The organism is Microbacterium sp. LWH12-1.2 (assembly GCF_040675825.1).
GTDB lineage: Bacteria > Actinomycetota > Actinomycetes > Actinomycetales > Microbacteriaceae > Microbacterium.
The window spans coordinates 3,779,815-3,835,640 of record NZ_JBEGIJ010000001.1 but is presented as its reverse complement, the minus strand read 5'-3'; the positions used below and the strand labels follow the sequence as shown (position 1 = coordinate 3,835,640).

At 68.3% G+C, this 55,826-nt stretch carries 57 protein-coding genes (2 of these 57 only partly in view); 21 read left to right on the top strand and 36 right to left on the bottom strand.

The window, feature by feature from the left end:
* Window positions 1-99, bottom strand: partial view of an ABC transporter permease gene (locus MRBLWH12_RS18245; RefSeq protein ID WP_341975823.1) — the start only. The gene continues 906 nt to the left of window position 1, outside the view; only the first 99 of its 1,005 coding nucleotides appear in the window; the start codon lies at window positions 97-99; its stop codon lies beyond the left edge, outside the window.
* Window positions 100-185: 86 nt separating this feature from the next.
* Complete coding sequence (locus tag MRBLWH12_RS18240) at window positions 186-1,862, bottom strand: ABC transporter substrate-binding protein (RefSeq protein ID WP_341975824.1); 1,677 nt, start codon at window positions 1,860-1,862, stop codon at window positions 186-188.
* Window positions 1,863-2,033: 171 nt separating this feature from the next.
* On the opposite strand from MRBLWH12_RS18240, the gene MRBLWH12_RS18235 reads away from it, so the two are divergent.
* Complete coding sequence (locus tag MRBLWH12_RS18235; RefSeq protein ID WP_363551204.1) at window positions 2,034-2,954, top strand: sugar kinase; 921 nt, start codon at window positions 2,034-2,036, stop codon at window positions 2,952-2,954.
* Window positions 2,955-3,021: 67 nt separating this feature from the next.
* On the opposite strand, the gene MRBLWH12_RS18230 is transcribed toward MRBLWH12_RS18235, so the two are convergent.
* The 5 genes from MRBLWH12_RS18230 to MRBLWH12_RS18210 are packed head-to-tail and all read right to left on the bottom strand — an operon-like array spanning window position 3,022 to window position 8,521.
* A complete protein-coding gene (locus MRBLWH12_RS18230; RefSeq protein WP_363551202.1) occupies window positions 3,022-3,894 on the bottom strand; it encodes a MurR/RpiR family transcriptional regulator in 873 nt (290 codons plus the stop codon).
* Window positions 3,895-3,908: 14 nt separating this feature from the next.
* Window positions 3,909-5,414, bottom strand: coding sequence for a glycoside hydrolase family 3 N-terminal domain-containing protein (locus tag MRBLWH12_RS18225; RefSeq protein WP_363551200.1), 1,506 nt, complete (start codon window positions 5,412-5,414; stop codon window positions 3,909-3,911).
* On the bottom strand, window positions 5,411-6,244 hold the full coding sequence (locus MRBLWH12_RS18220; protein WP_341975829.1) for a carbohydrate ABC transporter permease: 834 nt from the start codon (window positions 6,242-6,244) through the stop codon (window positions 5,411-5,413). Before MRBLWH12_RS18220 ends, MRBLWH12_RS18225 begins: the two co-directional genes overlap by 4 nt.
* Window positions 6,241-7,212 (bottom strand): carbohydrate ABC transporter permease, encoded by a 972-nt coding sequence (locus MRBLWH12_RS18215; RefSeq protein ID WP_363551198.1) that lies wholly within the window; start codon window positions 7,210-7,212, stop codon window positions 6,241-6,243. The genes MRBLWH12_RS18220 and MRBLWH12_RS18215 overlap by 4 nt, the downstream gene beginning before the upstream one ends.
* Window positions 7,213-7,225: 13 nt before the next feature.
* Window positions 7,226-8,521 carry a sugar ABC transporter substrate-binding protein gene (locus MRBLWH12_RS18210; RefSeq protein ID WP_363551196.1) on the bottom strand — a complete coding sequence of 432 codons (1,296 nt, stop codon included), beginning with the start codon at window positions 8,519-8,521 and terminating at the stop codon, window positions 7,226-7,228.
* Between the two features lie 141 nt (window positions 8,522-8,662).
* Between MRBLWH12_RS18210 and MRBLWH12_RS18205 the strand changes: the two genes are divergently transcribed.
* Window positions 8,663-9,913: an LCP family protein gene (locus MRBLWH12_RS18205; RefSeq protein WP_363551195.1), complete on the top strand. Its 1,251-nt coding sequence runs from the start codon at window positions 8,663-8,665 to the stop codon at window positions 9,911-9,913.
* A gap of 7 nt (window positions 9,914-9,920) precedes the next feature.
* On the opposite strand, the gene MRBLWH12_RS18200 is transcribed toward MRBLWH12_RS18205, so the two are convergent.
* Window positions 9,921-10,697, bottom strand: coding sequence for a family 16 glycosylhydrolase (locus MRBLWH12_RS18200; protein ID WP_363551194.1), 777 nt, complete (start codon window positions 10,695-10,697; stop codon window positions 9,921-9,923).
* Window positions 10,698-10,780: 83 nt separating this feature from the next.
* Between MRBLWH12_RS18200 and MRBLWH12_RS18195 the strand changes: the two genes are divergently transcribed.
* The 3 genes from MRBLWH12_RS18195 to MRBLWH12_RS18185 all read left to right on the top strand — a co-directional run bounded on the left by MRBLWH12_RS18195 (window position 10,781) and on the right by MRBLWH12_RS18185 (window position 12,827).
* Window positions 10,781-11,647, top strand: a complete 867-nt coding sequence (locus MRBLWH12_RS18195; protein WP_363551192.1) for a spermidine synthase — start codon at window positions 10,781-10,783, stop codon at window positions 11,645-11,647.
* A gap of 120 nt (window positions 11,648-11,767) precedes the next feature.
* Window positions 11,768-12,292 (top strand): hypothetical protein, encoded by a 525-nt coding sequence (locus MRBLWH12_RS18190; protein ID WP_341975835.1) that lies wholly within the window; start codon window positions 11,768-11,770, stop codon window positions 12,290-12,292.
* A 46-nt stretch (window positions 12,293-12,338) separates the two neighbouring features.
* Entirely contained in the window at window positions 12,339-12,827 is a 489-nt protein-coding gene (locus MRBLWH12_RS18185; protein WP_363551191.1) for a SprT-like domain-containing protein, read from the top strand.
* Between the two features lie 11 nt (window positions 12,828-12,838).
* On the opposite strand, the gene MRBLWH12_RS18180 is transcribed toward MRBLWH12_RS18185, so the two are convergent.
* From MRBLWH12_RS18180 to MRBLWH12_RS18165, 4 genes are all read right to left on the bottom strand, one after another.
* Window positions 12,839-13,207 (bottom strand): DUF3054 domain-containing protein, encoded by a 369-nt coding sequence (locus tag MRBLWH12_RS18180; protein WP_363551190.1) that lies wholly within the window; start codon window positions 13,205-13,207, stop codon window positions 12,839-12,841.
* 154 nt (window positions 13,208-13,361) lie between these two features.
* Entirely contained in the window at window positions 13,362-14,018 is a 657-nt protein-coding gene (locus tag MRBLWH12_RS18175) for a 2-phosphosulfolactate phosphatase (RefSeq protein ID WP_363551188.1), read from the bottom strand.
* A 140-nt stretch (window positions 14,019-14,158) separates the two neighbouring features.
* Complete coding sequence (locus MRBLWH12_RS18170; RefSeq protein ID WP_363551187.1) at window positions 14,159-15,622, bottom strand: ABC transporter permease; 1,464 nt, start codon at window positions 15,620-15,622, stop codon at window positions 14,159-14,161.
* Window positions 15,619-16,380, bottom strand: coding sequence for an ABC transporter ATP-binding protein (locus tag MRBLWH12_RS18165; RefSeq protein ID WP_341975840.1), 762 nt, complete (start codon window positions 16,378-16,380; stop codon window positions 15,619-15,621). The genes MRBLWH12_RS18170 and MRBLWH12_RS18165 overlap by 4 nt, the downstream gene beginning before the upstream one ends.
* Before the next feature lie 141 nt (window positions 16,381-16,521).
* Between MRBLWH12_RS18165 and MRBLWH12_RS18160 the strand changes: the two genes are divergently transcribed.
* Window positions 16,522-17,802, top strand: a complete 1,281-nt coding sequence (locus MRBLWH12_RS18160; protein ID WP_363551185.1) for a cation:proton antiporter — start codon at window positions 16,522-16,524, stop codon at window positions 17,800-17,802.
* Between the two features lie 46 nt (window positions 17,803-17,848).
* Complete coding sequence (locus MRBLWH12_RS18155) at window positions 17,849-19,345, top strand: deoxyguanosinetriphosphate triphosphohydrolase family protein (RefSeq protein ID WP_363551184.1); 1,497 nt, start codon at window positions 17,849-17,851, stop codon at window positions 19,343-19,345.
* 24 nt (window positions 19,346-19,369) lie between these two features.
* On the opposite strand, the gene MRBLWH12_RS18150 is transcribed toward MRBLWH12_RS18155, so the two are convergent.
* From MRBLWH12_RS18150 to MRBLWH12_RS18120, 7 genes are all read right to left on the bottom strand, one after another.
* Window positions 19,370-20,005: a response regulator transcription factor gene (locus MRBLWH12_RS18150; protein WP_341975843.1), complete on the bottom strand. Its 636-nt coding sequence runs from the start codon at window positions 20,003-20,005 to the stop codon at window positions 19,370-19,372.
* Window positions 20,002-21,186 carry a histidine kinase gene (locus tag MRBLWH12_RS18145; protein WP_363551183.1) on the bottom strand — a complete coding sequence of 395 codons (1,185 nt, stop codon included), beginning with the start codon at window positions 21,184-21,186 and terminating at the stop codon, window positions 20,002-20,004. Before MRBLWH12_RS18145 ends, MRBLWH12_RS18150 begins: the two co-directional genes overlap by 4 nt.
* Window positions 21,187-21,252: 66 nt before the next feature.
* Window positions 21,253-22,044, bottom strand: coding sequence for a class I SAM-dependent methyltransferase (locus MRBLWH12_RS18140; protein ID WP_363551182.1), 792 nt, complete (start codon window positions 22,042-22,044; stop codon window positions 21,253-21,255).
* A 43-nt stretch (window positions 22,045-22,087) separates the two neighbouring features.
* Window positions 22,088-23,233 carry an AMP-binding protein gene (locus MRBLWH12_RS18135; protein ID WP_363551181.1) on the bottom strand — a complete coding sequence of 382 codons (1,146 nt, stop codon included), beginning with the start codon at window positions 23,231-23,233 and terminating at the stop codon, window positions 22,088-22,090.
* An 80-nt stretch (window positions 23,234-23,313) separates the two neighbouring features.
* A complete protein-coding gene (locus tag MRBLWH12_RS18130; RefSeq protein WP_341975847.1) occupies window positions 23,314-24,240 on the bottom strand; it encodes a 1,4-dihydroxy-2-naphthoyl-CoA synthase in 927 nt (308 codons plus the stop codon).
* An 84-nt stretch (window positions 24,241-24,324) separates the two neighbouring features.
* A complete protein-coding gene (locus tag MRBLWH12_RS18125) occupies window positions 24,325-25,281 on the bottom strand; it encodes a permease prefix domain 1-containing protein (protein ID WP_363551179.1) in 957 nt (318 codons plus the stop codon).
* Between the two features lies 1 nt (window position 25,282).
* The gene (locus tag MRBLWH12_RS18120) at window positions 25,283-25,615 is read right to left on the bottom strand and encodes a PadR family transcriptional regulator (RefSeq protein WP_341978518.1); all 333 of its coding nucleotides are present in this window, start codon (window positions 25,613-25,615) and stop codon (window positions 25,283-25,285) included.
* 117 nt (window positions 25,616-25,732) lie between these two features.
* On the opposite strand from MRBLWH12_RS18120, the gene MRBLWH12_RS18115 reads away from it, so the two are divergent.
* Window positions 25,733-26,755: a GNAT family N-acetyltransferase gene (locus MRBLWH12_RS18115; RefSeq protein WP_363551177.1), complete on the top strand. Its 1,023-nt coding sequence runs from the start codon at window positions 25,733-25,735 to the stop codon at window positions 26,753-26,755.
* Window positions 26,756-26,929: 174 nt separating this feature from the next.
* Complete coding sequence (locus MRBLWH12_RS18110; RefSeq protein WP_363551175.1) at window positions 26,930-27,910, top strand: o-succinylbenzoate synthase; 981 nt, start codon at window positions 26,930-26,932, stop codon at window positions 27,908-27,910.
* Between the two features lie 19 nt (window positions 27,911-27,929).
* Here the strand turns inward: MRBLWH12_RS18110 and MRBLWH12_RS18105 are convergent, their stop codons facing one another.
* A complete protein-coding gene (locus tag MRBLWH12_RS18105) occupies window positions 27,930-28,556 on the bottom strand; it encodes a TetR/AcrR family transcriptional regulator (RefSeq protein WP_363551173.1) in 627 nt (208 codons plus the stop codon).
* A gap of 144 nt (window positions 28,557-28,700) precedes the next feature.
* Between MRBLWH12_RS18105 and MRBLWH12_RS18100 the strand changes: the two genes are divergently transcribed.
* The gene (locus MRBLWH12_RS18100) at window positions 28,701-31,559 is read left to right on the top strand and encodes an MMPL family transporter (RefSeq protein ID WP_363551171.1); all 2,859 of its coding nucleotides are present in this window, start codon (window positions 28,701-28,703) and stop codon (window positions 31,557-31,559) included.
* The gene (locus MRBLWH12_RS18095) at window positions 31,556-33,529 is read left to right on the top strand and encodes a YhgE/Pip family protein (protein ID WP_363551169.1); all 1,974 of its coding nucleotides are present in this window, start codon (window positions 31,556-31,558) and stop codon (window positions 33,527-33,529) included. The genes MRBLWH12_RS18100 and MRBLWH12_RS18095 overlap by 4 nt, the downstream gene beginning before the upstream one ends.
* Window positions 33,530-33,888: 359 nt before the next feature.
* On the opposite strand, the gene ccsB is transcribed toward MRBLWH12_RS18095, so the two are convergent.
* The 5 genes from ccsB to MRBLWH12_RS18070 all read right to left on the bottom strand — a co-directional run bounded on the left by ccsB (window position 33,889) and on the right by MRBLWH12_RS18070 (window position 38,560).
* Window positions 33,889-34,854, bottom strand: coding sequence for a c-type cytochrome biogenesis protein CcsB (ccsB, locus tag MRBLWH12_RS18090; RefSeq protein ID WP_363551168.1), 966 nt, complete (start codon window positions 34,852-34,854; stop codon window positions 33,889-33,891).
* A gap of 4 nt (window positions 34,855-34,858) precedes the next feature.
* The gene (gene resB, locus MRBLWH12_RS18085; protein ID WP_363551167.1) at window positions 34,859-36,598 is read right to left on the bottom strand and encodes a cytochrome c biogenesis protein ResB; all 1,740 of its coding nucleotides are present in this window, start codon (window positions 36,596-36,598) and stop codon (window positions 34,859-34,861) included.
* Between the two features lie 19 nt (window positions 36,599-36,617).
* A complete protein-coding gene (locus MRBLWH12_RS18080; protein WP_363551166.1) occupies window positions 36,618-37,415 on the bottom strand; it encodes a cytochrome c biogenesis CcdA family protein in 798 nt (265 codons plus the stop codon).
* A gap of 16 nt (window positions 37,416-37,431) precedes the next feature.
* Window positions 37,432-38,082, bottom strand: a complete 651-nt coding sequence (locus tag MRBLWH12_RS18075; RefSeq protein ID WP_363551165.1) for a TlpA family protein disulfide reductase — start codon at window positions 38,080-38,082, stop codon at window positions 37,432-37,434.
* Between the two features lie 73 nt (window positions 38,083-38,155).
* Window positions 38,156-38,560, bottom strand: coding sequence for a MerR family transcriptional regulator (locus MRBLWH12_RS18070; protein WP_341975859.1), 405 nt, complete (start codon window positions 38,558-38,560; stop codon window positions 38,156-38,158).
* Window positions 38,561-38,619: 59 nt separating this feature from the next.
* On the opposite strand from MRBLWH12_RS18070, the gene MRBLWH12_RS18065 reads away from it, so the two are divergent.
* Window positions 38,620-39,528 (top strand): NAD(P)/FAD-dependent oxidoreductase, encoded by a 909-nt coding sequence (locus MRBLWH12_RS18065; RefSeq protein WP_363551163.1) that lies wholly within the window; start codon window positions 38,620-38,622, stop codon window positions 39,526-39,528.
* A gap of 158 nt (window positions 39,529-39,686) precedes the next feature.
* On the opposite strand, the gene MRBLWH12_RS18060 is transcribed toward MRBLWH12_RS18065, so the two are convergent.
* Window positions 39,687-40,316: a histidine phosphatase family protein gene (locus tag MRBLWH12_RS18060; protein ID WP_341975861.1), complete on the bottom strand. Its 630-nt coding sequence runs from the start codon at window positions 40,314-40,316 to the stop codon at window positions 39,687-39,689.
* Window positions 40,316-40,717 (bottom strand): DUF5684 domain-containing protein, encoded by a 402-nt coding sequence (locus MRBLWH12_RS18055; RefSeq protein WP_363551161.1) that lies wholly within the window; start codon window positions 40,715-40,717, stop codon window positions 40,316-40,318. Before MRBLWH12_RS18055 ends, MRBLWH12_RS18060 begins: the two co-directional genes overlap by 1 nt.
* Window positions 40,718-40,818: 101 nt before the next feature.
* On the opposite strand from MRBLWH12_RS18055, the gene aspS reads away from it, so the two are divergent.
* Window positions 40,819-42,600, top strand: a complete 1,782-nt coding sequence (gene aspS / locus MRBLWH12_RS18050; protein WP_363551160.1) for an aspartate--tRNA ligase — start codon at window positions 40,819-40,821, stop codon at window positions 42,598-42,600.
* Window positions 42,601-42,801: 201 nt separating this feature from the next.
* Here aspS and MRBLWH12_RS18045 read toward each other — a convergent pair whose 3' ends face one another.
* The gene (locus tag MRBLWH12_RS18045; protein WP_363551159.1) at window positions 42,802-43,626 is read right to left on the bottom strand and encodes a sulfite exporter TauE/SafE family protein; all 825 of its coding nucleotides are present in this window, start codon (window positions 43,624-43,626) and stop codon (window positions 42,802-42,804) included.
* 25 nt (window positions 43,627-43,651) lie between these two features.
* Between MRBLWH12_RS18045 and MRBLWH12_RS18040 the strand changes: the two genes are divergently transcribed.
* The 8 genes from MRBLWH12_RS18040 to MRBLWH12_RS18005 all read left to right on the top strand — a co-directional run bounded on the left by MRBLWH12_RS18040 (window position 43,652) and on the right by MRBLWH12_RS18005 (window position 51,690).
* Window positions 43,652-44,167: a GNAT family N-acetyltransferase gene (locus tag MRBLWH12_RS18040; protein WP_341975865.1), complete on the top strand. Its 516-nt coding sequence runs from the start codon at window positions 43,652-43,654 to the stop codon at window positions 44,165-44,167.
* Between the two features lie 149 nt (window positions 44,168-44,316).
* The gene (locus MRBLWH12_RS18035) at window positions 44,317-45,456 is read left to right on the top strand and encodes an ABC transporter substrate-binding protein (protein ID WP_363551157.1); all 1,140 of its coding nucleotides are present in this window, start codon (window positions 44,317-44,319) and stop codon (window positions 45,454-45,456) included.
* Window positions 45,453-46,391 carry an ABC transporter permease gene (locus tag MRBLWH12_RS18030; RefSeq protein WP_363551156.1) on the top strand — a complete coding sequence of 313 codons (939 nt, stop codon included), beginning with the start codon at window positions 45,453-45,455 and terminating at the stop codon, window positions 46,389-46,391. Before MRBLWH12_RS18035 ends, MRBLWH12_RS18030 begins: the two co-directional genes overlap by 4 nt.
* Window positions 46,388-47,182 carry an ABC transporter permease gene (locus MRBLWH12_RS18025; protein ID WP_341975868.1) on the top strand — a complete coding sequence of 265 codons (795 nt, stop codon included), beginning with the start codon at window positions 46,388-46,390 and terminating at the stop codon, window positions 47,180-47,182. The genes MRBLWH12_RS18030 and MRBLWH12_RS18025 overlap by 4 nt, the downstream gene beginning before the upstream one ends.
* A complete protein-coding gene (locus MRBLWH12_RS18020) occupies window positions 47,179-48,258 on the top strand; it encodes an ABC transporter ATP-binding protein (RefSeq protein WP_363551155.1) in 1,080 nt (359 codons plus the stop codon). Before MRBLWH12_RS18025 ends, MRBLWH12_RS18020 begins: the two co-directional genes overlap by 4 nt.
* Window positions 48,259-48,393: 135 nt before the next feature.
* Entirely contained in the window at window positions 48,394-50,412 is a 2,019-nt protein-coding gene (locus MRBLWH12_RS18015; protein WP_363551153.1) for an aldo/keto reductase, read from the top strand.
* Entirely contained in the window at window positions 50,391-51,425 is a 1,035-nt protein-coding gene (locus MRBLWH12_RS18010) for a LacI family DNA-binding transcriptional regulator (protein ID WP_363551151.1), read from the top strand. Before MRBLWH12_RS18015 ends, MRBLWH12_RS18010 begins: the two co-directional genes overlap by 22 nt.
* 82 nt (window positions 51,426-51,507) lie before the next feature.
* The gene (locus MRBLWH12_RS18005; RefSeq protein ID WP_363551149.1) at window positions 51,508-51,690 is read left to right on the top strand and encodes a YegP family protein; all 183 of its coding nucleotides are present in this window, start codon (window positions 51,508-51,510) and stop codon (window positions 51,688-51,690) included.
* A gap of 109 nt (window positions 51,691-51,799) precedes the next feature.
* Here the strand turns inward: MRBLWH12_RS18005 and MRBLWH12_RS18000 are convergent, their stop codons facing one another.
* The 8 genes from MRBLWH12_RS18000 to MRBLWH12_RS17965 all read right to left on the bottom strand — a co-directional run.
* Window positions 51,800-52,555 carry an amino acid ABC transporter ATP-binding protein gene (locus MRBLWH12_RS18000; protein WP_363551403.1) on the bottom strand — a complete coding sequence of 252 codons (756 nt, stop codon included), beginning with the start codon at window positions 52,553-52,555 and terminating at the stop codon, window positions 51,800-51,802.
* Window positions 52,552-53,349 carry an amino acid ABC transporter permease gene (locus tag MRBLWH12_RS17995; protein WP_341975881.1) on the bottom strand — a complete coding sequence of 266 codons (798 nt, stop codon included), beginning with the start codon at window positions 53,347-53,349 and terminating at the stop codon, window positions 52,552-52,554. The genes MRBLWH12_RS18000 and MRBLWH12_RS17995 overlap by 4 nt, the downstream gene beginning before the upstream one ends.
* A 34-nt stretch (window positions 53,350-53,383) precedes the next feature.
* A complete protein-coding gene (locus MRBLWH12_RS17990; RefSeq protein WP_341975882.1) occupies window positions 53,384-54,190 on the bottom strand; it encodes a basic amino acid ABC transporter substrate-binding protein in 807 nt (268 codons plus the stop codon).
* Between the two features lie 142 nt (window positions 54,191-54,332).
* The gene (locus tag MRBLWH12_RS17985; RefSeq protein ID WP_363551147.1) at window positions 54,333-54,635 is read right to left on the bottom strand and encodes a Dabb family protein; all 303 of its coding nucleotides are present in this window, start codon (window positions 54,633-54,635) and stop codon (window positions 54,333-54,335) included.
* Window positions 54,632-54,928, bottom strand: a complete 297-nt coding sequence (locus MRBLWH12_RS17980; RefSeq protein ID WP_363551145.1) for a glutaredoxin family protein — start codon at window positions 54,926-54,928, stop codon at window positions 54,632-54,634. The genes MRBLWH12_RS17985 and MRBLWH12_RS17980 overlap by 4 nt, the downstream gene beginning before the upstream one ends.
* Window positions 54,925-55,227 (bottom strand): rhodanese-like domain-containing protein, encoded by a 303-nt coding sequence (locus MRBLWH12_RS17975; RefSeq protein ID WP_341975885.1) that lies wholly within the window; start codon window positions 55,225-55,227, stop codon window positions 54,925-54,927. The genes MRBLWH12_RS17980 and MRBLWH12_RS17975 overlap by 4 nt, the downstream gene beginning before the upstream one ends.
* 95 nt (window positions 55,228-55,322) lie before the next feature.
* Window positions 55,323-55,421 (bottom strand): 30S ribosomal protein bS22, encoded by a 99-nt coding sequence (locus tag MRBLWH12_RS17970; RefSeq protein WP_003792170.1) that lies wholly within the window; start codon window positions 55,419-55,421, stop codon window positions 55,323-55,325.
* A gap of 115 nt (window positions 55,422-55,536) precedes the next feature.
* Window positions 55,537-55,826, bottom strand: the 3' portion of a protein-coding gene (locus tag MRBLWH12_RS17965) for a hypothetical protein (protein ID WP_363551144.1). It continues 196 nt past the right edge of the window; only the last 290 of its 486 coding nucleotides appear in the window; the start codon falls outside the window, past its right edge — the gene reads right to left on this strand; its stop codon occupies window positions 55,537-55,539.

Below are 55,826 nucleotides of genomic sequence, written 5' to 3'. Positions count from 1 at the left end.
GCCGCCGGGGAGCGCGCGGACCCAGGCGAACAGAAGGATGCTCAAACCGATGAGCGTGGGAATGAGAAGCAGCAGTCGCCTGCCGATAGTGCGCAGCACGGAGATCTCCGTCGATCGGGTGGGTTGCCGGATCCCGGTCCTCGCCGTGGGCGGGGACCGGGATCCGACTACTCAGTCGGTCAGGCTTACTTCGTGAGGACGATGTCCGTGAAGACCTCGTCGTTCACCGGGCTGGCCGGGTAGCTCTTCACACGCGAGTCGAACGCGAGCGTCGGAGCCGGGTGCGCGATCGGGACACCGGGGATGAACTGCGCGACATCCTCGTTGATCTCCTCGTAGAGCGGCGTCTGCTCTTCGAGGCTCGAGACTCCCCGCGCCTCAGTGAGCTTCTGGAAGAGCTCCGGGTTGTCGAAGCCCCACTCCGCGGACTTCTGACCGAAGAACACGCCGACGAAGTTGTCGGTGTCGTTGTAGTCGCCGGTCCAGCCGAGGAGGTGGATGCCGTGGTCGGAACCAGCGGTGATCTTCTCGAGGTAGTCCGGGTTCCAGGCATCCGTGACCGGGTTCACCTTCACGCCGACCTCAGCCAGCTGCGATGCGAGCACCGTGTAGATCTGCTCGGGGTCCGGCATGTACGGGCGCGAGACGTTGACCGGGTAGTTGAAGGTCAGCGTCAGCGGGTTGTCTGCCGTGAAGCCCGCTTCCTCGAGCAGAGCCTTCGCCTTCTCCGGGTCGTACTCGTAGGTGGTGACGCCTTCGTTGTAGCCGTTGACGACCGGCGGAACGAACTGCGTCGCCTTCTCCGTGCCATCAGGGAGCACCTGCTTGATCAGGGCATCCTTGTCGACGGCGTACGAGAGCGCCTGGCGAACACGGATGTCCTGCAGCTCCGGAACGACCTGGTTGAACGCGAGGTAGAGGACCGTGAACGGCGGACGCGACTCCATGTGGAAGCCGTCGTCCTCGAGGGCCTTGCTGTCGGCAGGGCCGACCAGGTCGTAGCCGTCGATGTCGCCGGCTTCGAGCGCCTGACGGCGAGCGGTCGGGTCATCGATCGTGCGGAAGATGATCTGCTCGATCTGTCCCTTGTCGCCCCAGTAGTCGGGGAAGGCCTTGAGCGAGACCTGCTCGCCCGGAGCCCACTCTTCGAACTGGAACGGGCCGGTGCCGACCGGGTGCGCAGTGGCGTACTCGGAGAGCACAGGAGCCTCGGCGGTTCCGCCGACCTCATCTGCGGCGAACTCCTGAAGCGCGGAAGGGCTCTGCATCCCGAACGCGGGCAGCGAGAGGGAGGGGATGAACCCGGCGAACGGCTTGTTGAGCTCGATCGTCACCTTGTTGTCGCCGTCCGGCGTGCAGGACTTGTAGACCGCGTTGGCCGGGTCCGAGGCGTAGCCGTGGAACAGCTTGTTGTAGTAGTAGCCCAGTGCCTCGCTCGCGGCGAGACCGGTCCAGTTGAACCAGCGGTCGAAGTTGAAGCAGACGGCCTCCGCGTTGAACGGCGTGCCGTCGTGGAAGGTCACGTCCTCCTTCAGCGTGAAGGTGTGGGACATGCCGTCCTCAGCCGACTCCCACTTCTCTGCGAGCAGCGGTGCCGGGTCTGCGGTTCCCGGCTCGGTGCCGACGAGGCCTTCGAACATCTGGCGGGAGACGCGGAAGGTCTCGCCGTCCTGAGCGAAGGCGGGGTCGAGGCTGGCCGGGTCGGAGGATGCTGCGAAGACGAACGTGCTGTCGACGTCCTTCGCCGTCTCCGAGCCGCCGTCTCCGCGATCGCTGGCGACGCAACCAGCCAGGACGAGCGCGGCGAGTGCCGCGCCGCTGACGGCGAGGAGCCCTCGCCGGCGCATGGGTGTGTGGTGCATGGTGGTGACCTTCCCTATGTGGGCGCTTCGATGCGCGTGCCCGATGCGTCGTCGCATCCGGCACGGTGATCCTTTGACGCTACCCAGCCGCGTTCCAGTTACCAAGTACAAACAGGTTGCAATCCGGTATCGGCTGCTTCGGCTCCCCGACGATCCGATAGTGTCCACAACGTGCTCGACTCCGCTCCCCTCGCCGTCTGCGTCGGCGAAGGTCTGGTCGCACTGGTCCCCGCCGTCGCAGCGCCGCTCGAGGAATGCCGGACCTTCCACCGCTCGCTCGCCGGAGCCGAATGGAACGCCGCCATCGCCCTGGCCTCGGCCGGAATTCGCACCGCTGTCGTCTCCCGGGTCGGCGATGACGGCTTCGGCCGGTTCCTCACTGGGGAACTGCGCCGCCACGGCGTCGACGACTCCGGCGTCGAGATCGATCCGGACGCACCCACCGGGCTGTACGTGAAGGAGCTCACTCCGCTCCCCGTCGGCGCGGTGGAGAGCCGGATGCATTACTACCGCTCCGGGTCGGCGGCCGCCGCGATGTCACCGTCGACACTCGCCAGGCCACCGGCATCCACTCTGCTGAGCGAGGCGGCGCTGGTGCACACCTCCGGGATCACTCCGGCGCTGTCTCCTGGCGCGAAGGCCGCTCAGGATGCGCTTTTCGCGGATCGCCCGGCTGGCCGCCTGCTCAGCTTCGACGTGAACTGGCGCCCGGCGCTCTGGCGAGGCCGAGAAGACGAAGCCAAGGCGCTGCTGGCCGACTACGCCGGCCGTGCCGACGCCGTGTTCTGCACCCGGCCAGACGCCGAAGCCGTTTTCGGCACGGCCGATCCGCAGCGCCTGCGCGACCTGTTCCCCGAACCGCGCTATCTCGTCGTCACCTGCCCGACCGGGGCGACCGCTTTCGACGGCGCGGAGCGCGTCCAGAGCGACGCGCTCGAAGCGAATGTGGTCGAGACCGTCGGTGCCGGCGACGCCTTCGCCGCCGGTTTCCTCGCCGGGGTCCTCACCGGGCTGTCGCTCTCCGGGAGCCTCGCGCGCGCTCACCGGATCGCCACCAGGGCGCTCGCGAGCACCCGCGACCACGTCGACTGACGGGGTATTCGCTCCGTGTGATTCGCCGGATGGGCGCGCTTCGTCTCGGTCGCTGGCGCTCCCTCGCTCAACGACCGGGTACAGGGCGGCCGAGCGCGGCATCGCGGGTGAGCTGCAAAGGGATGGCGACGGGTTCGCCGCGGTGCTGCACGACGCGCACGAAAAGGATGTCGACCAGGGCCAGCTGCGCGATCCGACTCGACATCGCCGCCATCCGGAAGGGCGACTCGCTGGCATGCGTCAGCAGCACGACGTCGGCCGCGAGGGCCAGCGTCGAGTCGTTCACGCTTGTGATCGCGACCGCGAGAGCCCCCGCATCACGCGCAACCTCGAAAGCACGCACCGTCTCGGCCGTCTCGCCGCCGTGAGAGACGGCGATCACGACATCGTCCTTCGTGCGCAGTGATGCCGTGGTCAACGCCAGGTGCGGATCCGGCGAATGCGAAGCCGAACACCCGATGCGCACGAGCTTCTGCTGCAGATCCTGCGCGGTGAGTGACGATGCGGCCTGGCCGAGGATGTCGATATGACGTGCGGCGACGACGGCACGAGCAACACGATCGAGCGTCGGTCCGTCGAGGCCGAGCGCGGTCTTCTCGATCGCGTCGATCTCCTGCGCCGCGATCTTCGCCGCGACCACCGAAGGCTCGTCGTCCTGATCGATCGCGGTGTTGTCGAGGCTGAAGCGCGCCTGCTGCGCCTGGGCAAGGGTGACAGCGCGAGCGACGGCGACCCGCAGCTCGCGATAGCCGCTGAAGCCCAGCGACTGCGCGAAACGGGCGACCGTCGACAGCGAGGTCCTGCAGAGCTTGGCGAGGTCGTTGATGGCGAGGTCGACGACGAGGGTCGGGTCACCGAGGATCGTTTCGGCGACCCGCCCCTCGGCGGCACTCAGCCGGGGGACCGAACGGCGGATCAGCGCGAGAACGTCAGCGTCCACGGCGCCCATCGTCGTCAGCCGGCCTCGATGAGCTGTTCTGCCGCCCTGCCGAGCAGTCTCTCGCGGGCGACTTCGGCGCCGAGGCGGCTCGCGGCGCCGACCTCGACGGTCGGCAACGGCAGGGGGTGCCTGGCCGCGAGCCCCACGTTGACGACGGCCGCGGCGGGATCGAGGACGGCAGCCCGCTCGACGAGCGCCCGCTGGCCGGCATCCGCATCGGGACGATCGACGAGCACCACTGTCCTGCCGTTGGCGGCGACCGCGTCGGCGAGCGCACTCTGCTGCGCGTCCGCGCTGCTGCTCGCGACGTCGAGCCGCACCAGGAAGTCTCCGGCGGCGAGCGCCTCGGACACGAAGCCTGCGGCACTGTCGACGGCCAGCGAGGAACGCTGCCGCGCGTCCACGACGGCAAGGGCGGATGCTCCGACCAACGTCCCACCGGTGACGGCGATCGCGCGGTCGACGACGGCCGCGGCATCGAAGTCGATCGGCTCGGCGGAGAGTTCGGATGCAGCGGCACGGCGCAGGGACGCGAGCGCAGCCACTCGCGCGGCAGCCTCTTCGACCCGCTCCCGCGAGAGCGAGCCGTCGCGGAGCGCGGCGACGATTCCGTCCCGGGCGGCGAGGAAGTCACGGCGATCCTGGTCGGGCAGCGCGGCCGCACCGGGGTTCGTCGGATTGCCGATGCAGAGCAGGTCGGCGCCCGCGGCGAGCGCCTGTGCCGCTCCGCCGCCGATCCCCACGGTCTCGCGAATGGCAGCCATGTCCAGCGCATCGGTGATGATGACGCCCTGGAAGCCCCACTCCCGGAGCATCCCGAGCACACGGGGGTTGAGAGTCGCCGGCGCCTCGCCCCATGCGGGGACGATGATGTGCGCGGTCATGACGGCATCGACGCCGGCGTCCACCGCCGCGCGGAACGGCTCGAGGTGCACCCGTTCGAACTCGTCGATGTCGAGGGCGATCTCCGGCAGCGCATGGTGGGAATCGAGGTGGGTGTCGCCGTGGCCGGGGAAATGCTTGACGCACGCGGCGACCGCACCGTCCTGGATGCCGTCGACCTGAGCCACGACGTGGCGCGAGACGAGGTGCTCGTCGGAACCGAAGGAGCGCACGCCGATGACCGGATTGCGCGGGTCGGTGTTGACATCGGCGACGGGCCCGAGGATGACGTTGCCGCCGATGGCGCGCACACGTCGGGCGAGTTCCGCCCCGGTCGCCTCGGTGGCGATGAGGTCGTCGAGTGCGCCGAGCTGCGCGGCTCCGGGGAGCGTCGAGCCGGTCGCGGACTCGAGCCGGGTGACGCTGCCGCCCTCCTCGTCGATGCCGATCAGAGCATCCGGATTCGCCTCCTGGATCGACGCGCTCAGCGCGGACAGGCCATCACTGATGTTCTGTCCGAAGTAGACGACGCCGGCGAGCCCGTCGCGGAGCTCGGAGAGCAGCCACGGCGGCGCCTCCGTTCCGAGGAAGCCCGGCCAGAGCACGCCGTTGGCGAGGCGGGCGAGATCGTCGCTCATCCCTTCACCGCGCCGGCGACCATGCCGCTGGACAGGCGGCGCTGAACGATGACGAAGAAGATCATCACCGGAATCGTGATGATGGTGGATGCCGCCATGATGCTGCCCCAGTCGTTGGAGTGCAGTCCGAAGAACGACTTCAGACCGATCGCCACAGTGTACTGATCCGCTGCGCCGCCCAGCATCGTCATTGCGAAGATGAACTCGTTCCACGCCGTGATGAAGCTGAAAACGCTCGTCGCGACGAGCCCCGGCATCACGAGCGGCAGCAGGATCGAACGGAACATCCGCCACCAGCTCGCGCCGTCGATGTACGCGGCTTCCTCAAGTTCGACCGGAACCGCCTGCACGAATCCGCGCAGCATCCAGATCCCGAAGGCGAGCGAGAGTGCGATGTACACGATGATCAGTCCGAGGATGCTGTTGAGCAGTCCGAGGCTCTTCACCTGCAGGAACAGCGGGATGACGAGTGCCTCCAGCGGAACCATCTGCACGATGAGGATCAGCATCAGCACCGTGGTGCGCAGCTTGAACCGGAACCGGGCGACGGCCACCGCCGCGAGCAGGCAGACGAGCGCGCTGACGAGGACAGTGGCGAGCGCGACGATGGCGGAGTTGCGCAGGAAGGTGCCGAACCCGCCCTCGGTGAGCACGAACGCGAAGTTGTCGAAGGTGAACTCCTGAGGCAGGAACGTCTGTCCGCCGCTCGACGCCTTCTTGTCGAAAGCGCTGGCGACCATCCAGTACACCGGGAAGAGCGTGAAGATCAGGACGGCCGCGATGGCGACACCGATTCCGATCCGCGACAGGAGTGGACGTCGGGTGCTCACAGTTCGTCCTCCTTCATCAGGGAGCGGATGTACACGATGGTGATCACGATCAGCACGAGGGTCAGCAGCACGGCGAGCGCAGCGCCGAAGCCGTAACGGTTCTGGCCGAACGACTCGACGTAGGACCAGACGCCGAGATTGAGCACGGTCCGGTTGGAGCCGGCGCCGCCCGGCATCAAGTACACCTGCGCGAAGACCTTGAAGTCCCAGATGGTCGACAGGATGATGACGACCGAGAACACCGGCTTCAGCGTGGGGAAGATGATCTTCCAGAAGCGCCGCCAGGCGCCGGCGCCGTCGAGAGCCGCCGCTTCGAGCATCTCCTTCGAGACGCCGAGGAGGCCGGCGAGCACCGTGATCGCCACGAACGGGAACCCGTGATGGACGACGTTGAGCAGCACGATCGCGTAGAAGGACCACTGGTTCGTGAACCAGTTCACCGATCCGTCGATGAGACCGAGATCCTGCAGAACGGAGTTGAAGATGCCCCGGTCGGCATCGAAGATGAAGGTCCAGACGTAGGTGCCGGTCACGGCGGGCATCGCCCACGCGACCATGATGCAACTCGAGACGATGGTGCGCCACACGATGCCGAGTCGGGCGAGGAGCAGGGCGACGAGGGTTCCGACCGTGACCGTCACGAAGACCGCGACGGCCGCGAATCCGACGGTGTTCGGGAGGACGACGCTCCACAGCGTCGAGTCGGTGAGCGCCTCGATGTAGTTGCCGAGGCCGATCCAGTTGTTCTCGCCGGTGTTGATCTCGCGCAACCCGTAGTCCTGCAGCGAATACAGGACCACCTGCACGAGCGGCCAGAGCATGAGCACCGCGAGGATGACCAATCCGGGTGCGAGCAGGAGCCAGGGACGGGCCTTCGCCAAGGGGAACCCGCGGCGGGCGCGGCCGCCGGCCGTGGAAACGGATGACTCCGCTTCCACGGCCGGCAGCTGTGTCTGCACCATCGACATCGTCGGGTACCTACTACTGGTTGAGCAGTTCGGTCATCTCAGCGGCGGCATCCTTCGTCGCGGTCGCGACGTCCTTCTGCCCGCTGAGAATCGCCTGGATCATCGCGTTGGTGGTCTTCTTCGCCTGCACGGCACCGAAGTTCGGTGTGACCGGGACGGATGCTCCGCCCTCGACCATCTGCTTCGCGAACGGAGCGACGAGCGGGTCGGTCGAGGCCAGCGCCTCTTCCATCGCGGACTGGACGCCCGGGAAGTATCCGGTCTCGGCCGCCCACTGCTCCGCGAACTCACCGGTCGTCATCAGGTTGACGAACTCCCAGGCGAGATCGGCGTTCTCCGTGGTGTTGAAGATCGAGAGGTGCGATCCGCCGAGGACCGACGGCGAGATGCCCTCGTCTTCGCCGGGGATGACAGCGGCGCCCAGCTTGCCCTCGAGCTCCGGGTTCGCCTCGACCAGCGCCTTCGGCGTCCACGATCCGGAGAGCATCATGGCGACGTTGCCCTGGGTGAAGGCGTCGCGCAGATCCGTCTCCTTCCAGGTGGTCGCACCGGCGGAGGAGAAGCCGTGCTTCAGCGCGAGATCGGTGTAGAACTCGATGCCCGCCTGCGACTCCTTGCTGTCGAGCTCACTCGTCCAGGTGTCGCCCTTGAGCGTTGCGATCTCGCCGCCGGCACCCCAGACCCAGGGGTACACGTCGAACTCCGCGTCACCCGGAACGGGGAACGGGAGCATCTCGGGCTTCGCCGCCTTGATGACCTCGCCGGCCGCGATGATGTCGTCCCAGCTCTCCGGAGCCTTGAGCCCGAGCTCCTCGAACACGTCGGTGCGGTAGACGATCGAGCGGACCCCCGCGTACCACGGCATGCCGTAGAGCTCGCCGTCGTAGGTCCCGGCGACCTCGAGACCCTCGACCAGATCATCGCGGAGCCCCTTCTCACCGTCGACGTACTCACCGATCGCCTCGAGCGCACCGGCATCGGCGAACTCAGCCGTCCAGGTGGTGCCGGTCTCGGCGACATCGGGCGTGGTGCCACCGGCGATCGCCGTCACGAAACGGTCATGGGCATCTGCCCACTGCACCTCTTCGATGGTGACCTTCGCTCCGGTCTTCTCTTCGAATGCCGCGGACACCGCGTCGTAGAAGGCGGTCGAGTCGGGGTTGGTGCCCTTCATGATCCAGACGGTGAGCTCCTTGCCCTCGCCGTCGGTGCCGCCGCCGTCGGCAGGCGCGGTCCCGCCAGCGCAGGCCGCGAGGCCGAGGCTGACAACGGCGCCGAGCGCCAGGGCCGGAAGTATGCGCTTGTGCATCAGGGATCTCCTCTTTGAAACGTCCTGGGCGGCATCGGGTGCGCACCCTGGGGATAAGTATTCACGACTAACTAATTGCCTGCAAGTTTTTCTCAGAATGTGGCCGGACTGTGACAAGAACTTCCGTCGTAGGCTCGCGGCATGCCTCGTAGGGGAAACGGCGATGACCGCGCAACGCTGGCACGTCATGCGCACCACCCGTCACCGGGTCCGCTGTCCGCCGTCCTCAAGCTTCTCGGCATCTCACTCGGCGTGATCCTCGTCTCGGCCGTCGCCGTCTCGGCGTTCGTCGTCACCGACATCCTGGGGCGGGTCGGGGACGGTGCGGTGGCTCTGGAAGATGCTCCGGATGTCGCGCCGCCGTCGCTCGGCGCCTACCCGAGCGACAAGGCGTTCAGCATCCTCGTCATCGGGACCGACGAGTGCGGCGAACGCGCCACCGCACTGCTCGGCGCCCGCTGCGCGGAGGCCGATGGGGGCAGCCGGAACGACGTGAATCTCCTCGTGCACGTCTCGGCGGCGCCGAGGAACGTGACGGTCGTCTCATTCCCCCGTGACCTCATGGTCCCGGTGCCGGACTGCACGCGCGTAAACGGTTCCGAGGCATCAGGCATGTCAAAGGCGCCGTTGAACTCCGTGTTCGATCATGCCGGCATCTCCTGCGTGGTCAAGGCGGTCAGCGATCTCGCCGACATCCCGATCGAGTTCGCCGCGAAGATCGGGTTCGACGGTGTGATGGCGGTCACCGAGGCGATCGGCGGTGTCGAGGTCTGCATCGCCGGCGACGGCATTCGAGACGAGCAGGCCGGCATCGACCTCCCGCCGGGCACCCACACGATCTCCGGGCCGGACGCCTTGGCGTTCATCCGCACGCGGCACGGCGTCGGCGACGAGAGCGACCTCGCGCGCATCTCGAATCAGCAGCAGTACATGTCACGGCTGGCGAAGAAGGTGCTGAGCGCCGAGACCCTGACCGATGTGCCGAAGGTGCTGCGCCTGGCGAATGCGATCGCCGACAACATCGTCCCCAGCGAGGAGCTGCAGAATCCGCTGCGGCTCGCCGAGCTCGGTCTCGCGTTGAACGATGTGCCGTTCAGCGACTTCGTGTTCGTGCAGTACCCGAACGTCGATGACCCCGACAATCCCGGCATCAAAGTCGCTCCGAACTGGGAGGCGGCAGACGAGCTCTGGGCCGCGGTGAAGGCAGGGCAGCCGCTGCAGCTCACCGGCGACGTCGCGACGCACGAAGGCGTCGAGCTGGTGCCACCGACGGCGCCCGCTGAACCTGCACCGACCTCGACGGATGCACCTGCGGTTCGGGCTACCCTGCCGCCCGAGATCTCCGGGCAATCCCTCGAGCAGGAGACGTGCTCGGTCGGCAACCAGCGGTGACCTCAGGTCAGACCCCGTTCCAGCCGCGCACGCGGTGCACCGACGCCGTCTTCGGATACGAGCCGGCCGGTGCCGCCACTTCGAAGAGGTCGATGAGCAGGAACAACGGGTAGTCCGGCGCCTGCGGGACGCGGCGGACCACGACGCCTTCGCAGCCGATCACGGTCTCATCGCCACCCCAGATCACCGTCCAGGTGTGGGATCGGGACGCGTCGAAGGGAAGCGGAACCTCGGCCATGTCGGTGTCGAGGCGCGGGTCGGAGTGCGCCTTCACGCCGGACCGTGCCACGCTGCGGTGCGAGCCGATCGCTTCGGCGTCGATCTCGAACACGCAGATCTCGCCGGCGGCATCCGCCCGCTCGTGCTCGGTGCCCACCAGCCAGGCGGCGAGCATGCATCCGCCATCGCGGCTGGCGCTCACCGTGATGTCGACGCGGCCCGAGCTCGGCGCCCACAGCAGCTGCGTAGGTGTGACCGTACGGACCGCCAGCCCGTCCGGGCGGTGACGGTGCGTTCCGTCCGATGAGCCGAGTGATCCGGAATGCACGCCGGTCTGCAGGTTCGACACCCGCAGAGGAGCGTCCTCCGGGCGCCAGTCCAGCTGATCGGCATCGATCCGCAGACGCAGTCCGTCGCCTGCTGTCTCGAACCTCGCAGCAGAGCGGTCCGGAGTGCTCCAGTGCGGCAGGTAGTGCGCGACCCACAGGTCGGAGCGGGGACCGTCGACGAAATCGTCCTCGACGTCAGGGCGACGGGTCGGGGCATCGGGGAGGGCTTCGATCACGCTGGCAACCGTACCGGCCGTCACGGACACCGGACGCGGCACAGGCCCCGCATCTCGACGCAGGCAGCGCGTAGTCTCGTCTCATGGGCAGGATGCGATCGAAGGACACCGAGCATCCCGAAGCCCGTCTCGACCACGGCGGCATCGCCCGCATCATTCCGTCCGAGTTCACCAGCGGCTTCGAGCTCATCGTCGACGGAACCCCGCAGTCGCACGTCGACCTCGATGATCCGACGCATCTGCACTTCGAGTACATCGTGCGGATGGGCGCCGTCATCGATCAGCTCACTTCACCGGGTTCCGCGCTCACGGCGGTGCATCTGGGCGCGGGCGCGCTGACGATCCCGCGATACATCGATGCGACGCGACCGGGCTCGCGCCAGCAGGTCATCGAGCTGGAGGCGCCGCTGGCCCAACTCGTCCGCGAGCATCTGCCGTTGCCGAAGGGGGCCTCGATCCGCATCCGGATCGGCGACGCCCGAGAGGGCGTGCGTCGCCTGCCGCCGGCGCTGGCGGGCAGCTGCGACCTCGTGGTCTCCGACGTCTATTCCGGAGCGCAGACCCCGGCCCACCTGACCAGTATCGAGTTCTACCGCGAGCTCTCGACGCTGCTCGCCCCCGGCGGCGTGCTGCTCGTCAACGTCGCCGACGGACCAGGGCTCGCGTTCGCCCGCAAGCAGGTGGCGACGATCGCCGACGTGCTGCCCGAGATAGGGATCCTCGCCGACACGCAGGTGCTCAAGGGGCGCCGATTCGGGAACCTCGTCGTGGCGGCATCCGCCACTGCACTGCCCACCGAGTGGCTGCCGCGAATCCTCGCCGCCGGCCCCCATCCGGCCAAGCTCGCGCAGGGCGCCGAGGTGAAGGCTTTCGTGCAGGGCGCGCGCATCGTCACGGACGCGGATGCGGTGGCATCCCCTCGACCCGACGCCTCACTGTTCCTGCGCTGAGCCCTTCTTCAGCCCTGATCGCCGAGATCCATGACGGGTCCGCGGCTTCCAGGCGTGCCGCCCCTGGCCTGCCCGGATAGACAGGCAGACTGGAACGGGGACGCACACGGAGGGAGTGACATGAGTTTGATCCAGGGATACCACCAGGAGACGCTGCGTGAGCTGGTCGACCTCGACGCCTGCGCTGCGCGACTCTCGGAGATCGAGGCGCAGCGGAGCCTCCCGGCCCTTCTGGAACGGGTCTGGCTGCTGAAGGTACTGGGCCGGTTGGATGAGTCGCTGACGCTGGCCGACGAGGCCGTGCGTCAGGCACGCATGGCGGGCACCCGCAAGGACGTGCTGCGCGCGAGGGTTCTCCACGCGACGATCCTGCAATACCGCGGCGCGCACGCCGCTGCGGAACAGGAACTCGCCACCTGCGCCGCCGAGGCCGAGGGACAGCGCTGGCTGTCGATCGCCGCCTTCGCACACCAGCACCACGGCAAGAACGCCTATGACGCCGGCGACTACGAAGAGGCTCGAGAGAGCTTCAAACGTTCGCTGTTCCTCCGGCGGGAGTCCGGTGCCGACGACAGCGAACTGGAGACGGCGCTGCTCGCGATCGAGGCCGCCGAACGTCGACGGCCCGCTCAACTCGTCGGCTGAGCCGTCGATCGGCCCGAGTGTCGGCCGTATGGCTTAGCCTGAGCGCATGGCCGATCTTGACCGTGTGCGCATCTGGGGCGAGGCGCTGATCAGGGTTCACCTCGACGAGTCCTGGTCGTTCGGCTTCGACCACGCCAAGCGCCGCGCCGGACAGTGCGACTACAGCCGCAACCGGATCACGGTCTCGCGATATCTGGCGGCACGCTTCGAGGATGACGAGATCCATCAGGTCCTGCTGCATGAAGTGGCGCATGCCCTCGCCGGGCACGCCGCCGCGCACGGACCGGCCTGGAAGCGCGTCGCCAACGAACTCGGCTACGTCGGCGGCACCACTCATCACGGTGAGACCGCGGTCGAGCTCGCCCCGTGGGTCGGCCGCTGCCCCGAGGGCCACGTCACCTATCGGCACCGTCGTCCGAGCAGACCGACCTCATGCGCGCGCTGCTCGCGTACCTTCGATGCGCGCTTCCAGTTCGATTGGACTCGGCGCGAGATCAGCTCCGACACCCGACTCGCCGCGCAGATGCCGCGCTGACGTTCCCCCTGCTACTCCGCGCTGGTCCTGCGACGACGGAGCAGCGCCGTCACGGCCCGCCAGCCGACGATGAAGACGCCGAGGGTCAGCGTCGCGACGATGATGAACGGCACCTCGGCTGTGTCTCCGCTGACGACGCGGAGCAGCATCCCTCCGGCGACGGTGACGATCCAGACGACCACGCCCCAGAGGAGCGACCACGGCTGCCGCGGCCGCGCCGGAAGGAGCGCGGCGACCGCGTGTCCGACCAGGAGCGCCACCAGGAACGGCCAGGCCGTGAGGAGGAATCCTGCCGGATCCTCGGAATGCGACGCACGGCCGATCACGGCGAAGATGAGCACCAGTACGGCGTCGAGGATCAGGGCGGGAACGTACCTCATGTGTCGACCCTACGTCGCGGGGGCATGGGCACGCGTGGGCTGGCTGGCGGTTCGGCGATCCCGCCGCCCGAGATCAGGACATCACCCCGAGATCAGGAGGATTCCGCCGAAATCTTCCTGATCTCGGTCGCGTCTCCTGATCTGGGGCCGCGGTTCACCTGAAACGAACGAAACGGCCATCCTCCAGCATCGGCACCAGGTCGGTCGCGTCCAGCGCGGCCGCCTGTTCGGCCGTCGACGGCGCGAGTCCGGATGCTTCGATCTTCGCCGTCGCGGGTATACCACCGGCGATCTCGCGCCCCGAGCCGCTCGCGCCGAGCAGATGACGCAGGGCACCGGACAGCGCTCGGAAGCCCTCGGCGGCGACCGCCGCCTCCGGTGAGGTGTGGTCGATGCCGAGGTCGGTCAGTGCGGCGACGATCGCGCCGGCGCCGAGATGATCCTCCACAGCGAACCGCATCAGCCCCTCAGCATCCAGCTCGCCCGCGGCGATGACGGCGACCGACGTTCGCTCTCCCGTCCGCTCCTGCACGGTCTGCACCGCCCGGGCGACGGCGGCGGCATTGCGAATACCGCCGACGAGAACCGTCGGTGCGGACGCTACGGAAGCCACGGCCGCGCCGTTCCGCGACCAGCGCACAGCGTCCGCGAGGACGACCTCGGTGCCGGATGCCACGGCATCCACCACCGTCGAGGAGAAGCGAAGCACGTCGACGACCACGACGACATCCGCCGTGGCGAGGCGTTCGAGACCTGCGACGCCCCACTCGAGACGGACCTGATAGGTGGACTGATCGAACGGCGAAGGCATCCGTCCAGCCTATTCGCCGGTGGCGCAGGCATCCCGAGATCAGGAGAGTGCCCCGAGATCAGGAGGAATTGCCTGAAACTCTCCTGATCTCGGGCGTTGCTCCTGATCTCGGACGGCCCTCCGCGAGAACTGGATCCGGCTCAGTCCGCGGCGAGCGCCTCCACCGGCGCGACCCGCGTGGCGAGCCGGGTCGGGGTCGCCGCGGCCACCAGGGTGAGCAACGCGGTCGCCAGCACGATGATGACGACGGGCAGCCACGGCACCTGCGGGGCGACGAGCCCGGCTGGGTTCATATCCGGCGGCGTCGGAACGGATCCGAGCAGCGATTGCGCGGCGATCCATCCGTATGCGACGCCGAGCACGAGGCCGGTGAGCGTCGCCGCGACCGTGATGTGCGTCGCTTCGAGAAGCACCATCGCGCGCACCTGCCCGTTGGACAGACCGATCGAGCGCAGCAATCCCAGCTCCCGCCGACGCTGCACGACACCGATCGTGAGCAGGTTGACCAGGCCGACGGCGGCGATCACCGCGGAGATCGCGACCAGCACCATCATGATCGCGGCGAAGGCGTCCATCGGCGCGAAGAACTCCGCCGGGACGTCCCCCTCCACCTGGCTGATCATCAACTGCTTGGCAGATTCCATCGCGACAGCGAACATCGTCACCAGGGTCACGCCCATGACCACGCCGATCGCCATCCGCGAGGATCGCTCCGGGTAGCGCAGAGCGTTCTCGGCGGCGAGTCGGGCGGTCGCGCTCGAACCGAGCATCCGCCCGACCAGGCGCAGTACTGGCGGCATGAACAGCACCGCCCCGAGCGCGAGCCCGGTGAACGAGAGAATGCCGCCGACGAAGGCGACGACCACGCCGAGTGGGGTGACGAGTCCGACCACCACGCCGGCAGCGAGGAGCGCGGCACCCGCGATGAGCAGCACCCAGGCACCCACGTGCCGACCCGCTCGACCGGAGACGTCATCATGAGAACGCTCGACCGAACCGCCGAGCGCCTGCAGCGGCGTCACGGACAGGACCCGCCGCGAACCCGCCCAGGCCGCAGCCCAGGTAGTGAGGGCGACGCCGATCGCGGGCAGTGCGATCAGGGGCTGGATCACCGAGAATCCGCTCGGCGCATTGTCGAGCAGCTGCGCCCCGATCTGCACACCGATGACGGCCAGCACGAGGCCGGCGAGCAGACCCAGGGCTGCGCCGATCACGCCGACGATGAATCCCTGCCGGCCGACCTCGGCGCGCTGCGCGCGCGCGGTCGCACCGATCAGGCGCATGAGCGCGATCTGCCGCGTGCGTCCGGCGATGATCGTCGCGAACGTGTTCGCCGTGACGATCGCCGCGACGTACATCGCGACCCCGGTGAGCAGAACCGAAAGCAGGGCGACCACGAAGGCGAGCGTGCCGCTGTCGCCGATGTACGGATCGGCCTGGAGGACGACGCCGATGTACGCGGTGACATCGACGAGCACGACGCCGAATCCCGCGGACAGTGCAGCGACGAGGATGCTCGCCCCCATGCCGCGGTCGCGGAGCCAGCCGAACCCGGCGGTGCGCGATGCGCGCTCCGGAACAGTGGCTGCGGCGACCGCGGTCATGCCGCCACCTCGGCGGCGAGCATGTACGCCGAGATCTCCTCGGCGCTCTGACGCGGGTGGTCGGCCACGATCCGGCCGTCTCCGAGGAACAGCACGCGATCGGCGTGGCTGGCGGCGATCGCGTCATGCGTGACCATCGCGATCGACTGGCCGTGATCACGGCTGGCTGTCGCGAGGAGCCGCAGCACCTCGCGCCCGGTCTTCGAATCGAGGTTGCCGGTCGGCTCGTCCGCGAAGACGAGGTCCGGCGAGGTGGCCAGCGCCCTGGCGATCGCCACGCGCTGCTGCTGACCGCCGGAGAGCTGGTGCGGGCGGTGCCGCAGCCGCGATCCGAGCCCGAGGGTCTCGATGAGGCCGTCGATGCGGGCCCGTTCGATCGCGCTCGGGCGGCGTCCGTCGAGCTCGAAGGGCAGCATGATGTTGCCCAGTGCGTCGAGGGTCGGCACCAGGTTGAACGCCTGGAAGATGAAGCCGACGCGACGGCGGCGCAGGATCGTCAGATCGAGGTCTCCGAGGCCGGTGATCTCGGTGTCGCCGATCCATGCCCGCCCCTCGGTCGGGCTGTCCAGGCCCGCCATGATGTGCATGAGGGTGGATTTGCCGGAGCCGGACGGGCCCATGATCGCGGTGAACTGGCCGCGGCGGATGCCGACGCTCACGCCGTCGAGGGCGTGCACGGTGCCTTCGCCCGTGCCGTAGGTCTTCTTCAGGTGCTGGACGCGGGCGGCGAGCCCCAGGTCGGTGGTCGTGATCTCCATGCTTTCGACGGTACGGAGAGCGGATGCTCCGACGCGTCGCCCGTGCGGAGCATCCGCGTACATCGGAAGGATGATCCTCTCGGGCCGCTATTCTCGGCAGCGGGGAACCATCGACCGCCCCGAGGACGAAAGGATCCTGTCGTGCCCGCTGTCGTCCTGATCGGCTTCGCCGCCGTCGTGCTGTGGTCGCTGGTGTCGCATCGCTTCGAGCGGTGGGGGGTCGCCGGTCCCGCCGGTCTCCTCGTGCTCGGCGCGATCGCCGTGATCTGGGATGTGGAGGCGTTCGCGACGGCCATCGATGCACCGCCGACCGAGAAGATCGTCGAGGTGATTCTCGCGGTGCTGCTCTTCGTCGACGCGATCGAGGTCAAGGGCGGCCTCTTCGGCAACGAGGGCCGAGTGACCCTGCGGCTCGTGCTCATCGCACTGCCGATGTCGCTCGTGCTCGGGGCGGCGGCCTCCTGGCTGCTGGTCCCGGAGACGGCACCGTTCCTGATGATCGTGATCGCCTGCGTCATCCTCCCCACCGACTTCGCACCCGCCGCCGAGATTCTGCGGGTGCGTTACATTCCCGACCGCGTACGACAGATCCTCAACGTCGAGAGCGGCTACAACGACGGAATCGTCTCGCCGCTGTTCGCGATGATGCTGCCGCTCGCGACGATCTGGGCCGAGATCGTGAGCAATGCCGGGAAGGACCTCTCCGATGCCGAGATCGACAAGCGCTCGGATCAGGTGGGCGAGGCGATCATCGGTGCCGTTCCGGCGACGCTGGTCGCCATCCTCCTCGGCGTGGTCCTGGGCTTCGTCTGCGGAACGCTGGTGCGACTGTGCCGTCGGCATGATCTGGTCTCCGATGCCGGTGTGCGCGGCGTGATGCTGCTGATCCCGCTGATCGCCTACGGAATCGCGACCCTCCCCGCCCTCGGGGCCAACGGCTTCGTCGCCGCATTCGTCGCCGGCATCGCTTACCGGATGGCCCGCACCCGTGGCGAGGAGGAACGTGCTGTCGCGCACGACGAACTCGTCCTCGTCGAGGAGACCGGCACGCTCGCGGCGAACTTCGTCTGGTTCATCCTCGGCGGCGCTGCACTGCTCGCGTTCTCGGCGGGAGTGGGCTGGGACGTGGTCCTGCTGGCGCTGCTCGCGTTGACCGTGCTGCGGATCGTCCCGGTGTATCTGTCGCTGATGGGCAGTTCCGTCGCGCCGCGCGAGCGGTTGCTCATCGGTGCACTCGGACCGCGCGGCACCGCATCGATCGTGTTCGGCCTGCTCGCTTACAACGCGCTGCCCGACGAGCAGGGAGAACTCGTACTGGTGGTGATGGTCGTCACCGTCGTCGGCAGCATCGTCCTGCACGGACTCGCCGCGCCGCTGCTCCTGCGTCGGATGAGTCCGGCGGGACGCGCGAACCTCCGCTGACGCCACCCTCTTCGCAACGCAGCGCGGCGGATGACACACTGACGTCATGCCTCAAGACGGACTCGACCCCCGCCAGACCCGACGCATGCCGGAGACGCTCGACGAGTTCCAGCGCGCCGAGGGGCACCCGCACTTCCGCGTCGACGTGGAGCGCATCCGATTCTCGCCCTTCTACTCACGGCTCTCCGCGGTCACCCAGGTGATCTCGCAGACCGGCGCCGGGCTCGCCGTGCACAACAGGCTCACCCATTCGATCAAGGTCGCGGCCGTGGCACGGGCGATCGCGACGCACCTGTCGACGCGCACCGACGAGGCGAGCCGGATCGTCGCCGAGCTCGGCGGCGCGCATCCGGTCGTGGTCCAGGCCGCCGCAGCAGCGCACGACCTCGGTCATCCCCCGTTCGGGCACCTGGGTGAGCACACTCTCGACCGCCTGGCGCGCGCCCGGTTCGGGCTGACCGAGGGATTCGAGGGGAACGCGCAGACCTACCGCATCCTCACCCGCCTCGACGAGCACGATCGCCCGGGCGTCGGACTCAATCTCACCGCGGCGGTGCGCGCCGCCGTGCTGAAGTACCCCTGGCGGCGCGGCCTCGGCGGAATCCGCCGCGGCGGCACGAGCAAGTTCAACTACTACGCGGTCGACGAGCAGGACGCACGTCAGGCGCTCGCCGCCTATCCCCTGATCGGCGAGGGACAGCAGACGGCCGAGTGCTCCATCATGGACATCTCCGACGACATCGCCTACTCGCTGCACGATCTCGAGGACTTCTATCGCGCCGGCCTACTGACCCCCACGACGCTTTCCACCGAGTTCCGGGCTTGGCACCGCGACCTCACCCGGCTCCGCGACGCCGACCAGGAGGTCCTCGCCGCCGACACCAGGACTCCGGGGCACTCGCTCGAACTGCTCTGGCGTCGACTCTGCAGCAAGGACGGCTGGATCGCGGATGCGGATGCCTTCGGCGAAGCCGTGGCGAAGGTCGGCGCCGAGGTGATCGACGGGCTCCTCGCGGAACCGTTCGATGGCTCCCTCTCCAGCGAGCGCTCCCTCGCGAGATTCACGACGGCATGGATCGCGCGCCTGCAGTCGTCGATCGAAGTGCACCGGAACCCCGACACCCGCTCGGGACACGTCAGCCTGAACCGGCAGGCCTGGCACGAGGTCGCAGTGCTCAAATTCCTGCACGAGCGGTTCATCCTCGAACGCCCGGATCTCACCGTCTACCAGCGGGGGCAGGCCAGCGTCCTGGAACGGCTCGTCAGCGGCTTCGCCGCCTGGCTCGACGACCCCCTCGACGCCCGCCGCGCCCCGCGCCGACTGCTCGACCTCGTGCAGCTCGCCGCCGACGACTATCGCCGGTTGCGGAAAGATGCGCCGGAGCTTCTCGAGATGCACACCGCCACGGAACTCCATGCTCTCGCCCGTGGCCGCGGCATCATCGACTACGTCGCCTCGCTCACGGACGCCCAGGCCGTGTCGCTCGACGCGATGCTGGCGGGTCGGACCGAGCGTCTGTGGGATGCCGGTCAGGGGCTGTGACGCCCTCGGCCGCAGGCCGGCCGCTCAGTTCAGCCCGTGCTCGAACGCGAACACCACCAGCTGCACCCGATCACGCAGCGCCAGCTTGGCGAGGATCCTGCTGATGTGCGTCTTCACGGTCGCCTCGCTGAGGTACTCACGGGCAGCGATTTCGGCATTCGACAGACCCCGAGCCGCGAGCGCGAAGATCTCCCGTTCGCGGTCGGTCAGGTCGGCGTACTGAGGCGGAACCGGCTTCGGCGCCTCGGTGAAGTGCTGGAAGAGGTCGCGGGTGGCGGATGCCGCGATCACCGACGACCCCGAATGCACGGTGCGGATCGCGGCGAGCAGGAACTCCGGGTCGGCGTCCTTCAGCAGAAATCCGCTCGCCCCCTGACGGATCGCCCGCGCGGCGGCCTCGTCGAGGTCGAAGGTCGTGAGCATCACGATGCGAGGTGGATCGGGCTGGGAGAGGATCTCCGCCGTCGCGGTGAGCCCGTCCATCACCGGCATCCGGATATCCATCAGCACGACGTCGGGCCGGGTCTCCCGCACCACGTCGAGGGCCTGACGGCCATCTCCCGCTTCGCCGACGACATCGAGGTCGGGTTGGGAGGCGACGAGCATGCGGATGCCGGCACGGAACAGCGCCTGATCATCCACGAGAACGACCCTGATCATGCCCTGCCTCCGATGGGGAGCGTCGCCCGGACGACGAACTGTGCGCCCTGATGCTCAGCCTGCAGGTTACCGCCGACGAGTTGCGCGCGCTCGCGCATGCCGATGACGCCGTGCCCTCCCTGGCCGACGACCCGCTCGCCGGTCACGGTGTTGCGCACCTGGATGTCGACGCGATCAGGGAGCCAGGCGAGGTGCACGTCAACCGCGCCGTCGCCGTGCCGGATCGCGTTCGTGAGCGCCTCCTGCAGGATGCGATACACCGCGAGCTGGATCGCCGCCGGCGGCTCGCCCGGAGGCATCGGATCGACGGTGATGCGGGGCTCGACTCCGGCGTGCCGCACCTGCGCGAACAGCGTCTCGAGGTCGGCCAGCGTCGGCTGCGGGCCGTCGCCCTGGCGATGGCGGAGCTGGGTGAGCAGCATCCGGACATCGGAGAGCGCGCCCCGCGCGGTCTGCGCGATCGTGCCCAGCGCCTGCTGTGCCAGCTCGGGCTGCGCCGCGGCCGCGTAGCGCGCGCCGTCGGCTTGGGCGATCACGACCGCGAGTGAGTGCGCGACGATGTCGTGCATGTCCCGGGCGATCCGCACGCGTTCCTGCTCCTCCGCGGCGACGGCTTCGGCCTGGGCCTTGGCCACCTGCGTCTCCCGCCCCTTCACCACCACTCGCCACAGCAGTCCGGTCCCCCACGACATCACCATGGCGAGCACGAAGACCGAGCCGATCAGCGCCGCACTCGTCGCGACCCTCAGGGTGCTCGAGGCATCGGTCAGAAGTCCTGACCAGATCAACGCGAAGTAGATGCCGCCCAGCACTCCGCCGACGAGTGCCGAGACGCCGCCGATCCACAACACCCGCCTGCTTCCCCACGCCGATGTCGCGAACAGGACGAGGAGAATGGCGATGTTGTACGCAGACGGCGGGAGCCCAGCCCCCATCTGGATGACCGCCCCGATCCACGCGATTCCGAGGGCGAGCGCGGGCGAGAGGCGACTGATCGCGGCCGCACCCCAGAGGATCACGCCGACGACGACATAGATCGTGACGGCGATGGGACCGGAGTGGATCCAGACGCTCAGCTCATTCGTACCGGCAAGGAAGGACAGCGGCGCCGTCACGGCGAAGCCGACGACCGCGCCGACGATGTCGAGCACGAGCCAGGTACGGGAGACGGGGCGGATCACTCCCCTACGCTACGCGGCGCCCCGCGCTTCCCGCATCCGCCTCGAGATGTATCCCGCACCGACTCGTCAGACGCGGCAGAGGATCTCGCCGTGAGGCACGAGGTACCAGCCGTCTTCGGCATCCGCCCAGCGCTTCCACGCGTCGCTGATCGCCTGCAGATCCGTGGTGGTCGCGCGATCCTCCCGCACCAACTGCCTGGCCAACGCGGACTCGAGAATGCGGTCTGCCCACATCCCGCCCCACCATGCGCGTTCGGCCGGAGTCGCGTAGCACCAGGTCGACGCGGTGGCGCGGACATCCGTGAAACCCGCCTGCCCCGCCCAGGACAGCAGCTGCCGACCGGCGTCGGGCTCTCCGCCGTTCGCCCGTGCCGCAGCGCGATAGAGCTCGAGCCACCGATCCAGCTCCGGAAGCAGCGGGAACCAGATGAAGCCCGCATAGTCGGCGTCGCGCGCGGCGACGATGCCACCGGGCACCGTGACACGGCGCATCTCACGCAACGCCTGCACCGGGTCAGCGACGTGCTGCAGCACCTGATGCGCGTGCACGACGTCGAAGCTGTCATCGGCGAAGCTCAGGGCGTGCACGTCCTCGACGGAGAAGTCGACGTTCGTCACCCCACGGCTCGCGGCGAGTTCGCGCGACAGCGACAGCGCCGCCTCATCGATCTCCGTCGCGGTGACCCGATCGACGACGCTGGCGAAGTCCATCGTGATCGTGCCCGGTCCCGCTCCGACGTCGAGAAGTCGCGTCGAGGCGCCGAGGTGGGGCCGGAGGTATTCCGCCGAGTTCGCGATGTTCCTGGTGTTGTGCGAACGGAGGACGGATTCGTGATGTCCGTGCGTGTACGAGGCCATGCGTGCCATTCTGGCAGGCCGATCAGCGGCGATCGGTCGGCGGTCAGTGCAGGTCGGCGACGGCCCGACGGATGCTGTCGCGATCGGGCTTGCCGGACGGGAGCGTCGCCAACTCGTCCACGAGGATGAGCCGCGCGGGTCTGGCGTGCTTGCCGAGCTCGACAGCCACCACCTCGCGGGCATGGGCCAACTGCTCGGACTCGCTGCGGCGGAGCGCCTCACCGCGGGCGGCGACGATGACGGATGCCTCTCCCCAGCGTGCGTCCTCCACCCCGACGACCACCGCCTGATGCAGCCCTGGCACCAGGCGCACGATGCGCTCGACGCGGTCGAGTGAGATGTTGATGCCGCCCGAGACGATGACGTTGTCGGCCCTGCCGTGCACCCGCACAATGCCGTCCTCGTCGACGAGCCCGAGATCGCCGGTGCGGTACCAGCGGATGCCGTGCCGGTCGCGCACGAACGTTCGCGCCGTCAACTCTGCATCGCCGAGATAGCCGTCGGCGAGCATCGGGCCGGCGAGGTGCAGCTCGCCATCGACGGCGTGCACAGCGACCGTGTCGAGCGGCACGCCGTCGTAGACGCACCCGCCGCTCGTCTCGGTCGATCCGTAGGTGCGCACGAGCGGAGCACCGAGATCAGCGGCCCGCTCCCGCAGTGGCTCGGGCAGCGCCTGGCCGCCGACGAGGATCGCCCGGTACGCCCGCAGTGCCGCACGTACCCCTGGTTCGTCAGCCGCATCGAGGAGCGTGGCGAGCTGCGCCGGCACGAGAGCGGTGAACAGCGCTTCGTCGCCCCGGCGCACCATCGACAGCGTCGCCTCTGCGAACGAGCTGGGAGAGAACCGCCCCTCCGGCGCGACGGGCTCGGTACCGGCGAGCGCCGAGCGCACCAGCACCTGGAGCCCGGCGACGTAACCCACCGGGAGAGCCAGCAACCAGCGCCCGCTGCCGATCCGAGCCGCGGTCGCCTCTGCGCTCGCCCGCAGCGCTTCGCCGCTCAGTGACACCCTCTTCGGGACGCCGCTGGATCCGGAGGTCGCGATGACCGCCGCTGTGCCGTCCGGCACCCGCTCCGGCGCGCCGGCGAGCATTCCGAATCCGAGCGCCGGCCCGCCGTCGAGGGCGTGGCGCAAAGCGGCGAGGACTTCGACGGGGTCGTCGGCATCCGTCGGAATCAGCGAGACCATCCGTCACTCCCCCGCAGGCATGATCTGCTCTCCACAGTTCTGGTCGGGAGCGGGTCGTGCGCGATCGATGACATGACGGCCTAGTAGTGCCAGGGGAAGGAGGACCAGTCCGGGTCGCGCTTCTCGAGGAAGGAGTCGCGCCCCTCGACCGCCTCGTCGGTGCCGTATGCGAGGCGGGTGGCCTCACCGGCGAAGACCTGCTGGCCGACGAGACCGTCGTCGACGGCGTTGAAGGCGAACTTCAGCATGCGGATCGCGGTGGGCGATTTGGTGAGCACGGTGCGCGCCATCTTCAGCGCTTCACGCTCGAGTTCGGCGTGCGGGACGACGCGGTTCACAGCGCCTGCTTCATAGGCGCGCTGCGCCGAGTACTCCTCGGCGAGGAAGAACACCTCGCGCGCGAACTTCTGTCCGGTCTGGCGCGCCATGTACGCCGAGCCGTAGCCGGCGTCGAAGGATCCGACGTCGGCATCCGTCTGCTTGAACCGCGCCTCTTCGGCGCTCGCGATGGTCAGGTCGCAGACGACGTGCAGGGAGTGCCCGCCACCGGCGGCCCAGCCGGGAACGACAGCGATGACGACCTTGGGCATGAAGCGGATGAGGCGTTGCACCTCGAGGATGTGCAGGCGCCCTGCTCGCGCCGGGTTCTGCACAGCCGTCTCGTCGTCGGAGTACTTGTAGCCATCGCGTCCCCGGATGCGCTGATCGCCGCCGGAGCAGAACGCCCAGCCGCCGTCCTTCGGGCTCGGCCCGTTTCCGGTGAGGAGCACGGCGCCGATCTTCGGATCCTGGCGCGCGATGTCGAGTGCCCGGTAGAGCTCGTCGACGGTGTGCGGGCGGAAGGCGTTGCGCACCTCAGGGCGGTTGAACGCAATGCGGGCGACGCCACCGTCGTGCGAGACGTGCGCGGTGATGTCGGTGTACTCGGCGGCACTCTTTCCGTCGACACCGGGCGCGAGCACCCATTCGGCGGGATCGAACAGGTCGGAGACGAATGCGTTGGCCACGGGATCCAGCCTATTCCTCACCTCGCCCTCACCACGCAGGGAGCGCCGCCTCCCGGGAGAGGCGGCGCTTCCTGACGATGCGGATCACGCGCGGCGCGCACGCATGGTCTTGATCCAGCCGTCCACCGCATCCCACGCGGCGAACGCCACGAGGGCGAAGCCGGTGATGACGGTGAGGACTTCCATCGTGTCGCTCTCGACCCCGTTGCCGGTGAAGACGAAGCTCAGGAACTGCGGGTTGATCAGCTCGCCGCGCACGAGCAGCGTGACCGACCAGACGGCGAAGGCGACGGCCAGCAGGGTGTTGATCACCGCAGCGCCGACGGTCCACCGCCGCTTCGCGTACACGGCGACCGACAGCAGCGCCTCGGCCACGATCAGTGCAAAGAAGACGCTGATCCCCCACGGCCACAGTCCCGGGTTCAGCAGCGGAATGGGATCGCCGCCGGTCGGGAAGAACCCGATGAAGGCATCCCAGAACACCGCCCCGACCCCGATCGCGAGGAACACGAGTGACGCGATGGCGTCTGCCCGCCCTGCGCCGCTCGGCGTCGGTTCCGGCAGCTGGTCGACATCCCATTTCACCCCGGTGTCGGCGCCGGTGCGCTCGAGCACGAAGAAGACCAGCGTCACCCAGAAGCAGACGTGCACGATGACCGAGATGCCCACGCCGATCGCGGCGCCGATGATCTCGCCGACGGAGGCCCGGTCCAGCGCCTGCGCGAGCGCGACGCCGCCCATCGCGCAGATCGGCACGATGACCAGCAAGAGCTTCAGCAGGCGCCACCAGGTCAGGAAGTACTTCGGACCGATCAGGTGCAGCGGCTGATCGGCGTAGCCGGCGGCCAGGATGCCGGGGTCGCCGAGCTCGGTGAGGACGGCGCGCTCGGCATCCGTCCGGCTCTCGCCCTGCTCGACGCGCGCTTCGACGGCGTCGGAGATCGACGCCTCGAGTTCGGCGCGGACGTCGTCCTGAGCGGTCGGCGTCAGGCTCTTGACCGTGGCCGCGATGTAGCGCTCGGTCAGTGTGTTCGTGGACATCTCAGTTCTCCTCTGCGGTGAGGCCTGCGATCGCAGTGGTCAGCGATCGCCATTCGTCGGTGAGGGTGTCGGCGAGGCGCATGCCGGCATCCGAGGTGCGGTAGAACTTGCGAGGCCGCGCCTCGTCGGTGTTCCACTCGCTCGTGAGGTACTCCTGCTTCTCCAGACGGCGGAGCAGCGGGTAGAGCGTGTTGGCGTCGGTGGCGAAGCCGCGGCGCTCGAGATCTTCGAGCAGTCCGTAGCCGTACCCCGGGGCGCGCAGCAGTTGCAAGCACGCCAGCACGATCGTGCCGCGCCGCAGTTCCTGCAGGTGCGTATCGAGGATCTCGTTCATGTTCATCACATTACTGTGTGTCACACACTATTGTCAACGACACATTCCTGTGTGCTCTGACGACCGGCCGGGTTCCGGCCACGACCGCGCGGCAACGAGACCGCTAGCGTGGGTTTCATGTCAGTGGAGATCACACGCATCGACCCGTTCGACGACGCCGCGGTCGATGCCTGGTGGGATGCCTACGCCACGGCCGAACGCGCGGACCGCGGCCCCGCCGCGCCGCTGTGGAGTCGCGAGGAATCGCGCAGCGAACTGCAGCAGGACTCGACGGTGGTGGAGCGCCGCGCTTTCCTCCTGCGCTCCGACGGCCTCGTCGTCGGATCAGCAAGTCTGGCGCTGCCCCGCAAGGACAACACGCACATCGCGCACCTCGCGGTGTGCGTCCGCCCGGAACACCGACGCCGCGGTTTCGGCTCCACGGCGTTGGCGTTCCTCGAGGGCGAGGCGCTGAACGCCGAGCGCACCACCGCGCAGTCGGCGGCGTCGTGGCCGCACGAGCTCGGGCCCGAGGGAGCCGGCGCACCCGGCCGAGAGTTCGCTCGGCGGCATGGATACACGCTCGCGCTCGGCGATCTGCAGAGCCGCCTGCCTCTCCCGGTCGACCCCGCTCTCCTGGACCGCATCGAGGCAGACATCGCTGATGCGATCGCGGGTTACGAGATCCGCAGCTGGGTCGGCCGCGTGCCCGATGACGTCATCGAGGGCTGGGCGATCCTCGATGCATCGGTCGATACCGAAGCGCCGAGCGGCGATCTCGACATCGAGCCGGTCACGCCAGACGTCAGCAGCATCCGCGAGTCGGAAGAACTCATCGAACGACAGGGCCGTACATCCTTCGGCACGATCGCTCTGGCGGCAGACGGTTCAGCAGCGGCGTACACGCAGCTGGTCGTCTCCGGCGACGACGGCAACGCCTACCAGTGGGGCACCCTTGTTCGCGGCGCCGACCGCGGGCACCGGCTGGGCACGGCGGTGAAACTGGCGAACCTGCGGATGCTGCAGCACGAGGCACCGCAGGCCCGCGCCGTCTACACCTACAACGCCGAGTCGAACGCGCACATGCTGGCCGTGAACATCCTGCTCGGCTTCCGCCCGAGCGAGCGGATGGGCGAACTGCAGAAGCGCCTCCTCGGCTGACCAGGAGCATGGTTCATAACTCAGGAGAAATCTCCAGAAGGACCGCAGCGTCCCCGGCAACACGCCGTTCATCGCATCGCACGCCACCTCGAGCGGCGAATTCTCCTGAGTTATGAACCGGCGCGCGGGCGGCGCGGATGCCGCGTGACGGCGTCGACGGGGCACAATGGGCACATGCTCCCGACGACGCTCGCAGATCTCCTCGATTCGGCCAGGGTGGTCGCACTCCCGATGCACACGCGCTTCCGCGGCGTCGACACCAGGGAGGCGCTCCTGTTCGAAGGGCCGGAGGGATGGGCGGAATTCTCACCGTTCCTCGAGTACGGCGACGACGAGGCATCCGTCTGGCTGTCAGCCGCGATCGACTTCGCCTGGCGTGAACAACCGCAACCGCTGCGCGACCGAATCAACGTGAACGCGACCGTTCCGGCCGTGGACGCGGCCCGCGTCGCCGACGTGCTGTCGCGGTTCGCCGGATGCCGCACGACCAAGGTCAAGGTTGCAGAACCGGGACAGGCCCTCGCCGACGACATCGCCCGGGTTCGCGCGGTGCGCGAAGTCATGGGACCGGAGGGGCGCATCCGCATCGATGCCAACGGTGCGTGGAACGTCGATGAGGCGGAACGCGCCGTCCACGCCCTGAACGAGTTCGACCTCGAGTACGTCGAACAGCCGTGCGCGACCGTGCCGGAGCTCGCCGAGCTGCGACAGCGGGTGAAGTACATGGGCATCCCTGTCGCCGCAGACGAGAGTGTGCGGAAGTCATCGGATCCCCTCGCCGTCGCGCGCGCCGGCGCTGCGGATCTGCTCGTGATCAAGGCGCAGCCGCTCGGCGGGGTCACGCACGCCCTGCAACTCGTCACCGCGGCGGGTCTCCCGGCCGTCGTGTCCAGCGCCCTCGACACGGCCATCGGCCTGTCGCAGGGCGTGACGCTGGCGGCGGCCCTCCCGCGACTCGACTACGACTGCGGCCTCGGCACGTCTTCGCTCTTCCTCGACGACGTCGCGGACTTCCGGGCGGAGAACGGCAGCATTCCGGTCGGGCGGGTGACTCCGGATGCTGCGGCCCTGGAGCGCCTCGCGGCATCCGCCGATCGACGCGAGTGGTGGCTGGCGCGGCTCGAGCGCTGCTACGAGGTTCTCGCGGCGCGCTGACGTCGGTTCGCGACCGACCTCACCGCTCCAGCAGCAGCAGCTCCACGAGCCGGCCGAGTTCCTCGCTGCCGGCATGACGAAGCTGGGCTGCGTCGTGTCCCGCCATCGCACCGCGCACCGTCATCCCCTCCCAGACGATCATGAGCATCCGGGCCGCGGTCTCGGCGGGCAGTCGCAGCCGGAACGTGCCTTCGGCGACGATGTCGGTGATGATCTCAGCGATGCTCGACACCATCTCGCGCTCCTGCGCGAGATAGGCCGCGCCGAATGAGGGGTCACGGAGCGCGCGGATGCGGATCTCGCTCATCATCATCACGCCGAGGCGGTCATCGCCGCCCGAGTCCATCACCTGCTGCACGAGCTCGACGGGGTCGCATCCATCGGCGAGCGCACCGCTCACCGCGAGTTCGGCGACGCGCGCCCGCACGGCGCTCACCCGTACCTCGGCGACGCTGCCGGCGAGCATCAGGAAGAGCTCGTCCTTGGAATCGAAGTTCGAGTAGAAGGCACCGCGCGTGAAACCGGCGCGTTCGCAGACGGCCTCGACCGTCGCGCCTTCGAGGCCGACCTCGGCGAAGACCTGAGCCGCAGCCTCCAACAGACGGGCGCGCGTGTTCTCGCGGCTCCGGGTAGCCGGTGTCGTCATCGAAACCTCCAGCCTTCACTCTCGCACGACCACCGTGCGGATGTCTCACACCCGGTGCACAGCCTTTCGCGCGCTGATGACCCTACGATACATGTATGTATCGGATACATCCGTGTATCCAAATCGGCTCGACGGAGGAACCGCGTGTCCACTCTCCTGTCCTCGCTCGGACGCTGGTCGTATCGGCATCCGTGGCGCGTGCTCGCATCCTGGCTGCTCGCGCTCGGCCTCGCCGGCACCGGCGCGCTCGTGCTGGGCGCCGGTACCGACAACAGCTTCTCGATCCCCGGAACCGAATCGCAGGCAGGCCTCGAGCAGCTCTCCCGCTCGTTCCCCCAGGTGAGCGGAACCAACGCGCAGTTCATCGTCGTCGCGGCCGACGGCGATCACGTCACCGATGACGCCTATCGCGAGCACATCGAAGACACGGTGGACGATCTGTCCGACCTCGACGAAGTGCTCGCGGTGACCTCGCCTTACGACGAAATGGTCACCGGCATGGTCAATGAAGACGAGACCGCCGCCATCGTGCGCCTGCAGTTCGACGGCGAGGCGAGCGATGTCTCCGCCGAGACGAAAGACGTCCTGAACGCCGCCGTCGACGACCTGGCGGCCGCGCTTCCGGACGGCAGTCAGACACAGCTCGGCGGCGACCTGTTCGCCCTGTCTATGCCCACGATCACCATCACCGAGGCCGTCGGTCTCCTGATCGCGCTCCTGGTGCTCATCGTCACGTTCCGCTCGTTCGTGGTCGCCGGCCTCCCCCTGCTCACCGCGATCCTCGGAGTCGGGATCTCGATGGCCGGCATCTTCGCCGCCACCGCCTTTGCGACCGTCTCGTCGACCACGCCGCTGCTGGCGCTGATGCTGGGACTCGCGGTCGGGATCGACTACGCGCTGTTCATCATGGCGCGGCACCAGGATCAGGTCCGCGACGGAGTGGAGCCGGAGGAGTCCGCCGCCCGCGCGGTCGGCACCGCCGGCTCTGCCGTCGTGTTCGCCGGGATCACGGTGCTCATCGCGCTGATCGGTCTCGGTTTCGCCGGCATCCCGTTCCTGACGACGATGGGAATCGCCGCATCCGTCGCCGTCGCCATCGCCGTCGCGATCGCGGTGACCCTGACACCGGCGCTCCTCGGGTTCATGAAGGGCAAGGTCGCCGGTCGGCCCAAGAAGGTGCGGATGCCGAAGAAGGGCGCCCCCGTTCGCGCGCCGCGCCGCGCCGCCAGCGCGCGCTGGGTCGAGGGTGTGACCCGGCGTCCGGTGCTGACGTCCCTCGCCGTGATCATCGGCCTCGGCATCGTGGCCATCCCCGCGCTCAGCCTCAACCTCGCTCTGCCCAACGCCGGAGTGCTCCCCAAGGACTCCGAAGCGCGGCAGAGCTACGACCTCGTCGGCGAGCAGTTCGGCCCGGGTTTCAACGGCCCGCTCATCCTCACCGGCACCATCGTCACGTCGACCGACCCGCTCACCCTCATGGAAGACCTCGGCGACGCTGTGGCCCAGGTCGACGGCGTGCGAGAGGTCGCGCTCTCGACTCCGAACGAGACCGCTGACACCGGAATCGTGCAGGTCATCCCGGAGACCGCGCCCGACGACCCCGCGACCGCGGACCTCGTGCGCGAGCTGCGCTCGCATCACGACGAGTGGCTCGACGAATTCGGTATCGACCTGAAGGTCACCGGCTTCACAGCTGTGGGAATCGACATCTCCGATCAGCTCGGCGCGGCGCTCCTGCCGTTCGGCATCTTCGTGATCGGGCTCTCGCTGATCCTGCTCACGATCGTCTTCCGATCGCTCTGGGTGCCGCTCACCGCAGCGTTCGGCTACCTGCTGTCGATCGTCGCCGCATTCGGCGTCGTCGCCGCCGTGTTCGAGTGGGGCTGGTTCGCCGATGCCCTGCACGTCGCGAAGGTCGGCCCGATCATCAGCTTCATGCCGATCGTCCTGATGGGCGTGCTCTTCGGATTGGCCATGGATTACCAGGTGTTCCTCGTCTCGCGGATGCGAGAGGACTATGTGCACGACCCCCTGTCGAAGGATCCGGAGACCCGGCGAGAGGCCGCACTGCGCGCCGTTCGCACCGGCTTCACCGGCTCGGCGAAGGTCGTCACCGCCGCGGGCCTGATCATGTTCGCCGTGTTCGTGGCGTTCGTCCCGGAAGGCGACTCGTCGCTGAAGCCGATCGCCCTCGGCCTCGCGGCCGGCATCGCGATCGATGCGTTCCTCGTGCGGATGACGCTGATCCCCGCCCTGATGGCGATCCTCGGCGAGCGCGCCTGGCAGATCCCGGCATGGCTGGAGCGGATCCTGCCGAGCGTCGACATCGAGGGAGAGGCCGTCGAACGCGAACGTCACCTCGCGGCCTGGCCCGGCGACGATTCCGTGATCGCCGCCGACGAGCTCCCCATCGCGGGTGCCGCGCCCGTGTCGCTGCGCCTCGCACCCGGGGGAACGCTCGTGGCGACGGGCGCCTCGCGCGGCACGCTGCGTGCACTCGCTCTGACCGTGACGGGCCGGGTGGCTCCGGAAGCCGGACGCCTGCGCACCGCGGGACATCTGCTTCCCGGACGCGCCGCCTGGGTGCGCGCCCACGTCGGCTGCGTGCTCATCGACGACCCAGACACCGCCGTCCGCGACCTCGACGAAGCTCTGCGCGGGCGCACGAGCCTCGTCGTGATCGACGGCATCGACCGGATGTCCGGCGCTGCGCGCGACCAGCTCATCGCCCGGTTGCGCGACGCCGGGTCGGAGGTCGCCGTGTTCGCCTCGGCAATGGATGCGGATGCTGCGCGGGCCCTACTGGCAGACGCCGGCCGCGGCGCGGCATCCGTCCTTTCTGTCGAGACCCCCGGTTCTCGACGAGACCCCCGGATAACAACGCCGCCAACTGGGGGTCTCGACAGCAACGAGGGGTCTCAGAGCAGCACCGACGCCAACGCTGACACCAACCAGCACATCGTCGCTGACGAAACCATCGAATCAACCGAGGTGAACGCATGACCCTCTCCATCGAGCGCGCACGCTCCCGCAAGCCCATCACGTGGCTCACGATCCTCGGGATCCTGCTGCTGCCGGCCGCCGTCGGCGGCATCCTGGTCGCCGCACTGCAGAATCCGACCGAGCGCCTGGATTCGATGACCGCCGCGATCGTCAACCTCGACGAGCCGGTGAAGGTCGATGGGCAACTCGCCCCGTTGGGGCGCCAGCTGGCATCCGGCCTCGTCGAAGGGTCAGACGACCTGGAATCGAACCTGACCTGGGTGATCTCCAACGAAGACGATGCGGCCGCAGGGCTCGCGGACGGTTCCTATCAGGCCGTCATCACGATCCCGGAGAGCTTCTCGGCCGCTGCCACTTCCTCCGGGCAGGCGATCGCCGACGGCGGCGGGTCCGCAGCGGACAAAGCGGAGAAGGCCACCATCACCGTGACCACACCCGAGGACGGGCTCGTCGCCGACGATCTCATCACCGGGCAGATCGCTTCGGTCGCCGCATCGACGATGGGCACCATGCTCAGCGAAGCGACGATGGAGAACGTGCTCGTCGGCTTCACGACGATCGGAGACCAGATCGGCGAGGCCGCGTCTGGTGCCGCCGAGCTCGCGTCCGGGGCTCGGGGTGCCGCGACCGGCGCCGCCGCGATTCCCGATGGGGCGACGAAGCTCGCCTCCGGCGCATCCCAGCTCGGATCCGGAGCGACGGATCTCGCGAACGGGCTCGACACGATCGCCCAGAACACCCGCGGTGCAGCATCCGGTGCGGCGCAGATCGGTTCGGGCCTGACCGGCGGCGCGGCCGAACTGGAGAACAATGTCGGCGGCATGGGTCAGCTGGTCGGTGCGATCCAGACGGGAACCGGAGCAGCCACTGATGCCGCCACTCAGACGGGTGCCCTCGCCCAGAAGCTCGGCACGATGGCAGCCAAGTGCGATCCCGCTGCATCCGGCGCAGCTCTGTGCGAACAGATCAGCGCGGCTGCTGACGAGGCGGCAGTAGCCGCCACCTCGGCCGGGACCGCGTCGGGCTACCTGACCCAGGTTGCACCCGATGTCGCGACGCTGCCCGGGACGTTCAGCACGCTCGCCGCGAGTATGCGTCAGGCCGGCGACGGCGCGACCGCTCTCGCGGGCGGCCTCACCCAGCTCGCCGGCGGCGTCGACCAGTCGAGCGCGGGCGCGCGCGCCCTGTCCAGCGGCGCCGGCGAACTGTCCGGCGGCGCCACCGCGCTGTCGACTGGCGCATCGGAGCTCGCCACGGGGCTCGACACTCTGGCCACCGGCACGGGCGACCTCGCCGGTGGTCTGCGCACCGCCGCCGACTCGCTGCCGTCGTTCAGCGACGAGGAGTCGACGTCACTCGCGTCCGTCATCGCCGACCCCGTGTCGAGCAACGCGACGACGGGCACGATCTTCGGCCCGACCGCGATCCCGCTGCTCGCCGCCGTGGTGCTGTGGTTCGGCGGGCTCGCCTCGTTCATCGTGATGCGTGCCCACACCGAGCGGACACTGACCTCACGGCGCTCCTCCGCGGCCCTCACCCTCCGCGCCTTCACCCCCGCGGCGTTGATCGGTGCTGCACAAGGCCTGCTGGTGGCGCTCATCGTGCAGATCGTCGCCGGATACGGTGCCGCGGAATGGTGGGCCTTCGCCGGGACCGCAGTGCTGTCGGGCATCGTCTTCGCCGCGGTGAATCAAGCCCTCGTCGCCTTGTTCGGTGGAATCGGGCGCTGGATCAGCGCACTGATCGGCGTGCTCGCCGTGGCCACCGGGCTCATCTCCACGGTGCCGGGCTGGCTGGCAGGAATCGGAGCTGCGCTCCCCACGGCTCCGGCATTCACCGGCCTCATCGCCGCGAACGGCGGCGCGATCGCGGCGCTGGTGGTGTGGGCGGTGCTGTCGATCGTCGCGACGACGATCGCCGTCGCCCTCCGCCGCACCACCTCCGCGAAGGCGGTGCTCGCCACGGCGTGATCGCCGAGGCGGGCCCCGCCGGCCCGGCATCCGCCCCGACGGGCGACCCGTCCGGCCAGCGCCTCCGGCACCGTGCACGACTTCGGATCTCACGCCCGACTCGCCGTCATGAAGGCACCGGCCACGGCGAGTCGCCATCCGGCTCGGAAGCTGTGCACACAGCATCCTTCCGCCCCGCGGGAAACCCAGATCATCCCCTGGGCTGAGGCCCGTTCGGGCGATAGGACCGTCACACCGAGCACAACTTCGGATGCTCCGATCGAAACGCCGCCAAAACGGCACCGGCCACGGCGTGTCGCCATCCAGCTCCGACGTTGTGCCCGCGGCGCATAGCCGCCGCGCACGCACGCCCGCGCGGGTCAGCTGAGGCCGGAGTACGCGTGCAGGCCCTTGAAGAAGACGTTCACGATGGTGAAGTTAAAGATCACGGCGGAGAATCCGACGATCGCGAGCCACGCGGAGCGGCTGCCGCGCCAGCCGCGGGTCGCCCGCGCGTGGATGTAGCCGGCGTAGATGACCCAGATCACGAACGTCCAGGTCTCCTTGACGTCGAAGCCCCAATAACGGCCCCAGGCGTCCTGCGCCCAGATCGCGCCGGCGATGAGCGTGAAGGTCCAGAGGATGAAGCCCACGATGGTGAAGCGATACGCGAGGCTCTCGAGCCGGTCGGAGCCGGGGAGCGTGCGCAGGAACCCGGGGCCGGTCTTCGCCGCGTTCTCGCCGACCAGGCGCTCGCGGCGCGCCTGCATCAGCTGGATCACGGACAGCGCGAATGCCAACGCGAAGAACGCCGTGCCGAGCGATGCGACGAAGACATGGATGATCAGCCAGATGCTCTTCAGCGGGTCCATCAGCGGCACGACGGCGACGTAGAAGCTGGTCGCGGCGCCGCCGAGCAGCACGACGACCAGGCCGATGATGAAGGTGCCGAGGAAGCGCAGGTCGAGCCGCGTCAGCACGGCGAGGAAGACGGCGACGACGAGCAGCGTGCCGATCATCCCGAACTCGTACAGGTTCGCCCACGGCACGCGTCCAGCGGCGATGCCGCGCGTCACCGTCGCCGCCAGATGGAAGAGGAAAGCGAGAACGGTGAGCGAGGTGCCGATCCGTGCCATCACGAAGCCCTGCGCAGGCGAGGGAACCGAGGCGTCTGCGGCGTAGGCGTTGCCTCGCGCCCCCACCCCGACGAGCTCTGCTTCGCTCCGCGCGTCCGCGGTCACCTGCGAGCGCCGCGCCAGATCGAAGGCGTAGGCCACGAAGGCCGCGGCGTAGATCGCGATCGCGGTCCACAGCAGGATCGGCGAGAGCACGTTGAGCTCGAGCATGGTGTCAGTCTACTTTCGGGGTATCGGATGCCGCCGGGCCGGCCGGGGACGCAGGTGTCTCATCCGCCGGCTCATCGCGTCGGGTCGACCCGCCTGCGGCATCCATCAGTCGTGCGTGACCTGCGACGAGGTCATCGACCGCCGCAGCGAGCGTCGGGTCCTCGCCACGGGCGAGACCGGCGTATTCCAGCGAGACGACACCGTCCTCGCCCGAAGCCTTCACCCAGACGCGGCGACGGGGCACGAACAGCGCGAGCATGAGGCCGCCGAGCGCCGACAGGGCGAAGACGAGCACCCACACGGCGGAGGCGTCGTGGTGGATCTGGAGCGATGCGAACCGCTTGACGGACTGCGAGGCGTCGGTCGCCCCGTCCGGCGACTCGTCTTCGAAGGTCACGGTGCCCAGGCCGTTCGGCAGGTCGCCGGTCTCTCCGGGGCCGAGCTCGATGGACTTCACGTCCGTCGTGCGGCCGGCGAGTTTCTTCATCCCCGTCGTGTCGAGCACGTACACGGACTTCGGGATGCCGTCGTTGATTCCGAGGTCACCGGAGTAGACGTCGAGTGTGAGCAACGGGTTGATCAGGTCGCCGTACCCCGAGGCGATGGCGCCCTTCTGGCCGGACGCGGCCGTCGGATAGAAGAAGCCGATCAGACCCAGCTGTTCCGGCATGCCGTCGGTGACCTTGACGACGCCGAGGGAGGTCATGTTGTTGTCCTGCGGGAGGAACGGCACGCTGTTGCGGTAGACGATGTCGCCGGCGGCGTTGCGCACCGTGATGGTGGGCGCATAGCCGTTGCCGAGCAGATAGATCTGGTCGCCGCCGACGCCCAGCGGGTGGTTCACCCTGACCGCGCCGTCCGTGGACGAGCCGGTCGTGTCCTGCACGCTCACGTTCGCGGAGAAGTCGCCGGCCTGCCCTGAACCCGGCTCGCCGAACGGCTGGTAGGTGACATCGAAGGAGTCGAGCCTCATCGCATACGGCGTGAGTGCGTCGTCGGAGACGAAACGTCCGCGGTTCATCGAGTCGTAGTCGACGAGCGTGTTCGCGAAGGTCTCACCCTCGACCAGGACGCGCTGGCCGGTGTAGGCGAAACCGCCGCCGACGCCGACCGTGATCAGCACGCCGACGAGCGCGAGGTGGAACAGGAGGTTGCCGGTCTCGCGCCAGTACCCGCGTTCCGCCGACACCGAGAACGAGTGCCCTCGGTCGTAGCGTTCGACGCGGTAGCCGAGTGACTTCAACTGCTTCGTCGCGATATCGATCGATGCGGATGCCGCAGCATCCGCGTCCGAAGCCTCGCGCCGCACGGCGCGGAAGTCCTCGAGCCGCTGCAGGCGGGCGGGGGTGCGCGGCGGCCGCGCACGGAGAGCCTTCGCGTGGTGCTTGATGCGCGGGATGACGCAGCCGACGAGCGAGGTGAACAGCAGCAGGTAGATCGCGGAGAACCACGGCGACAGGTAGACGTCGAACAGCTTCAGCGCGTCGAGCACCGGGAACAGGTCGGGATTGTTGCGCTCCCACTGCGTGACGCCGTTGGGGTCGGCCATCCGCTGCGGAAAGATCGATCCGGGGATCGCGGCGATCGCGAGCACGAGCAGCAGCACCAGGGCGGTGCGCATCGACGTGAGCTGACGCCAGCTCCAGCGCAGCCAGCCGACGAACCCCAGTCGCGGCTGGGTGATGGAGTCGTCGCCGTCGACGTGGTCGGATGGGCGGAGCGGATCGCTCGAGTCGTTGTTCACGGCATCCTGAGGCTTCGATTCAGAGCGGGAGGAAGACACTGCCCATCACCGCCGTCAGTCGCGACATGATGTCGGTCCAGAGGCCGGTCACCATCAGGAGGCCGAGCACGATGAGCAGGATGCCGCCGATGATGTTCACCAGGCGGATGTGGCGGCGCAGGAACCCGACGGCCCTGGTCGCCCAGCCGAAGCCGAGAGCGACGAGCAGGAACGGGATGCCGAGGCCGAGCGAGTAGGCGATGCCGAGGAACGACGCACGCCAAGGGTCACCGACATTCCAGGACAGCGACACGATCGTCGTGAGGGTCGGCCCCATGCACGGCGCCCAGCCGATGCCGAGGGCGACACCGAGCAGCGGTGCACCGATGATGCCCGCCTTCGAGTCGACGTGGAAGCGGAACTCCCGCTGCGCGAAGGCGAAGAGACCGAGGAAGACCAGCCCCATCAGGATGATGACGCCGCCCAGCACACGGGTGATCACCTCGCCCCACTGCGCGAAGAAGAGCCCCGTGGCCCCGCCGAGCACCGTCCATGCGACGAACACGACCGTGAAGCCGAGGATGAACAGGAGGACGCCGAAGACCAGGCGGCCGCGGCCGGTGGAGTCTCCGGTCGTTGAGCGAGCGGAGCGAGACGAAACGCCCTCAGCCTCAGCACCCGCGCTCGACCGTGGAGCCACCGCTCCCCCGATGAAGCCGAGGTAGCCGGGAACCAGCGGCAGCACGCACGGCGAGAGGAAGGAGACGAGACCCGCGAGCATCGCGACGGGGATCGCAACCCACAGCGCGCCGGATCCGATGATGGCGTCGGTGTTCACGACGCTCCCGCGGCGCTCACGAAGACTCCGCGAGCGCGTCCTTGACGAGCGTGGAGAGGATCGAGGTGCCGTCGATCGGCCCGATGATGCGAGCGGCGACGCGGCCCTGCTTGTCGAGCACGAGGGTGGTCGGCGTCGCCTGGATCGGAACCGCCTGAGCGAACGCGAACTTCGCCTCGGCGGTGTCGACGTCGATGAGGCTCGGGTACGTGATCGAGTACTCGTCGGCGAACGCCTTCGCGGTGTCGGCCTGGTCGCGGGTGTTGATGCCGACGAAGGAGACCCCGTCGCCTTCGTACTCCTGCCAGACCGATTCGAGGTCGGCGGCCTCCACACGGCACGGCGCGCATCCGGCGTACCAGAAGTTCACGACGGTGACCTGACCTTCGAGGTCGGCGCTGTCGAAGTCCTCGCCGGTCTCGGTGACGCCGCCGAAGACGACGGGCTCGCCGCGCTCGCTCTCGGGAATCTCGACGATCGCTCCGTCGGCGGCGACGTAACCGGTGTTCTCACCGCTCAGGAAGGACTCGCTGACGGGGTCGGGCGCGCAGGCGCTCAGACCGATGGTGAGTACCGCGGCGAGCGCGGCTCCGACCGCACGACGAGAGCGTCGAGTGCGGGAGCGGCGGCCGCTGCGATTCGGGTCAACCGTCGAGGCGAGTGGCACGATTCTCAGTTTACGCGCGAGACCCTATGGGCCAGCCGGATGCAGGGGCCGCCGAACGGCTCGGCCCACGGCGTCAGAACCGAGCGAGCACGTCGGCGACGCCGGCACGGAACCGCGGGCACGTCGCGATGTCGTGCGACCGGCACCGCATCGCATGCTCGGTCATCTCCCGCGAGCGCCGCATCTCCTCCATCCTCCGATCGAGGTCGTCGAGATGCTCCTGCAGCACCTGATGCCGGCCGGCGCTGCCGTCATCGAGCAGCACGCCGATCTGCTCCAGGCTCATCCCGGCCGCCTTGCTGCGCTGGATCACGGCGATACGGACGACGTCGTCCTCTCCGAAGCGCCGACGTCCTGCCGCGTCGCGATCCGGCCGGAGCAGGCCGACCGACTCCCAGTGCCGGAGCACATTGGTCGGCAGGCCGAATCGGGTCGCGACGTCCCCCACGGACCACGGATGCTCAGCATTTGACTTCATGTTGACATGAAGTCACAGACTGGCCGTGAACGCAAGATCTTCGACAGGAAGGACCACCCATGTACGACGCGATCGTGATCGGCGCGGGCCCCGCAGGGCTGCAGGCGGCGCTGACCCTCGGGCGGATGCACCGCTCCACCCTTCTGCTCGACTCCGGTGAGTACCGCAACGGCACCGTCCTGCACATGCACAACGTGATCGCCAACGACGGCACCGCCCCGGCGGAGTTCCGGGCGACGGCCAGAACGCAGCTCGCGTCCTACGCCGATGTCGAGATCCGTGACATCGGCGTCGACCGCATCGGTGGAACCGAGGACGAGGGATTCACCGTGACGCTCGCGGACGGCTCGAGCGTCGACGCGCGACGGATCGTTCTCGCCACCGGCGTCGCCGATGACCTCCCCGACATACCGGGGCTGAGCGCACAGTGGGGACGGACAGCGTTCAACTGCCCGTTCTGCGACGGGCACGAGCATGCGGGGAAGTCCATCGCGATCCTGGGACCCGCGCCGCGCGCCGAGCACCTCATCGGGCTGCTGGGTCGGATCGTCGGCGAGATCACCGTCTTCCCGGTCGGCGAAGCTCATTCGGATGACGAGCGGCGGATGCTCGAGGCCCTCGGCGTCCGCGTCGGAGCCGCGCCCGTCGACGCGGTGGAATCAGTCGGAGCCGGCGTGCGGATCAGAGCCGGCGCCGAGGAAGCCCTCGTCGCCGGGGTGTTCGTCGCCGCGGCATCCGTCCGCCAGCGGGCTCCCTTCGCCGAGCAGCTCGGATTGCGGATGCTGTCTTCCGGCGCGATCGAGATCGACGACTTCGGCCGCACCTCGACCCCCGGGATCTCGGCGGCCGGCGACCTCGCGCACCGCGCATCCCTCCCCGGCCTGATGGCATCCGTGGTGATGGCGTCGGCCGCCGGTCAGCTTGCGGCCGTCGGTGTCATCCAGTCGCTGATGGCGTCCGAGCACTGACCCGACGTCTCGAAAGGCGTTTCTCCGATGCCGCTCCTCGCTCTCCGGTCGTTGAGCGAGGGAGCGCAGCGACTGAGCCGAAACGCGCTTCCCCGATGCCGACGTCGGATCAGCGCGTTTCGTCTCGCTTCGCTCGCTCAACGAACGAGAAGAGGCTGTCAGACGGCCCCGACGTCGACGGCGTCGTCTGTTGCAGCGGGCTCCGCGTACGCGACCTCACGCCACACGTCGCCGACGCGCTCGAACGACGTCACGCTCGACAGCGCGCAGCGACGGGTGCGCGGATCGTGGCGCAGCGGGAGACCGGCGACACGGAGGTGCGTGATCCAGATCGGCGCCTGGTGCGAGACCATCACGACGTCGCCGTCTCCTGCGGCATCCCATGCCTCGTCCATGATGCCGAGCATCCGTTCCGCGACCGCGGTGTAGGGCTCGCCCCAACTCGGCAACGAGGGCTGACGCAGATGCCACCAGTTCAGGGGGTTCATCAGGGAACGACGCATCTGCGTCCCCTCGAACACGTTCGTGGGCTCGATCACACGGATGTCGATCTCGGGCACGAGGTCGAATCGCTCGGCGAACGGTTCGGCCGACTCCTGCGCCCGCTCCAGGGGGGAGCTGTACAGCTCGGTGACCGGCCGGGCGAAGGCGGCGACATGGTCTGCCGCCGCCTTCGCCATCCGCCGGCCGGATTCACTCAGGTGATAGTCCGGAAGTCGGCCGTAGAGCACGCGGTGCGGATTGTGCACCTCACCGTGACGGACGAGATGCAGCCGGGATGCCGTCATCAGGCCTTGCGGTATTCAGCCGAGCCGAAGCCGAGGATGAGGTAGCCGATGTACGGGAAGAGGAACAGCAGGAAGAACGAGAACACGCCGCCCTTGCCGAAGCGCTGGCCGAGCTTGATCGCGACGATGATCCCGAAGACGATGTTGACGATCGGGATCAGGTAGAGCAGCGCGAACCAGCCGGACATGCCGGCGATGCGCACCAGGAGGATGACGTTCACGATCGGGATGATCGCGAGGATGCCGGCGTGGCCGGCCTTCGTGAACACCTTCCACAGGCCGATGACGACGAGGATGTAGAAGATGAGCGCGATCACGCCGTTGGTACCGGAGAAGATCGATGCGTAGAGGTCGGAGATGCCGTTGGAGTCCATGGGGAGCCTTTCGTTCGAGCCGATCATACTGATTCCCCGCGTCCGCACGGGGAACGACGCCGAAGACGCACCATGACCCCCCGTAGAATGGGCGGGTTCGTCATTTCCCAGATCAGGAGGAAACTTCCGTGCTTCGCACTCACACGTCCGGCTCACTGCGAGCCGAGCACATCGGTCAGACCGTCACCCTTACGGGTTGGGTCGATCGTCGGCGTGATCACGGAGGAGTCGCTTTCATCGATCTGCGGGATGCCTCGGGCATCGCCCAGGTCGTCATCCGCGACGAGGAGATCGCCCATCCGCTGCGCAACGAGTTCGTGCTGAAGGTCACCGGCGAGGTCTCTCGCCGCCCGGACGGCAACGCGAACCCGAACCTCCCCACCGGCGAGGTCGAGCTCATCGCATCGACCGTCGAGGTCCTGAACGAGTCCGCTCCGCTCCCCTTCCAGGTCTCGACCGCGGTGGCCGAGACCGAGACGGTCGGCGAAGAGGCGCGACTCAAGTACCGCTACCTCGACCTGCGTCGTCCAGCGGCGGCATCCGCTCTGCGTCTGCGCTCGAACGTCTACAAGGCGATCCGCGACGTGCTGCACGAACGCGACTTCACCGAGGTCGAGACCCCGACGCTGACCCGCTCGACGCCGGAAGGCGCTCGCGACTTCGTCGTGCCCGCGCGCCTGCACCCGGGCAGCTGGTACGCGCTGCCGCAGTCGCCGCAGCTGTTCAAGCAGCTCCTCATGGTCGGCGGCGTGGAGAAGTACTTCCAGATCGCACGCTGCTACCGCGACGAGGACTTCCGCGCCGACCGTCAGCCCGAGTTCACGCAGCTCGACATCGAGATGAGCTTCGTCGACCAGGAAGACGTCATCACGCTGATGGAGTCGCTGATCCAGGCGATGTGGGCGACCATCGGTGTCGAGGTGGCCGTCCCGCTGCCCCGGATGACATACGCCGATGCGATGGCGAAGTACGGCTCCGACAAGCCCGACCTGCGCTTCGGCCTCGAGCTCGTCGAGGCCACCGACTACTTCGCGGAGACCCCGTTCCGGGTGTTCCAGGCTGAGTACGTCGGCGCCGTCGTCATGCCCGGCGGCGCGAGCCAGCCTCGCAAGACCCTCGACGCCTGGCAGGACTGGGCGAAGCAGCGCGGCGCCCGCGGTCTTGCCTACGTCCTGTTCAACGAGGACGGTTCGTTGGGCGGCCCTGTCGCGAAGAACCTGTCCGAGGCCGAGCAGGCGGGCCTCGCTGCGCTGGTGGGCGCGGCTCCCGGAGATTGCGCGTTCTTCGCGGCCGGTTCCGCGAAGGACAGTCGCGCACTCCTCGGTGCCGCACGCGTCGAGATCGGTCGTCGCCTCGACCTGCTCGACCCCGACGTCTTCGCATTCACGTGGGTCGTCGACGCGCCGATGTTCGAGTCCGCAGCGGACGCCGTGGCATCGGGCGATGTCGCCGTCGGCGCAGGCGCCTGGACCGCCGTGCATCACGCCTTCACCGGCCCGAAGCCGGAGTTCGCCGACACGTTCGACACCGACCCCGGCTCGGCTCTCGCTTACGCGTACGACATCGTGTGCAACGGTTCCGAGCTCGGAGGCGGCTCGATCCGCATCCACCGCGAAGACGTGCAGAAGCGTGTCTTCCAGGTGATGGGCATCAGCGAGGAGCAGGCCGACGAGCAGTTCGGCTTCCTGCTCGACGCGTTCAAGTTCGGCGCCCCGCCGCACGGCGGCATCGCGCTCGGCATGGACCGCGTCATGCAGCACCTCACGAAGACCGACTCGATCCGCGACGTCATCGCCTTCCCGAAGTCCGGCAACGGTTTCGACCCGCTCACCGCGGCGCCGGCGCCGATCACGCCGGAGCAGCGCGCCGAGGCCGGCGTCGACTTCGAGCCGGAGGACGACGAGGCCTGAGCCTGAGCCGAAGAGACCCCGTGCTGCTGTCAGCGGCACGGGGTCTTTTCGCGCCGGCCGGGCGTACGCCAGCCTCGGCCAAGCGCGCTTCCCTCGGCCAGATTCGCGGATTGTGGCCGAGGGAAGCGTGCAAAGCCGAGCGAGGCGTACGCGGGATGCGGAACGGATGGCGGGTCGCTGGGCGGATGCCGCAGCATCCGACTACGCGAGAGCGAGCGCCGGCGCGATGTTCTCGTTCCAGACATCCACGCCGAGCTTGCCGATGAGCGCGACGACCACGACGAGGAACACGACACGGATGAAGGTGGCACCGCGCGAGATCGCCATGCGGGAGCCCAGGTAGCTGCCGGCCACGTTGGCCACCGCGAGGATGCCGCCGAGCAGCCAGAGCACCGCTCCGTGCGGGACGAACAACATCAGCGCCCCCGCGTTGGTGGCGAAGTTCACGATCTTGGCCTTGGCGCTCGCCTGCAGGAAGTCATAGCCCAGCAACCCGACCAGCGTGATCACGAGGAAGGTGCCGGTGCCAGGCCCGATCATGCCGTCGTAGAAGCCGATGGCGAGTCCGGCGGCCCCGGCCATGATGTGGTGCTTGTGTCCGCGGAAGCGCAGCTGCGTCGCTGCACCCAGTTGCGGCTTGAACGCCGTGAAGAGTGCCACCGCCAGCAGGGCGATCACGATGATCGGCTTGAACGCCGCAGAAGGCAGCACCGTCGCGACGGCGGCACCGCCGAAGGACCCGGCGAGCGCGATCGCCGCCATCGGCAGGGCTGTGCGGATATCGGGCTTCGCCCGCCGGTAATAGGTGACACTGCTCGTCGCCGTACCGAAGACCGAAGCGAGCTTGTTCGTCGCGAGCGCCTGGAGCGGCGAGATGCCGGGGATCAGCAGCAGCGCCGGCAGCTGCAGCAGACCGCCACCACCCACCACGGCGTCGATCCATCCGGCCGCGAACGCCGCCACGATGACGAGGATCAGCATGCCCCAGGTGAGCTGCTCGAGCCCGAGTACTGCGCCGATGTCCATCCCGCCAGAATGCCAGACTGGCATCATGCTCGACGCGCTCCCCCTCCCGCATCCCTTCGATTCCCGTGTCGGACGCGCCGCTCTGCGTCGCGCCACGGCGGAGGATGCGGATGCGGTGATCCAGTTGTTGTCCGACGACGCGATCAGCGCCGCCCGTGGCGACCTGGCATCCGAGGCGGACCGCCCTGCCTATGTCGCAGCCCTGCTCGGGATCCTCGCTGATCCCTCGAACGACCTTCTCGTCGTCGAACTCGACGGATCGGTCGTCGGCACGCTGCAGCTCACATCGATCCCCGGCATGTCCCGTCGAGGGGCACGTCGACTGCTGGTCGAAGCGGTACGGGTGCACAGCGACCTGCGCTCCTCCGGCATCGGATCGGCGGTGATGCGATGGGTGTCCGACACCGCAGCACCGGCGGTCGATGCGTCGATCGTGCAGCTCACGTCGGATGCCGCGCGCACCGATGCGCACCGCTTCTACGAGCGACTGGGGTACGTGGGATCGCATCGGGGTTTCAAGTACAACGTGCCGCGCGGCTGACCCGACGCGAGCACGCACGCCCCCGCATCCGTTCCGCCACCACCCGGACACCTCCCATTCACCCGGCCCGCCTGTCCGAGTAACCCCCGCCCCATAGCCTCCTCTCGCAACCCGGCTTCACCCGCAGCCGGACACCGAGAGGAACACCCATGGCACGTTTCCCCCACCGCGCGCGCGTCGTCGCCGGCATCGCCCTCGCCGCCACCGCGGCGCTTGCTCTGACGTCGTGCGCCGGCGCATCGGCGGCCCCGGCCGACGGCGATACCGCCACTGACGCGGCAGCCGCAACATCGGTCGCCGACTTCGGCACATTCGCCGACCTCGAAGCCGCTGCCAAGGCCGAGGGCCAGCTGAACGTCATCGCCCTCCCCCGCGACTGGGCGAACTACGGCGAGGTTCTCGACCTGTTCGCCGAGAAGTACCCGGAGATCACGATCAACGAGGCTTCCCCCGATGTGTCCAGCGCCGAAGAGATCCAGGCCGCGAAGACCAACGAGGGCCTCGACACGGCCCCCGATGTGTTCGACCTCGGACTCGCCGTCGCGCTGCAGAACACCGACGTGTTCGCACCGTACAAGGTGCAGACGTGGGACGAGATCCCCGACGCGCTGAAGGAGTCGACCGGCCTCTTCGTCGGCGACTACGGCGGATACATGTCAATCGGCTACGACTCGTCGAAGTACAAGGCTCCGGCCGAACTCACCGACCTCCTCGATCCCGCGTACAAGGGTTCCGTCGCGATCAACGGCGACCCGACCCAGGCCGGCGCCGCGTTCGCCGCGGTCGGCCTCGCCACGGTGCAGTCGGATGGCACCCTCGACGACTTCCAGCCCGGCATCGACTTCTTCGCTGAGCTGCAGAAGGCCGGCAACATGCTCAAGGTCGACGTCACCACCTCGACCATCGCCAGCGGCGAAACCCCCGTGGTGTTCGACTGGGACTACCTGAACGCCTCGCACGTCGCGGACAACAAGGACTGGAAGGTCGTCGTCCTCAAGGGCACCGGCTACGCGGGCTACTACAACCAGGCGATCAACAAGGACGCACCGAACCCGGCCGCAGCGCGCCTGTGGCAGGAGTTCCTCTACAGCGACGAGGTGCAGAACCTCTGGCTCAAGGGCGGCGCTCGACCGGCGCGCATGGAGGCCATGACCGAGGCAGGAACGATCGACGCCGACCTCGCCGCCGCTCTTCCCGAGGTTCCGGCCGAGACGGTCGTTCCCACCGAGGAGCAGAGCACGATCGCCGGCACCCTGCTCGGTGAGAAGTGGGCAGCGGCGGTCCAGTGACGACCCTCGCTGCAACGGGAGCGGATGCCTCGGCATCCGCTCCCACCGCGACCGCCGGCCCCTCGCGCGCTGCGAGGGGCCGGCGGTCCGCTCCGTCATGGGCCTGGCTGGGACTGATCCCGTTCGCCGCTTACGTGATCGGGTTCCTCGCCGTTCCGACCTTGCTCGCCATCGGCTCCGGCTTCTTCACGAAAGACGGTTCTTTCACCTGGACGAACGTCGCCGCCCTCGGCGATCCCGTCGTGCTGAACACCTTCGCGAACACCGGGTGGTTGTCGTTGATCACCGCCGTCGTCGGCGCGGTCGTCGGCGCCCTGGTCTGTTACGCGCTGCTCGGCATGAACCCCGAGGGCGCGATCCGCTCGACGGTGGATGCCGCCGCCGGTGTGCTCGCCCAGTTCGGCGGAGTGATGCTCGCGTTCGCTTTCATCGCGACGATCGGCCTCAAGGGCGTCGTCACCGAGTTTCTGAGCGGCGCATTCGGCATCGACATCTTTGCCGGCGGCGCGTGGATCTACGAGCTCCCCGGCCTCTACCTGCCGTACATCTACTTCCAGATCCCGCTGATGGTGATCACGTTCATGCCCGCACTCGCCGCACTGAAGCCGCAGTGGACCGAGGCGAACCTCACCCTCGGCGGCACTCGCGCGAGCTTCTGGCTGCGCATCGGATTCCCCGTGCTCGCCCCTTCCTTCCTCGCCTCGCTGCTGCTGCTGTTCGCCAACTCGTTCTCTTCGTTCGCGACGGCGGCTGCTCTCTCCAGCCAGGGATCCCAGATCGTGCCGCTGCAGATCCGCACCGCGCTGACCAGCGAGACCATGCTCGGCCGGGAGAACCTCGCCGGAGCCCTCGCTCTCGGCATGATCATCGTCGTCGGAGTCGTCATGGCCCTGTACTCGCTCATCCAGCGTCGGGCAGCGCGGTGGCAGTCATGAACCGCCTCGGTCCCTCCCTCACGACCCGCTGGATCATCGGGATCGTCGTCGGCGCGTTCTTCGCGATCCCGTTGATCTCGACGTTCCTCTACACACTCCGCGATTCGGCCGGTGGCATGTCGCTCGAACGATGGGTGACGCTGTTCGATCCCGCGACCTCGGCGGCGATCAAGCCCATCTGGATCGGTCTCGGCAACTCGCTGGTGCTGGCTCTGGTCACGGTTCTGATCGTGCTGTTCCTGCTCGCACCCACGATGATCCTGATGAATCTGCGCTTCCCGAAGCTGAGGCCGGTCTTCGAGTTCGCCGTACTGCTACCGATCTCGATCCCGGCGATCGTGCTCGTCGTCGGCCTCGCGCCGATCTATCTGCAGATCGGACGGACGCTCGGCACCGGCACCTGGACGCTCGCCTTCGCGTATGGGATCACGGTCCTGCCGTTCGCCTACCGCTCGATCCAGGCATCCATCGACGCGGCGGACATGAAGACGCTCGCCGAGGCTGCCCGCTCGCTCGGTGCGAGCTGGCCGACGGTGGTGCTCCGAGTGCTCGCACCGAATCTGCGGCAGGGGCTGCTCGCAGCATCGCTCATCTCGATCGCTGTCGTGCTGGGCGAGTACACCATTGCATCGCTGCTGAATCGGCAGGTGTTCCAGACGGCGTTGATCGTCGTGCAGAAGCAGGATGCGTACGCACCCGCGATCTTCACGCTGCTGGCACTGCTGTTCTGCTTCCTCTTGCTCCTCACCATCGGCCGCGCCGCCCGCGGCACCGGAAAGGCCCGCTCATGACCCTCCCCCGTACCGCCGACAACATGCTGCTCGCCGAGGCCGGCGAAGGTACACGCGTGCAGCTGCAGGGCATCGTCAAGAGCTACGCCGGAAACCGCGTCCTGCACGGCGTCGATCTCGACATCGCCCCGGGCGAGTTCGTCTCGCTGCTCGGTCCGTCCGGCTGCGGCAAGACGACGCTGTTGCGGGTGCTGGCCGGTCTCGAGGGCGCCGACGAGGGTGCGGTGCTGCTCGGCGGCGGCGACGTCTCGCGCGTGCCGACGAACAAGCGCGACATCGGCATGGTGTTCCAGTCGTACTCGCTGTTCCCACACCTTCGGGTCGTCGACAACACCGCCTTCGGTCTGCGTCGTCGCGGTGCGGGTCGGGCGGAAGCCGCCAAGCGCGCCCTCGACGCCCTCGCTCTCGTCGGGTTGGATGCCTTCGCCGACCGGTTCCCCCATCAGCTCTCCGGCGGCCAGCAGCAGCGCGTGGCGCTCGCCAGGGCGCTGGTCACCGAGCCCAAGGTGCTGCTGCTCGACGAGCCGCTCTCCGCGCTGGATGCGAAGGTGCGGGTGCAGCTCCGCGACGAGATCCGTCGCATCCAACTGCGCCTGGGGATCACCACGGTGTTCGTGACGCACGATCAGGAGGAGGCTCTCGCGGTCTCCGACCGGATCGCCGTGATGAACTCCGGTCGCATCGAGCAGATCGGCTCCCCCGAGCAGCTGTACACGGAGCCGTCGACGGCCGGAGTCGCCGCGTTCGTCGGCCTGTCCAGCGTCGTGTCGGGTGTCGCCGAGGGTGACCACGTCATGGTGTGGGGGCAGAGGCTTCCGCTGCGCTCCCCCGCCGACGGCCCGGTCGACGTCTACCTGCGACCGGAGAACGTGTACTTCGCTTCCGAGGCGGATGCCGCCACCGACGCGCTCGTCGAGGAGAGCACCTTCCTCGGCAGCATCCGGCGCACGCTCGTGCGCACGGAATCCGGCGAGCTCGTGCGGCTGCAGCACTCGCCGCGCTTCCACCCTGCCTTCGGCGATCGGGTGCGTATCGCGGTGAATCCAGAGCCGGTGGCGGTGCATCCGCGCGGTTGAGGGTGCGGTCGAGGGCTTCGCGCCCTTCGGTGAGACGTTCGCCGTGATCGTTCACGGTTCGCTTGACCACACCTTCGGATAGGACTATCGTGACAGGCTCGTGAACGTTCACGAATCTGGCTCGAAAGGACGATGGTGACCCCTCAGCTCGCAGTCGAAGAGACACACACCCGCACCGGTGGATGGGCCGTGCTCGGCCCGGGGAACATCGCGCGCACATTCCTCACCGGCCTCGCATCGAGCGCGGGTGAGCTCGTCGCGGTCGGCAGCTCGGATGCCTCGCGGGCCCAGTCGTTCGCCGACGAAGCGAAGCAGCAGGGCGCCGCCGACGTGACGGCAGGCGACTACGCGCACGCCCTCGCCGATCCTCGCGTCGACGCGGTCTACGTGTCCAGCGTGCACACGGCTCACGCCGCTCTCGCGATCGCGGCGATCGAGGCCGGCAAGGCCGTGCTCTGCGAGAAGCCCCTCGCCGTGAACCACGGGACGGCAATGGCGCTCGTCGATGCCGCCCGGCAGGCCGGAGTACCGCTCGTCGAGGCCTACATGTACCGCTTCCACCCGCAGACCCGTGCTGTGCTCGACCTCGTGCGCGAGGGAGCCATCGGCCGCGTTCTCCACATCGATGCGTCCTTCGCCTTCCGCGTCGGTGAGCGCCAGGGGCGACTGTTCGACCCGGCCTTGGCGGGCGGCGGCATCCTCGATGTCGGCGGGTACACCGTCACGATGGCATCGGCCGTCGTCGACGCCGCGGATGGCGTGCACGCATCCGAGCCCGTCGACCTGACGGCCGGCGGCACCCTCGGCCCCACCGGCGTCGACGAGTGGACCGTCGCCAGAGCGACGTACCGCAGCGGCATCACGGCGACTCTGACGACCGGCGTCATGACCCCGGCGGCGAACACCGTGACCATCCTCGGCGAGAAGGGCAGCATCCGCGTGGCGGAACCCTGGGTTCCGACCGGCGATGCCGAGATCGAGCTCGCCACCGGCGATGGCGTGCGCACCATCGTGATCGAGGCCACTGACGCGTATGCACTCGAGGCCGACGCGACCATCGCTGCGCTGCGCGAAGGGCGGCCCGACGCGCCGGAGATGACGTCGGCAGAGACTCTCGCGACGGCGCGCACCCTCGATCGCTGGCGCGCCGCCATCGGCCTGCGCTACCCCTTCGAGGCCGAGGAGGCGGACATCGCGCCGGTGCGCGGTTCGTTCCGCGGCATCGGGGCCGACGGCGACATGCCGTACGGCGACATCCCGGGTGTCGGCAAGCGCGTCTCGCGCCTCGTGATGGGTGTCGACAACCAGCCCGACCTGGCTCACGCGTCAGCGATCTTCGACGTCTACGCCGAGCAGGGCGGCAACGTCTTCGATACCGCGTACATCTACGGTGACGGTGACCTCGAGAAGCGGCTGGGCCGCTGGATCGCGAACCGCGGCGTCCGCGAAGACGTCGTGGTCATCACGAAGGGCGGGCACACCCCGCACTGCGACCCGGAGTCGGTATCGCGCCAGCTTCTCGAGAGTCTCGAGCGACAGGGAACCGACTACGCCGACATCTATATGCTCCACCGCGACAACCCCGAAGTCCCCGTCGGCGAGTTCGTCGACGTTCTCGACGAGCACGCGCGTGCCGGCCGCATCCGCGTGTTCGGCGGATCGAACTGGTCGCCTGAGCGCATCGACGAGGCCAACGCCTACGCTCTGGCCAACGGGCGGCAGGGTTTCGGCGTCGTGAGCGATCATTTCGGGCTTGCCGAGGCATACGACGTGCCGTGGGAGGGTTGCGTGCAGGTGACCGATGCCGCGTCGAAGCGCTGGCTGGAGGAGCGGCAGATCCCGCTTCTCCCGTGGTCATCACAGGCACGTGGATTCTTCACCGGTCGCGCCCGTCCGGACGACCGCAGCGACGCCGAGCTCGTGCGCTGCTACTACAGCGACGAGAACTTCGAGCGCCTGCGTCGCGCCGAGACCCTGGGGGCCGAGCGCGGCGTGCCGACGACGGCGATCGCACTCGCCTACGTGCTCGCGCAGCCCTTCCCGACATTCCCCCTCTTCGGACCGCGTACGATCGAGGAGACCCGCTCGTCGATGCGGGGACTCACTGTCGATCTCACACCCGAAGAGGTGGCGTGGCTGGATCTTCGCAGCTGACCGGCGCAGGCGACCCCGGGGCATCGGGGTCGCCTGCCACGCGTCGGCGTGCGACCATCCTCGACGTCGCTGCGGTTGCCGGGGTGTCACGCCAGACCGTCACTCGCGCGGTCAACGATATGCCGGGCATCAGCGTCGAGACCAGGCGTCGGGTCCTCGAGGCCGCGAGCACGCTCGCCTACCGCCCCTCTCGATTCGGTCGAGGGCTCGTCACGGGCGGCGACAGCCAGCTCGGACTCGTCGTCAGCGATCTGCGCAATCCGTACTCCCCCGAGCTGGCCGCGGCGGTCGTCCGCCGTGCCGCTGCCGACGGATGGAGCGTCTCCCTCGTCGACATCGGGCTCGCCGGCTCCGCCGATCGGCTCCTGCATTCACTTCATGCGCAGGTCGATGTCATCGTCGGCTATCTCGGCGAGTGGGCGCTGGGGTGGGAGAGCCGGTTCGGCGCGACGCCTCTCATCCTGCTCGACGCGGATGCGGATTCCAGCCATGCCGGGGTGAATCTGGATCCGACCGCAGCGATCGAGGATCTGGCGGCTCACCTCGTGGCCGTCGGTACCCGCCGGCCGGTCGTGCTCGATGCATCCGAGCCTCACTCGACGAGTGGTCGCGGGATCGCGATGATGGCGGCCCTCGAGCGGCGAGGTCTCGCACCCGAGCTCGTGCACGCCTCCGCCTCGACACCGGAGCATGCGTCCGCCGTCACGGCGCAGGTCATCCGCCGTGCCACACCCCCTGACGCCATCTTCGCCTTCAACGATCTGATGGCGCTCGGCGTGCTCTCGGCGTGCCGCCACGCCGGCCTCGACGTGCCCCGCGACATCCGCGTCGCGGGAGTCGACGGTCTCACGATCGGCGCCCTCGTCGCCCCGACGCTCACGACCCTCGCGGTGGATTTCGACGAGGTCGCCCGCCACACTCTCGAGCTCGCCGTCGCACTCCGCGAGGGCGTTCCCGGTGCCGACCTGAAACGCGTCTCGAGCCATCGTCTCGTGCTGCGCGAATCGGCGTAGCAGTCTTCCGCAGCGGATGCGCGAGCGCTAGCGTGTTGCCCGAGGGGGCGTCGCTCTCTCTATTCGGGAGAGAGGACGCCTCATGGCGGGCAAGTTCGAGCTGTATCAGGACAAGGGCGGCGACTGGCGGTTCCGGCTGAAGGCCGGCAACGGCGAGGTCATCGCCACCGGGCAGGGCTATGCCTCGAAGTCGGGCGCGCAGAACGGCATCGATGCGGTGAAGCGCAACGCCGCAGATGCCGAGGTCGTCGAGATCGACGGCTGACGCCGACACCCCCGCTTGACGTCGAAACCCCCTCGTACTGACGTCAGTACGAGGGGGTTTCGGCGATATCAGGGGGTTTCGGCGCGTGGCCCGTGGCCGGCGTCCGAGACTAGAGCACCCGGGAAAGGAAGTCCTTGGTGCGCTGATGCTGCGGGTTGCCGAGCACCTCGCGCGGGTCACCCTGTTCGACGATGTGGCCGCCGTCCATGAAGATCAGGCGTGAGCCGACCTCGCGGGCGAAGCCCATCTCGTGGGTGACGACGAGCATCGTCATCCCCTCGTCCGCGAGCGAGCGCATCACCTGCAGCACCTCGCCGACGAGCTCGGGATCGAGCGCCGACGTCGGCTCGTCGAAGAGCATCATGTCGGGGTTCATGCACAGTGCTCGTGCGATCGCCACACGCTGCTGCTGACCGCCGGAGAGGTGGCCCGGGTAGGCATCCGCCTTCTCCGCCAGCCCGACGCGTGCGAGCATCGCGAGCGCGACCTTCTCCGCCTCGGCCTTGGACCGCTTCTTCACGCGCTGCTGCGCGATCATGAGGTTGCCCATGACGTCGAGGTGCGGGAACAGGTTGAAGCTCTGGAACACCATGCCGATGCGCGTGCGCACGCGGTCGATGTCGACGTCGGGATCGGTGATGTCGATGCCCTCGATGAGCACCTTGCCGCCGGTCGGTTCCTCGAGCAGGTTCACCGAGCGCAACAGCGTCGATTTGCCCGACCCCGAGGGGCCGATCACGCAGACGACCTCGCCGGCGGTGACAGTGAGGTCGATGCCCTTGAGCACCTCGTTGTCGCCGAAGCTCTTCACGAGCCCCTGCAGGTCGATCGCTGGGGCGTGGATATCAATCAGGTCGGTGATCATCGCTGCTTCGCCATCCGTCGTTCCAGCCACGCGCTGAAGCGCGTGAGGGGGATCGTCACGATCAAGTACAGGATCGCCGCCATGATCAGCGGCGTCGCGTTCGTGTTCTGGGTCGCCGCATCACGGGCGAAGTTGGTGAGCTCCTTCGACCAGATGAACGTTCCCGCCACGAACAGGAGCGAGGTGTCCTTCAGCAGCAGCACGAACTCATTGGTCAGCGGCGGGATGATGATGCGGAACCCCTGCGGCACGATGATCCAGAATGTGGTCTTCATGGGGGACATGCCGAGGGAGCGTGCCGCCTCGGTCTGCCCCTTGGGCACCGCCTGGATGCCGGCGCGAATGGTCTCGGCCATATAGGCCGATGCGACGAGGATGAGACCGATGAGCCCCAGCACCACCGGGCCGCCGAGGTCGCGACCCGAGACCCCCGATGCGACCGGCAGGATGAACGCCACCCCGAAGATCGTGAGAATCGCGGGGAGCCCGCGGAAGAGCTCGATCCACGCCGTGGCGATCCAGCGGAACGGGCCGATGCTCGAGAGCTTCAGCAGCGCCAGCACGACGCCGAGCACCAGCCCCGCAGTGAACGCCACCGCCGTGAACCACAACGTGTTGACGAGAGCGGTCGTGATGATCCCGGGGAACATCTTGACCGCGACTTCGGGGTTGAAGAACAGCGGCCCGATCCTCGCCCAGTTGGTGGTGATCGCCGCCCAGACGACGATCGCGATCAGCACCGCGTAGATGATGTACCGATAGAGCTTGCTTCTCGTGCTGCGCCTCAACGCCATTGTCAAGGTCTCCCTGATCTACGCTGCTCGCCGATTACTTCGCGGTGAAGTAGTTGTCGTAGATGGTCTGGTAGTCGCCGCTGTCCTGCAGCTCCTTCAGCGCGCCGTTGACTGCCTCGAGCAGCGCGTCCTTCTCGCCCTTCGCGAAGGCGAAGCCGTAGGACTCGCCGGTCTCGTACTCCTCGACGATCTTGTACGCCTTGTCGGCCTTCTCGTGCTCGAGGTTCACCGGCTGATCCTGCAGGATCGCGTCGATCAGACCGGACTGCATCGCGGGCCACAGCTCGCCATCCGACGGGTACTGCACGATCTCGGCGCCGGTGGCGTTCTCGTTGGCGTACGCCTCGCCGGTGGTGCCCTGCTGCACGCCGACATTCTTGCCCTCGAGCTCATCGATCGACTTGATGCCGGAGTCGGTGCGCACCAGCAGCGACTGCAGCGACTCGTAGTACGGGTCGCTGAAGTCGATGTTCTTCTCGCGCTCTTCGGTGATCGTCATGGCCGAGGCTCCGACGTCGCACGTGCCCGATGCGAGCGTGGTGCCGGACTGCAGAGCTTCGAAGCCGACGTCCTGAACCGCGAGCTTCAGATCGAGCTTCTTCGCGATCGCGTCGAGCAGGTCGATGTCGAAGCCCGTGTAGCCGGTCCCGTTGTCGCCGCCTTCGAACTCGAAGGGCGCGTAGGGGATGTCGGAGCAGACGGTGAGCGTACCGGCCTCGATGAGGTCGAACTCGTTGTCGGCGGCGCCGTCGGATCCACCGCTTCCACCGGCGCAGCCGGCGAGGGCGAGAGTGGCGGTCGCCGCGAGGGCGATCCCGGCGAAGATGTTGCGACGCTGCATGTCAGCTCCTGGAGACGAGGGCCGGAGGCCACACGAACGGGTAGGAGAACATCTTGACACGCCGTCCATCGGCTGACCCAACAACATCGGCCCACCACGGGTCACAGTTGTGTTGCAAGTGACCGTTAACCGGATTCGACGGTCAGACCTCGAAGTCGACGGCGACCCGAGAGGCCACCACCGAGCGGATGTAGACGGCGACCTCTTCGTGCGCGGGGTGCACCTGGTACTCCTCGAGCGCGGCGACGGAGGCGAAGTCCGCGATGAGAGTGACGTCCCAGTTTGCGACGGGGTACGCGACATTCGCGCCGGCCGAGATCGACAGCAGCTGGGGAACGACGCCGTCCAGCGCGTTCAGCCGCCGGGCGACCTCCACCGCCTGCGCGGAACGCTCAGCGGCGTCCTCCGCGGCGAGTTTCCAGGTCACGACGTGCCGGATGGTCACTTCGACTCCCTCCGGTCGCTCAGTACATCGCATCGAAGGGCCTCCTCGAGCGAGTCGCGCAGACGGTCAGCAGACAGCCGCCAGTGCGCGTGGAGTTCGCCGTCGATCAGGACGACCGGGATCTTCTCCCACCACAGCTCGTACAGTGCGGGGTCGTCCTGGATGGATGCCTCGACGATCTCGATCTGCTCGGCAGCCGCATCCGGCAGGTCGGCGACGACAGTGTCGATGATCTCGGACGCGACGTCGCAGAGATGGCAGTCCGGCTTGCCGATGAGGGTGAGCGTGATCACGCCGAAGGCACCTCGACCGGATGCCCCTGGGCGACCCACTCGCCGGTGCCGCCATCGACATTGGTGACGTCGTAGCCGCGCGCCTCCAGTGCCTCGACGACTCGCGCCGAACGCCCGCCCACCTGGCAGATCACGTCGAAGGCCTCCGCCGGAAGCTCTTCGAGCCGATTCCCGATCTCGGACATCGGGATGTTCACGGCGCCGGGAACATGACCCGAAGCGAACTCGTTCTTCTCGCGCACATCGATGAGCGGCGTGCTCTGACGCACGGCGAGATCGGCGATGGTGATCGACTTCATGGCATCCTCACGGTGGTTCACGTAATCGGTGTTCACATTCGGGCGCAGAGACACAAAGCGCCCGTCCGGAGACAGGCGCTCGGTGTCTTGGCCGCTTACTTCTTGTTGCGGCGCTGGTGGCGAGTCTTACGAAGCAGCTTGCGGTGCTTCTTCTTCGCCATGCGCTTGCGGCGCTTCTTGATGACAGAACCCACGGAAACCTCACTAAGTCAGGGGCTGGGCGTCTCGGATACCGGACGCCCGGGTTTGGGCACGGAAAAAATGCCTCGGATCAGTCTAGCAAACCGGAGCGCCCTCGCCGCACGGGCATCAATCGGGCGCATCCTGCGTGACCATGAAGCGCCACACGAGCGCGTGTCCGAGGGCGATCAGCGTGATCAGCAGCAGCGCCTCGACCTGGATCCCCTTGAGTCCGAAAGAAGCGGCGATCTCCGGGGCGACCCCGATCACGGCGATCGCCGCGTACACGACGACGGTGCCGATCTGGGTCCACCGCACGCCCGCCGGCGTCCCGTCACCGCGAGCCTGCGAAACCAGACGCAGCATCGACACTCCCCCGACGACAGCGAGCACCACGAAAGAGGCGCGCCACATGATGG

Excerpts from the sequence above, each read along its gene's own strand:
- MRBLWH12_RS18240 (WP_341975824.1), bottom strand. The coding sequence starts at position 1,862 with ATGCACCACACACCCATGCGCCGGCGAGGGCTCCTCGCCGTCAGCGGC.
- MRBLWH12_RS18225 (WP_363551200.1), bottom strand. The coding sequence starts at position 5,414 with ATGAGCGACGATCTCGCCCGCCTCGCCAACGGCGTGCTCTGGCCGGGC.
- MRBLWH12_RS18215 (WP_363551198.1), bottom strand. The coding sequence starts at position 7,212 with ATGTCGATGGTGCAGACACAGCTGCCGGCCGTGGAAGCGGAGTCATCC.
- MRBLWH12_RS18210 (WP_363551196.1), bottom strand. The coding sequence starts at position 8,521 with ATGCACAAGCGCATACTTCCGGCCCTGGCGCTCGGCGCCGTTGTCAGC.
- MRBLWH12_RS18205 (WP_363551195.1), top strand. The coding sequence starts at position 8,663 with ATGCCTCGTAGGGGAAACGGCGATGACCGCGCAACGCTGGCACGTCAT.
- MRBLWH12_RS18195 (WP_363551192.1), top strand. The coding sequence starts at position 10,781 with ATGGGCAGGATGCGATCGAAGGACACCGAGCATCCCGAAGCCCGTCTC.
- MRBLWH12_RS18190 (WP_341975835.1), top strand. The coding sequence starts at position 11,768 with ATGAGTTTGATCCAGGGATACCACCAGGAGACGCTGCGTGAGCTGGTC.
- MRBLWH12_RS18185 (WP_363551191.1), top strand. The coding sequence starts at position 12,339 with ATGGCCGATCTTGACCGTGTGCGCATCTGGGGCGAGGCGCTGATCAGG.
- MRBLWH12_RS18180 (WP_363551190.1), bottom strand. The coding sequence starts at position 13,207 with ATGAGGTACGTTCCCGCCCTGATCCTCGACGCCGTACTGGTGCTCATC.
- MRBLWH12_RS18175 (WP_363551188.1), bottom strand. The coding sequence starts at position 14,018 with ATGCCTTCGCCGTTCGATCAGTCCACCTATCAGGTCCGTCTCGAGTGG.
- MRBLWH12_RS18170 (WP_363551187.1), bottom strand. The coding sequence starts at position 15,622 with ATGACCGCGGTCGCCGCAGCCACTGTTCCGGAGCGCGCATCGCGCACC.
- MRBLWH12_RS18165 (WP_341975840.1), bottom strand. The coding sequence starts at position 16,380 with ATGGAGATCACGACCACCGACCTGGGGCTCGCCGCCCGCGTCCAGCAC.
- MRBLWH12_RS18155 (WP_363551184.1), top strand. The coding sequence starts at position 17,849 with ATGCCTCAAGACGGACTCGACCCCCGCCAGACCCGACGCATGCCGGAG.
- MRBLWH12_RS18150 (WP_341975843.1), bottom strand. The coding sequence starts at position 20,005 with ATGATCAGGGTCGTTCTCGTGGATGATCAGGCGCTGTTCCGTGCCGGC.
- MRBLWH12_RS18140 (WP_363551182.1), bottom strand. The coding sequence starts at position 22,044 with ATGGCCTCGTACACGCACGGACATCACGAATCCGTCCTCCGTTCGCAC.
- MRBLWH12_RS18135 (WP_363551181.1), bottom strand. The coding sequence starts at position 23,233 with ATGGTCTCGCTGATTCCGACGGATGCCGACGACCCCGTCGAAGTCCTC.
- MRBLWH12_RS18125 (WP_363551179.1), bottom strand. The coding sequence starts at position 25,281 with ATGTCCACGAACACACTGACCGAGCGCTACATCGCGGCCACGGTCAAG.
- MRBLWH12_RS18120 (WP_341978518.1), bottom strand. The coding sequence starts at position 25,615 with ATGAACGAGATCCTCGATACGCACCTGCAGGAACTGCGGCGCGGCACG.
- MRBLWH12_RS18115 (WP_363551177.1), top strand. The coding sequence starts at position 25,733 with ATGTCAGTGGAGATCACACGCATCGACCCGTTCGACGACGCCGCGGTC.
- MRBLWH12_RS18110 (WP_363551175.1), top strand. The coding sequence starts at position 26,930 with ATGCTCCCGACGACGCTCGCAGATCTCCTCGATTCGGCCAGGGTGGTC.
- MRBLWH12_RS18105 (WP_363551173.1), bottom strand. The coding sequence starts at position 28,556 with ATGACGACACCGGCTACCCGGAGCCGCGAGAACACGCGCGCCCGTCTG.
- MRBLWH12_RS18095 (WP_363551169.1), top strand. The coding sequence starts at position 31,556 with ATGACCCTCTCCATCGAGCGCGCACGCTCCCGCAAGCCCATCACGTGG.
- ccsB (WP_363551168.1), bottom strand. The coding sequence starts at position 34,854 with ATGCTCGAGCTCAACGTGCTCTCGCCGATCCTGCTGTGGACCGCGATC.
- MRBLWH12_RS18070 (WP_341975859.1), bottom strand. The coding sequence starts at position 38,560 with ATGAAGTCAAATGCTGAGCATCCGTGGTCCGTGGGGGACGTCGCGACC.
- MRBLWH12_RS18065 (WP_363551163.1), top strand. The coding sequence starts at position 38,620 with ATGTACGACGCGATCGTGATCGGCGCGGGCCCCGCAGGGCTGCAGGCG.
- MRBLWH12_RS18060 (WP_341975861.1), bottom strand. The coding sequence starts at position 40,316 with ATGACGGCATCCCGGCTGCATCTCGTCCGTCACGGTGAGGTGCACAAT.
- MRBLWH12_RS18055 (WP_363551161.1), bottom strand. The coding sequence starts at position 40,717 with ATGATCGGCTCGAACGAAAGGCTCCCCATGGACTCCAACGGCATCTCC.
- MRBLWH12_RS18045 (WP_363551159.1), bottom strand. The coding sequence starts at position 43,626 with ATGGACATCGGCGCAGTACTCGGGCTCGAGCAGCTCACCTGGGGCATG.
- MRBLWH12_RS18040 (WP_341975865.1), top strand. The coding sequence starts at position 43,652 with ATGCTCGACGCGCTCCCCCTCCCGCATCCCTTCGATTCCCGTGTCGGA.
- MRBLWH12_RS18035 (WP_363551157.1), top strand. The coding sequence starts at position 44,317 with ATGGCACGTTTCCCCCACCGCGCGCGCGTCGTCGCCGGCATCGCCCTC.
- MRBLWH12_RS18025 (WP_341975868.1), top strand. The coding sequence starts at position 46,388 with ATGAACCGCCTCGGTCCCTCCCTCACGACCCGCTGGATCATCGGGATC.
- MRBLWH12_RS18020 (WP_363551155.1), top strand. The coding sequence starts at position 47,179 with ATGACCCTCCCCCGTACCGCCGACAACATGCTGCTCGCCGAGGCCGGC.
- MRBLWH12_RS18005 (WP_363551149.1), top strand. The coding sequence starts at position 51,508 with ATGGCGGGCAAGTTCGAGCTGTATCAGGACAAGGGCGGCGACTGGCGG.
- MRBLWH12_RS18000 (WP_363551403.1), bottom strand. The coding sequence starts at position 52,555 with ATGATCACCGACCTGATTGATATCCACGCCCCAGCGATCGACCTGCAG.
- MRBLWH12_RS17995 (WP_341975881.1), bottom strand. The coding sequence starts at position 53,349 with ATGGCGTTGAGGCGCAGCACGAGAAGCAAGCTCTATCGGTACATCATC.
- MRBLWH12_RS17990 (WP_341975882.1), bottom strand. The coding sequence starts at position 54,190 with ATGCAGCGTCGCAACATCTTCGCCGGGATCGCCCTCGCGGCGACCGCC.
- MRBLWH12_RS17975 (WP_341975885.1), bottom strand. The coding sequence starts at position 55,227 with ATGAAGTCGATCACCATCGCCGATCTCGCCGTGCGTCAGAGCACGCCG.